At 32.8% G+C, this 57,671-nt stretch carries 45 protein-coding genes, 1 tRNA gene, 3 rRNA genes, 1 pseudogene, 1 riboswitch and 1 other annotated feature (2 of these 52 running past the window's edge); of the genes and pseudogenes, 38 read left to right on the plus strand and 12 right to left on the minus strand.

The genetic code is table 11. From position 1 onward, the window contains the following. Positions 1-55, plus strand: partial view of a Na+/H+ antiporter NhaA gene (gene nhaA, locus CLMAG_RS23090; protein ID WP_066628154.1) — the final stretch only. The gene continues 1,145 nt to the left of window position 1, outside the view; only the last 55 of its 1,200 coding nucleotides appear in the window; its start codon lies beyond the left edge, outside the window; its stop codon occupies positions 53-55. A gap of 125 nt (positions 56-180) precedes the next feature. On the opposite strand, the gene CLMAG_RS23095 is transcribed toward nhaA, so the two are convergent. Then, complete coding sequence (locus CLMAG_RS23095) at positions 181-1,461, minus strand: ArsB/NhaD family transporter (protein ID WP_066628156.1); 1,281 nt, start codon at positions 1,459-1,461, stop codon at positions 181-183. A 91-nt stretch (positions 1,462-1,552) separates the two neighbouring features. Then, positions 1,553-1,605, minus strand: a sequence feature (sodium ion sensor (DUF1646 type); this cis-regulatory element may regulate processes involved in with the transportation of sodium ions). 116 nt (positions 1,606-1,721) lie between these two features. After that, a complete protein-coding gene (locus CLMAG_RS23100; RefSeq protein WP_066628158.1) occupies positions 1,722-3,116 on the minus strand; it encodes an alanine/glycine:cation symporter family protein in 1,395 nt (464 codons plus the stop codon). A 673-nt stretch (positions 3,117-3,789) separates the two neighbouring features. On the opposite strand from CLMAG_RS23100, the gene CLMAG_RS23105 reads away from it, so the two are divergent. The 4 genes from CLMAG_RS23105 (at position 3,790) to CLMAG_RS23120 (ending at position 10,981) form a co-directional block, all read left to right on the plus strand. Further along, entirely contained in the window at positions 3,790-4,665 is an 876-nt protein-coding gene (locus CLMAG_RS23105; RefSeq protein ID WP_066628160.1) for a polysaccharide deacetylase family protein, read from the plus strand. A 507-nt stretch (positions 4,666-5,172) separates the two neighbouring features. After that, entirely contained in the window at positions 5,173-6,780 is a 1,608-nt protein-coding gene (gene glgP / locus CLMAG_RS23110) for an alpha-glucan family phosphorylase (RefSeq protein ID WP_066628163.1), read from the plus strand. 152 nt (positions 6,781-6,932) lie between these two features. Next, positions 6,933-8,507, plus strand: coding sequence for a glycosyltransferase (locus tag CLMAG_RS23115; protein WP_082832055.1), 1,575 nt, complete (start codon positions 6,933-6,935; stop codon positions 8,505-8,507). Positions 8,508-8,530: 23 nt separating this feature from the next. Then, the gene (locus tag CLMAG_RS23120; RefSeq protein WP_066628165.1) at positions 8,531-10,981 is read left to right on the plus strand and encodes a mannose-1-phosphate guanyltransferase; all 2,451 of its coding nucleotides are present in this window, start codon (positions 8,531-8,533) and stop codon (positions 10,979-10,981) included. A 344-nt stretch (positions 10,982-11,325) separates the two neighbouring features. Here the strand turns inward: CLMAG_RS23120 and CLMAG_RS23125 are convergent, their stop codons facing one another. Both CLMAG_RS23125 and CLMAG_RS23135 read right to left on the minus strand, forming a co-directional pair. Further along, positions 11,326-11,520 carry a hypothetical protein gene (locus CLMAG_RS23125; protein ID WP_066628168.1) on the minus strand — a complete coding sequence of 65 codons (195 nt, stop codon included), beginning with the start codon at positions 11,518-11,520 and terminating at the stop codon, positions 11,326-11,328. 220 nt (positions 11,521-11,740) lie between these two features. Further along, entirely contained in the window at positions 11,741-11,983 is a 243-nt protein-coding gene (locus tag CLMAG_RS23135; protein WP_066628174.1) for a hypothetical protein, read from the minus strand. A gap of 399 nt (positions 11,984-12,382) precedes the next feature. Here CLMAG_RS23135 and CLMAG_RS33965 point away from each other — a divergent pair. From CLMAG_RS33965 to addB, 3 genes and pseudogenes are all read left to right on the plus strand, one after another. Then, positions 12,383-12,481: pseudogene (locus tag CLMAG_RS33965) on the plus strand (transposase); the annotation flags it as partial. Positions 12,482-12,555: 74 nt separating this feature from the next. Then, positions 12,556-13,644 (plus strand): IS200/IS605 family element RNA-guided endonuclease TnpB, encoded by a 1,089-nt coding sequence (gene tnpB / locus CLMAG_RS23140; RefSeq protein WP_066628177.1) that lies wholly within the window; start codon positions 12,556-12,558, stop codon positions 13,642-13,644. A gap of 147 nt (positions 13,645-13,791) precedes the next feature. Beyond that, on the plus strand, positions 13,792-17,241 hold the full coding sequence (gene addB, locus CLMAG_RS23145; protein ID WP_066628180.1) for a helicase-exonuclease AddAB subunit AddB: 3,450 nt from the start codon (positions 13,792-13,794) through the stop codon (positions 17,239-17,241). A 568-nt stretch (positions 17,242-17,809) separates the two neighbouring features. Here the strand turns inward: addB and CLMAG_RS31115 are convergent. Beyond that, positions 17,810-18,526, minus strand: a complete 717-nt coding sequence (locus tag CLMAG_RS31115; RefSeq protein WP_082832056.1) for a hypothetical protein — start codon at positions 18,524-18,526, stop codon at positions 17,810-17,812. Between the two features lie 568 nt (positions 18,527-19,094). Between CLMAG_RS31115 and CLMAG_RS23155 the strand changes: the two genes are divergently transcribed. From CLMAG_RS23155 to CLMAG_RS23170, 4 genes are all read left to right on the plus strand, one after another. Beyond that, a 16S ribosomal RNA gene (locus CLMAG_RS23155) occupies positions 19,095-20,606 on the plus strand. Between the two features lie 230 nt (positions 20,607-20,836). Beyond that, positions 20,837-23,740, plus strand: a 23S ribosomal RNA gene (locus CLMAG_RS23160). Positions 23,741-23,996: 256 nt separating this feature from the next. Then, a 5S ribosomal RNA gene (rrf, locus tag CLMAG_RS23165) occupies positions 23,997-24,113 on the plus strand. Together the 16S, 23S and 5S rRNA genes with 1 tRNA gene alongside form the textbook arrangement of a ribosomal RNA operon. A gap of 6 nt (positions 24,114-24,119) precedes the next feature. After that, positions 24,120-24,194: transfer RNA gene (locus tag CLMAG_RS23170), tRNA-Asn, on the plus strand. A 100-nt stretch (positions 24,195-24,294) separates the two neighbouring features. On the opposite strand, the gene CLMAG_RS23175 is transcribed toward CLMAG_RS23170, so the two are convergent. Beyond that, entirely contained in the window at positions 24,295-24,519 is a 225-nt protein-coding gene (locus tag CLMAG_RS23175) for an alpha/beta-type small acid-soluble spore protein (RefSeq protein ID WP_066628183.1), read from the minus strand. Positions 24,520-24,547: 28 nt separating this feature from the next. Next, complete coding sequence (locus CLMAG_RS23180) at positions 24,548-24,757, minus strand: alpha/beta-type small acid-soluble spore protein (RefSeq protein WP_066628185.1); 210 nt, start codon at positions 24,755-24,757, stop codon at positions 24,548-24,550. 201 nt (positions 24,758-24,958) lie between these two features. On the opposite strand from CLMAG_RS23180, the gene surE reads away from it, so the two are divergent. The 4 genes from surE to CLMAG_RS23200 all read left to right on the plus strand — a co-directional run bounded on the left by surE (position 24,959) and on the right by CLMAG_RS23200 (position 29,129). Then, positions 24,959-25,717: a 5'/3'-nucleotidase SurE gene (surE, locus tag CLMAG_RS23185; RefSeq protein ID WP_066628189.1), complete on the plus strand. Its 759-nt coding sequence runs from the start codon at positions 24,959-24,961 to the stop codon at positions 25,715-25,717. A gap of 200 nt (positions 25,718-25,917) precedes the next feature. Then, positions 25,918-27,141 (plus strand): NAD(P)/FAD-dependent oxidoreductase, encoded by a 1,224-nt coding sequence (locus CLMAG_RS23190; protein ID WP_066628191.1) that lies wholly within the window; start codon positions 25,918-25,920, stop codon positions 27,139-27,141. A 69-nt stretch (positions 27,142-27,210) separates the two neighbouring features. Next, the gene (locus CLMAG_RS23195) at positions 27,211-27,435 is read left to right on the plus strand and encodes a YuzB family protein (RefSeq protein WP_066628195.1); all 225 of its coding nucleotides are present in this window, start codon (positions 27,211-27,213) and stop codon (positions 27,433-27,435) included. Between the two features lie 290 nt (positions 27,436-27,725). Beyond that, positions 27,726-29,129: a serine/threonine-protein kinase gene (locus CLMAG_RS23200; RefSeq protein WP_066628196.1), complete on the plus strand. Its 1,404-nt coding sequence runs from the start codon at positions 27,726-27,728 to the stop codon at positions 29,127-29,129. Positions 29,130-29,243: 114 nt separating this feature from the next. Here CLMAG_RS23200 and CLMAG_RS23205 read toward each other — a convergent pair whose 3' ends face one another. The 3 genes from CLMAG_RS23205 to CLMAG_RS23215 are packed head-to-tail and all read right to left on the minus strand — an operon-like array spanning position 29,244 to position 30,376. After that, positions 29,244-29,843, minus strand: a complete 600-nt coding sequence (locus CLMAG_RS23205) for a manganese catalase family protein (protein ID WP_066628197.1) — start codon at positions 29,841-29,843, stop codon at positions 29,244-29,246. A gap of 3 nt (positions 29,844-29,846) precedes the next feature. Beyond that, on the minus strand, positions 29,847-30,131 hold the full coding sequence (locus tag CLMAG_RS23210) for a spore coat protein CotJB (RefSeq protein WP_066628199.1): 285 nt from the start codon (positions 30,129-30,131) through the stop codon (positions 29,847-29,849). Positions 30,132-30,145: 14 nt separating this feature from the next. After that, positions 30,146-30,376 (minus strand): spore coat associated protein CotJA, encoded by a 231-nt coding sequence (locus CLMAG_RS23215; RefSeq protein WP_066628202.1) that lies wholly within the window; start codon positions 30,374-30,376, stop codon positions 30,146-30,148. A gap of 280 nt (positions 30,377-30,656) precedes the next feature. Here CLMAG_RS23215 and CLMAG_RS23220 point away from each other — a divergent pair, with 280 nt between their 5' ends. Next, positions 30,657-31,379, plus strand: coding sequence for a Crp/Fnr family transcriptional regulator (locus tag CLMAG_RS23220; protein ID WP_066628205.1), 723 nt, complete (start codon positions 30,657-30,659; stop codon positions 31,377-31,379). Between the two features lie 283 nt (positions 31,380-31,662). Here the strand turns inward: CLMAG_RS23220 and CLMAG_RS23225 are convergent, their stop codons facing one another. Then, the gene (locus tag CLMAG_RS23225) at positions 31,663-32,898 is read right to left on the minus strand and encodes an FprA family A-type flavoprotein (RefSeq protein ID WP_175562210.1); all 1,236 of its coding nucleotides are present in this window, start codon (positions 32,896-32,898) and stop codon (positions 31,663-31,665) included. A 270-nt stretch (positions 32,899-33,168) separates the two neighbouring features. Here CLMAG_RS23225 and ric point away from each other — a divergent pair, with 270 nt between their 5' ends. The 12 genes from ric (at position 33,169) to CLMAG_RS23285 (ending at position 43,656) form a co-directional block, all read left to right on the plus strand. After that, a complete protein-coding gene (ric, locus tag CLMAG_RS23230) occupies positions 33,169-33,879 on the plus strand; it encodes an iron-sulfur cluster repair di-iron protein (protein WP_066628211.1) in 711 nt (236 codons plus the stop codon). Between the two features lie 246 nt (positions 33,880-34,125). Continuing rightward, positions 34,126-34,986 carry a Rossmann-like and DUF2520 domain-containing protein gene (locus tag CLMAG_RS23235; protein ID WP_341420781.1) on the plus strand — a complete coding sequence of 287 codons (861 nt, stop codon included), beginning with the start codon at positions 34,126-34,128 and terminating at the stop codon, positions 34,984-34,986. After that, complete coding sequence (panB, locus tag CLMAG_RS23240) at positions 34,983-35,807, plus strand: 3-methyl-2-oxobutanoate hydroxymethyltransferase (RefSeq protein ID WP_066628215.1); 825 nt, start codon at positions 34,983-34,985, stop codon at positions 35,805-35,807. Before CLMAG_RS23235 ends, panB begins: the two co-directional genes overlap by 4 nt. A gap of 30 nt (positions 35,808-35,837) precedes the next feature. After that, a complete protein-coding gene (gene panC / locus CLMAG_RS23245; protein ID WP_066628217.1) occupies positions 35,838-36,680 on the plus strand; it encodes a pantoate--beta-alanine ligase in 843 nt (280 codons plus the stop codon). 363 nt (positions 36,681-37,043) lie between these two features. Next, positions 37,044-37,706: a nucleotide-binding protein gene (locus CLMAG_RS23250; protein ID WP_066628219.1), complete on the plus strand. Its 663-nt coding sequence runs from the start codon at positions 37,044-37,046 to the stop codon at positions 37,704-37,706. A 137-nt stretch (positions 37,707-37,843) separates the two neighbouring features. Further along, complete coding sequence (locus CLMAG_RS23255) at positions 37,844-38,056, plus strand: 4Fe-4S dicluster domain-containing protein (protein WP_066628221.1); 213 nt, start codon at positions 37,844-37,846, stop codon at positions 38,054-38,056. Positions 38,057-38,068: 12 nt separating this feature from the next. Continuing rightward, the gene (locus tag CLMAG_RS23260) at positions 38,069-39,139 is read left to right on the plus strand and encodes a 3-methyl-2-oxobutanoate dehydrogenase subunit VorB (RefSeq protein ID WP_066628224.1); all 1,071 of its coding nucleotides are present in this window, start codon (positions 38,069-38,071) and stop codon (positions 39,137-39,139) included. Next, positions 39,139-39,888: a thiamine pyrophosphate-dependent enzyme gene (locus tag CLMAG_RS23265; protein ID WP_066628234.1), complete on the plus strand. Its 750-nt coding sequence runs from the start codon at positions 39,139-39,141 to the stop codon at positions 39,886-39,888. Before CLMAG_RS23260 ends, CLMAG_RS23265 begins: the two co-directional genes overlap by 1 nt. Before the next feature lies 1 nt (position 39,889). Then, the gene (locus CLMAG_RS23270; protein ID WP_066628236.1) at positions 39,890-40,420 is read left to right on the plus strand and encodes a 2-oxoacid:acceptor oxidoreductase family protein; all 531 of its coding nucleotides are present in this window, start codon (positions 39,890-39,892) and stop codon (positions 40,418-40,420) included. Positions 40,421-40,661: 241 nt separating this feature from the next. Further along, positions 40,662-41,588, plus strand: a complete 927-nt coding sequence (gene ptb, locus CLMAG_RS23275; protein WP_066628238.1) for a phosphate butyryltransferase — start codon at positions 40,662-40,664, stop codon at positions 41,586-41,588. A 310-nt stretch (positions 41,589-41,898) separates the two neighbouring features. After that, complete coding sequence (buk, locus tag CLMAG_RS23280; protein WP_066628241.1) at positions 41,899-42,969, plus strand: butyrate kinase; 1,071 nt, start codon at positions 41,899-41,901, stop codon at positions 42,967-42,969. 276 nt (positions 42,970-43,245) lie between these two features. Beyond that, positions 43,246-43,656: a hypothetical protein gene (locus tag CLMAG_RS23285; protein WP_066628244.1), complete on the plus strand. Its 411-nt coding sequence runs from the start codon at positions 43,246-43,248 to the stop codon at positions 43,654-43,656. 334 nt (positions 43,657-43,990) lie between these two features. On the opposite strand, the gene CLMAG_RS23290 is transcribed toward CLMAG_RS23285, so the two are convergent. Further along, entirely contained in the window at positions 43,991-46,060 is a 2,070-nt protein-coding gene (locus CLMAG_RS23290) for a thiamine pyrophosphate-binding protein (RefSeq protein ID WP_066628247.1), read from the minus strand. Positions 46,061-46,272: 212 nt separating this feature from the next. Continuing rightward, positions 46,273-46,362: riboswitch (cyclic di-GMP riboswitch) on the minus strand. Positions 46,363-46,737: 375 nt separating this feature from the next. On the opposite strand from CLMAG_RS23290, the gene hcp reads away from it, so the two are divergent. From hcp to CLMAG_RS23335, 9 genes are all read left to right on the plus strand, one after another. Further along, positions 46,738-48,456 (plus strand): hydroxylamine reductase, encoded by a 1,719-nt coding sequence (hcp, locus tag CLMAG_RS23295; RefSeq protein ID WP_066628250.1) that lies wholly within the window; start codon positions 46,738-46,740, stop codon positions 48,454-48,456. Positions 48,457-48,636: 180 nt separating this feature from the next. Further along, the gene (locus CLMAG_RS23300) at positions 48,637-49,077 is read left to right on the plus strand and encodes a spore coat protein (RefSeq protein ID WP_066628409.1); all 441 of its coding nucleotides are present in this window, start codon (positions 48,637-48,639) and stop codon (positions 49,075-49,077) included. Between the two features lie 264 nt (positions 49,078-49,341). Beyond that, positions 49,342-52,254, plus strand: coding sequence for a sigma 54-interacting transcriptional regulator (locus CLMAG_RS23305; protein WP_066628253.1), 2,913 nt, complete (start codon positions 49,342-49,344; stop codon positions 52,252-52,254). 182 nt (positions 52,255-52,436) lie between these two features. Next, positions 52,437-52,898: a PTS sugar transporter subunit IIA gene (locus CLMAG_RS23310; protein WP_066628255.1), complete on the plus strand. Its 462-nt coding sequence runs from the start codon at positions 52,437-52,439 to the stop codon at positions 52,896-52,898. A 55-nt stretch (positions 52,899-52,953) separates the two neighbouring features. Continuing rightward, positions 52,954-53,244 carry a PTS sugar transporter subunit IIB gene (locus CLMAG_RS23315; protein ID WP_066628257.1) on the plus strand — a complete coding sequence of 97 codons (291 nt, stop codon included), beginning with the start codon at positions 52,954-52,956 and terminating at the stop codon, positions 53,242-53,244. Positions 53,245-53,332: 88 nt separating this feature from the next. After that, the gene (locus tag CLMAG_RS23320) at positions 53,333-54,595 is read left to right on the plus strand and encodes a PTS galactitol transporter subunit IIC (protein WP_066628259.1); all 1,263 of its coding nucleotides are present in this window, start codon (positions 53,333-53,335) and stop codon (positions 54,593-54,595) included. A 246-nt stretch (positions 54,596-54,841) separates the two neighbouring features. Beyond that, positions 54,842-56,362: a phosphohexomutase domain-containing protein gene (locus tag CLMAG_RS23325; protein ID WP_066628262.1), complete on the plus strand. Its 1,521-nt coding sequence runs from the start codon at positions 54,842-54,844 to the stop codon at positions 56,360-56,362. Between the two features lie 185 nt (positions 56,363-56,547). Beyond that, positions 56,548-57,024, plus strand: coding sequence for a PTS sugar transporter subunit IIA (locus CLMAG_RS23330; RefSeq protein ID WP_066628264.1), 477 nt, complete (start codon positions 56,548-56,550; stop codon positions 57,022-57,024). 141 nt (positions 57,025-57,165) lie between these two features. Further along, positions 57,166-57,671, plus strand: the 5' portion of a protein-coding gene (locus tag CLMAG_RS23335) for a zinc-binding dehydrogenase (RefSeq protein WP_066628266.1). 526 nt of this gene lie beyond the right edge of the window; 506 of the gene's 1,032 nt are visible here — the first part of the coding sequence; its start codon is at positions 57,166-57,168; the stop codon falls past the right edge of the window.

The raw sequence follows: 57,671 nt of genomic DNA on the forward strand, positions 1-57,671 counted from the left end.
AATATTAGGTATGGTAATCTTTAAATTTTCAAAACCTGAAAGTAGAAAAAGGTAGAAAAGTCCCAGCCTGGACTTTTCTACCCTAGAAATCAGATGTTTTCAAAGGGATGTAACTTGTACAACTGAATTTATGTATTATAACAATCATACTGAGTAAATGAAGTTATATATTTTATATTCTTATAAAAAGAAAATTAAATACAAATAAATTGTAGATATAGCTACTGTTAAAATAGTCATTGGAAAAGCAAGTTTGAAATAACTTTTAAAAGTTATTTTATGTCCTCTTTCTTTTGCCATACCAATTGCAATAACATTTGCGCTGGCTCCAATTATTGTTCCATTTCCTCCAAGACATGCACCAAGAGAAAGAGCCCACCATAAAGGAGTTAAGTTCATTCCGGAAAGTTCGCCCATATCTTTAATCATAGGTATCATTGTTGCAACAAATGGGATGTTATCTACAAATGCTGAAGCAATTGCTGAAACCCATAGTACTGCCATAGTTGTTAAAAGTGAATTTCCTTGTGTTACAGTTAATACCCATTCAGCTAAAAGTTTTATTGCACCAGCTTCTTGAAGCCCACCTACAAGTATAAAAAGACCAGTAAAGAAGAGAATAGTACTCCATTCAACTTCATGTAATATTTTTTCAGGGCTTAATTTTGATATAGTCAGAAGAATAACAGCACCTACAATTGCTATAGTTGCAGATTCATAGTGCAAAACTCCGTGAAGTATAAATCCAGTAAAGGTTGCAGTAAGTACTACTAAGCTTTTAATAAGAAGTTTCTTATCTTTTATAGCTGATTTTTCATCCATTTTTAATATTTTTTCTTTTGCTTCTTTTGTTGTAGTTAACTTGCGTTTATATAGTAGAGAAAAAATATAGGTTGTTAATAATAAAAGAGGTACGATAATAGGTGCATCATATTTTATAAAGTCAGTAAAAGTTAAACCTACCGAGCTTCCTATCATAATATTTGGAGGGTCTCCAATTAATGTTGCTGTTCCACCGACATTAGATGCAAAAACTTCAGCCATTATAAAAGGAATAGGGGATATATGTAAGTCTTTTACTATATCGAATGTTATTGGAATTATCAATAATATAGTTGTTACATTGTCAAGTACCGCTGAAAGTAAACCGGTTATTATAGCTAAAAATACTAGTAATTTTATTGGATCACCCTTTGCTATCTTTACAACCTTAATTGCTAGATACTCAAATAATCCAGTTCTTTTAACAACCATAACTATAATCATCATACCGATTAAAAGTCCTATAGTATTATAATCAATGTGGCCAAAGGCATGCTCTTGGCTTATTACTCTAGCAAGTATCATAAGAGCAGCACCAATAAAAGCAACTAAGGTTCTATCAAGTTTTTCAAATATAATAAAAACATAAGCTAGAAGAAATATAGAGCAGGCTACAATGAGTTTTAGTGTATTGTCCATGTAAAAGTCCTCCTAAATTAATAATAAATTAGTATTTGAGTTCGATCTTAAAATTATGCAAATAAAAAAAGGATGATGAAGTCCAAAAATGGACTTCCCACCCCAGAAGTCAGATGCTTGAAAACGAATATAATTCGCCCAACCGAACTGAAATATTGAATTAGTATAATGATAGCATAATATTTAATGAAGGGCAATCTCAATTTTATCCGATGACTACCCTTCTAATATGCCTCTATGATTAGAATTTTAGTTTATATTTATGCCTTGATGTTTTCTGTTACATCCTCTGTTACGTTAATAGCTTGTTCTTCACATATATCGTTTATATCACCATCAACCAGATATTTTTTGGTTTCCTTAGCAATAACTCCACTTAATAAAAGAAGTGTTACTAAGTTTGGTATTGCCATAAGTCCGTTAAACAGGTCTGCTAAATTCCAAACTAAGTCAAGTTCCCAAACTGAACCTACGAATACGAATATTACCCAAGCAATTCTATAAGGTATTTTTACTTTTGAACCAAATAAGTATTCAAAGGATCTTTCGCCATAGTAAGACCATCCAAGTATAGTTGAAAATACGAAAGTTAAAAGTCCAACCGTTAGAATGACAGGTCCTATATATGGAATTGCTTCAAAGGCTCTCTTAGTTAAAGCAGCACCTTTTAAACCTTCCTGCCATGCACCGGAGTTTACAAGCACTATACCAGTTAGGGCACATACAACAACTGTATCCCAGAAAGTTCCTGTAGCAGATACAAGAGCTTGTTTAACAGGATTTCTAGTTTGTGCTGCAGCAGCAACTATAGGAGCACTTCCAAGACCAGATTCATTAGAGAAAAGTCCTCTTGCTATACCAAATCTCATAGCATACATAACACCAGCACCTGCAAATCCACCTACTGCTGCTTGACCAGTGAAAGCATCTTTAAAAATAAGAGCAATTGCAGCACCAACAGTATCATGACCAATTATAAGTAGTATAATACATCCAATTATATAGAAACCAGCCATAAAAGGAACAAGTATATCACAAACCTTTGCAATCTTTTTTATTCCACCAAGAATAACTACTGCAGTAATAATTGCTAGCACAACACCAGTTATATAAGTGGAAACTCCGAAGGTTTCATTAACCATTACAGAAATTGAATTTGCTTGTACCATATTTCCTATACCAAAAGCAGCTATACCTGCGAATAAAGCAAATAAAACTCCAAGCCATTTTTGCTTTAGACCATATTCACATACATACATAGGTCCGCCAGCCATTTCACCATCAGGTTTTTTTACTCTGTATTTAACTGAAAGTAGAGCCTCAGAATATTTAGTAGCTATACCAAATACACCGGTAAGCCAAGTCCAAAGTACAGCACCAGGACCACCTATGGCAATTGCAGTAGCAACCCCAACAATATTACCTGTACCTATTGTTGCAGCAAGAGCTGTAGCTAAAGCACTAAACTGACTTACATCACCTGTTTGTACAAAACTATCTTTGGTTACAGATAGCTTTATTGCCTTAAAGGTGTGTTTTTGAATAAGACCTGTTTTGAAAGTTAAAAATAAATGAGTTCCAAAAAGTAAGATAATTAAAGGTAGCCCCCATAACCATCCGTCAAGAGTTGAAACAATTTGATTTAAAGATTCCAATTTTAAATCATCCCCCTTAATTGAAATTTAATAAAAATTAATCTGTATTCTTATATTAATACAAGTATATGTTCTTTGTAAATATAAAATTATCTATTTGTGCGGTATTTTTTTATATAATTATCAATTAAATAGGGGGTTGGTTAATAAATATGCAAAAAAATCAAGGCAAAGGATAAGTTTCTATGAGTTAATAAGTATTGTTTTTAAGTGAGTGAATTTTCTGAAATATGAATTTAAAATAGATATATTAACTATTTTTGAAAAATAGAAACGTATTTTATGCATTTTGCTAGAATCTAATAAAAATATTAAATTTTATGAAGGGAAAATTGGGTTAGAGATTATTTTATTGTATCAGATTCTTAGTATGATAAATCTAAAGAAGTAGTTGATTTACAATTACATATTATTTTGGAAGAAAATCAAAGTTACAAGTTTAAAAAATTCATTAATTCTTAAATAATTTTGTTAAAAATTATTAAAATTTAAATTTTATTTATGATGCTTAATTTGTAAATTTTTATGTATGAAATATGATATAATTACAGATAAATAGTAGAATTTTATGATGGACAATCTGTAATTAATACTAAATGTTGACACTAATATTTCAAAATAGCAGCATGTGATGATGTAGTTTCATTTATTCGAAAATTAAGGGGGTGGCAAAATGAGAAGAAAAGCAAAAAAGAGGACAAGCATTGGAAGCATAATACTAGGTATCATTTTATTATTTTCAATATCATCCATTGCAGGATTTAAAATTGCAGAAAAAACAGACACTAAAGTCAATATAATTGCTGCATCAACTGGTGAAAGCTCAGGAAATAATATTCAACTACAGCAGGTTTCTAATAATACAAATTCAGAAACTGATATTAATGAAAATAAACAGGATGAAGCAACTCAAAATAAATTAGAAGCAACTAATATTAAAGAAAATAAAGGACAAGTAGTAACGCCTGATGGCACAAAGGTTGCCTATTTAACTTTCGATGATGGGCCAACGCCATATATAACTTCTAATATATTAGATATACTAAAAGAAAATCACATTAAAGCTACGTTTTTTGTAATTGGGAAAATGGCTGAAAGAAATCCGGATCTATTAAAACGGGAAAAATCAGAAGGACATACAGTTGCTAATCATACTTATTCACACAATTATAAATATATTTATTCATCAACTGACAATTTTTTGCAAGAATTGAAAGTAGCAGATGAAGTAATAACATCTATAATAGGAGAGCACAACAAAACTCTTATTAGATTTCCAGGAGGTTCTTTTGGAAGACAAGCTTATAAGCAAGCCGTTGAAAGTTCTGGTTATCATTATGTAGATTGGAATTGTTTAAATGGTGATGCAGAAGTTGCAACTGCATCTGTAGACAGGCTTATTTCAAGATTTAAAGAAACTACTCAGGATCAGAAGGAACTGATAATTCTTATGCATGATGCACCTGGGAAGACTACTACTGTACAAGCGTTACCTGAAATAATAAAATATCTAAAAGCTAACGGATATTTATTTAAAACATTGAATTAAATAATAGAAAATAGTCACTTTGATGCTGCGTGTATTCAAAGTGACTATTTTTTTAGTGTACAAAAATGAATAATTCATTTTACAGAAAAGTCTATCAGTCAAAAGTAAATATATAAACTATTATTATAAGATAAATTGTCTTAGTATAGGATAGAATTTAGAAAAATGAATTTTATTGAGAGTTGGGTTGCAAAAATTAAACTTTATATATACTGCTTACCTGATAAAAAAATACAGTATATACTAATAAATAACATTAATTGCAGAAATAAAAAGTAAAAAAATGTAAATATAAATCAGTATAAAAGAAAGCAATTAAAAGAAAAATGAAGCAAATAAAATGTATGCAGTCTTAGTTTTGCGTAAAACAATATAATTGCCAAAAATAACAAAAAATATCCTAAAAATGGTTGATTTTAAAAATAAAGTATTTATAATTATCTATATAGCTAAAAATAAAAAGTAGCGATTTACAAATAAACTGTAGCAGAAGGAGATGTTAGAAGAATGCAAAATAGTTATCCTACAGTTGCATATTTTTCGATGGAATTTGGATTAAACTCAGATTTTAAAATTTATGCAGGAGGGCTTGGAATACTTGCAGGTGATTATTTAAAGGCTGCAAAAGATAATATGCTTCCAGTCATTGGGATAGGAATCAAGTGGAAGCAAGGTTATGTAGAACAGCATATAGATAAAGATGGCAAGATAGTGGACTCTTTTTATAATAATGAATATGGTTTTCTAAAAGATACTGGAGTTAAAGTAGACGTTAAAATAAGGGAAAGAGATGTTTGGTGTAAGGTATGGAAAGTGGATTGCTTTGAAAACTCAGAGCTCTATCTGCTGGATACAGATTTACCAGAGAATTCAGATAGGTGGATAACAGGGCAGCTGTATGGATGGTTTGAAGAAGAAAGGATAGCTCAGGAAATGGTTCTGGGAATTGGAGGAATAAGAGCTTTAAGGGCTTTAAAGAAAAATGTAGATATATTTCATTTTAATGAAGGACACGCAGTGTTTGCAGGTTTTGAGCTTATTAAAGAAAAGAAAGAAAGAGGATATAATCCTTACGATGCTTGGAATGAATCCAGAAAACAAATTGTATTTACTACACATACACCGGTTATAGAAGGTAATGAGTTTCATGGACTTAACATTTTAGAGTATATGGGAGCCTTTAATGGACTTGATCGATATTTGGTTAGGGAGATAGGTGGCGATCCTTTTAATATGACAGCTGCGGGGCTTAGACTATCAAAAAAGTCAAATGCTGTATCAGTGTTGCATGGCAGGATTGCCAATGATATGTGGAAATCTGTTGACAGAAGAAGTGAAATTATAAGTATAACAAATGGGGTACACCTAGGGACTTGGGGAGATAAAAAAATAATAGAAGCTAATGAAAGAGGGGAAAATCTATGGGACTACCATATGAACAATAAGGAAAAGCTTATAGATTTTATATACGAGGAAAAGGATGTTAAGTTAGACAAAGATAAGCTATTAATAGGATTTGCAAGAAGAGCAGCACCCTATAAAAGGGGAGATTTAATATTTACAGATGAAGAAAGAATAGCACCTCTACTTAAAAATGGAGATATACAAATCATAATATCCTCTAAGGCACATCCTTTGGATTTTACGGGAAAAGAAATAATTAAGCATATTTTAGGTATAGAAAAAAAGTATCCTAATTCAGTGGTATTTTTAGATAACTACAATATGAAAAAGGCAGATTTGCTTACAAAGGGGGTAGATGTATGGCTTAACAACCCTAGAGTAACTAAGGAAGCCTGTGGAACTTCCGGTATGAAGGCTGCTATTAATGGAGTATTAAATTTAAGTACCTTAGATGGTTGGTGGCCTGAAGCCTGCTGGGATGAAGTAACTGGCTGGCAAATAGGTGGGGGCTTTGTATCTGATGATATAAAGGAACAAGATAGAAATGATGCAGCTAGTCTTTATGATGTGCTTTTCAACAAAGTACTAAAGACTTACTATAATGATCGCAAAAAGTGGACTGAAATGATGGTGGCAAGCATAAATGCTATGGTGAACAGATATTCTGGGGATAGAATGATAAAGGAATATTATGAGAAACTTTATAGATAACCAGAATAAAATTATATATAGAGAATAGAATACTATGATTGAGGTAAAAGGTTGGTCTGTATTAACGGCCCTTAATATCCCCCGCCTCTATAAGGGGCGGGGACAATATATCTTTTTTTGTATTAATATTTAACTTAGGAAGGAGTTGGAGTATGAGAATCTTAATGCTTTCATGGGAGTATCCGCCAAAAAATGTAGGTGGATTATCAAACCATGTATACTATTTATCACAGGCCTTAAGTAAAATGGGACATGAAATACATGTTATAACATGTGAGGAGGGTACAGCACCACTACAAGAAAATGATAATGGGGTTTTTGTACATAGGGTCGCTCCTTATAAAATAGACACAAGCGATTTCACTAAATGGGTAATGCAGCTTAATTTTGCAATAGTTGAGGAAGCAATAAAAATTATTACTACAAGTGGTAAGTTTGACATAATACACGCTCACGACTGGCTGTCAGCATTTAGTGCAAAAACTTTAAAATGTTCTTTTAAAATCCCAACTGTATGTACAATCCATGCTACTGAGTATGGAAGAAATGGTGGAATAAGAACTGAGATGCAAAGATATATATCTTCTACAGAGTGGTTTTTAAGTTACGAAGCATGGAAGGTAGTAGCTTGCAGTAATTATATGAGACATCAAATAAGTGATGTGTTTGCAGTACCATGGGAAAAAATATGGGTAATTCCAAATGGTGTAGAACCAGAAAAATTTAATTTTGAATTTGAATGGTTAACATTTAGAAGAAGATATGCTAGAGATGAGGAAAAGATAATTTTTTATATAGGAAGACATGTATTTGAAAAGGGAATACATTTACTTATAGAATCAGCTCAAGGAATAATTGCTAGATATAATAATTCTAAATTTGTTATAGCTGGAACAGGACCGATGACTAATGAACTGAAACATAGAGTAAGGCAAATGGGTATAGAAGAAAAGTTTGTATTTACAGGTTATATGAGTGATGAGGATAGGGATAAGCTTTATAGAGTAGCTAATGTAGCAGTATTTCCATCTCTTTATGAGCCTTTTGGAATAGTTGTGCTTGAGGCTATGGCAGCAGGTTGTCCTGTTGTAGTTTCTGATACTGGTGGCCTTGGGGAGATAGTTCAGCATAAAATGAACGGATTAAAGACTATAAATGGGTCTTCTCAAAGCATAGTAGATAACATAAGCCAGCTGTTATATAATGATGAACTTGCAAATGGACTTAAAGAAAATGCTCTAAAAAGTGTATACGAGAAATATACTTGGAATAAAGTAGCGGAAACTACAATATGTATGTATAACTGGATTGTAGAAGAAGCTAAAGGTACAGAATGGGAAATAAGGACAAATAAAGAGAGTAAGCATGGAGATGTTCTTACATTAAAGAATGAACTTAAGAACGTAATAAAAGAAAAATCAAAGTCTACAAAGGAATCATTAGACAGTATAGCTTGTAAAACTATAGAAACAGTGGACAATATTTCGAATGTAAAAGATAAAATAGCAGATAGGACAAAGGAAGCGGTTAATAATGTTTCTGATGCTGTTACAAATGTTAAGGGGAAAATTAGTACAAAAACTAAAGAAGTAGCAGATGGTGCATTAGATATAAAACATAAGATAACCAATAAAACAAAAGAAGCTGCTGAGGGGATAAAAGAAGGTATATCAGAAATAAAAGAAAAACTATCGAAGGAAGACCAGAAAGACTTAGATAATAAATAAATTTCAAAAAGGGGATGAGAATTATGAAAGCTATTATAATGGCAGGGGGAGAAGGAACTAGATTAAGACCTTTAACATGTAATATACCAAAACCAATGATGCCAATCATGGACAAACCAGTTATGGAGTATGCAGTTGAGCTTTTAAAGAGAAATGGGATAACTGAGATTGGCGTTACCCTTCAATATTTACCAGATGAAATTACAGGTTATTTCGGTGATGGTAAAGACTTTGGGGTAAATATGAGGTATTTTATAGAAGAAACTCCTCTGGGGACTGCAGGTAGTGTTAAAAATGCCGAAGCTTTCCTTGATGATACCTTTATAGTTATAAGTGGGGATGCTTTAACTGATATAGATTTATCAAAAGCCATTGCTTATCATAAAAAGAAACAATCCATAGCAACTCTAGTTCTTAAGGAGGTTCCTGTACCACTTGAATTTGGGGTAGTTGTAACAGATAACAATGGTAAAGTTACAGGTTTCCTTGAAAAACCAAGTTGGAGTGAAGTTTTTAGTGATAAGGTAAATACAGGTATATATATACTTGAACCGGAAATATTTAATTACTTTGAAAAAGAGCAGAAGTTTGATTTTAGTAATGACCTATTTCCGATATTACTACATGATAAAAGACCTATGTTTGGGTACGTAGCTGAAGGATATTGGTGTGATATTGGTAATATTGAACAATATATTAGATGTCACTTTGATATACTTAAGTCTTTAGTAAAGGTGAATATAAAGGGTGAAAAGTATAAGGATGGTATATGGGTTGGTCAAAACTGTGAAATTAGTCCTAATGCCAAAATATCTACACCTGTTTATATAGGAGCTGGCAGCAAAGTATATGATGGAGCGCAGATTGGCCCATACACTATATTGGGAAAAAATAACATAATATCCAGTAATGCTACAATAAAGAGAAGTGTTATTTTTGACAATTGCTATGTAGGAGATAATGCTCAAGTAAGAGGAGCTGTACTTTGTAAAAAGGTCCAGTTAGAATCAAAAGTCTCTGTATTCGAAGAAGCAGCGATTGGTGATGATACTCTTATAAGAGAAAAAGCTCTTGTTAAACCGGGAATAAAAATATGGCCAAATAAAGTTATTGAAGCTAGTACAGTGGTTAAGGAGAATGTGATTTGGGGAGGAAAATTTTCGAAATCCTTATTTGGAAAGAAGGGTATTAGCGGAGAGGTTAATGTAGATATAACACCGGAGTTTGTATCAAGACTTGGTTCTGCTTATGGATCAATATTAAAACCGGATTCAAAGGTTGCTATAGCATGTAGTGATAATGGTGCGGCGCAAATGTTTAAGTATTCTATTGCTACAGGATTACTTTCTATGGGAGTTGAAGTATTAGACTTAAAGAGAATGCCTAGAGCCTTAACAAGACAGTCTAGTATGTTCTTTGGAGCTCAAGCTGGTATTCATGTTTCTATAGATAGTGATGATGCTGAAAAAGTTGATATAGTATTTATGGATCAAAATGGACTTGATATAGATAAAAGTGTAGAAAGAAAGATTGAAAATAGCTTTATAAGAGAGGATTTTAGAAGGGTTAAGACTGACACCTTTAAGCAAATAACTCATATATATAATGGTTTGGAATATTATACTAGACAACTTATAAATGAGCTTGGAGTTCATAAAATAAGAAGTCAAAAATATAAAGTTGTTATATGTATTAAAAACCCTATGTTGTTAAATATAGCTAGAGATCTATTCCAAGAGCTTAAAGTAAATGTTAAAATTTACGATGAATTTAATGATATTTTAGGATTAAAGAAAGAAGTAATAGAAACTAATGCCAATTTGGGAATTAGAATCGATGATGAGTGTGAGCAGGGAATTTTAATAGACGAAAAGGGAAATGTAATTAAAGATGATTTATTCGATGCAATAAATGCTCTTGTTATGTTGAAGTCTACAAATATTAAAACCTTAGTTGTTCCCGTTACTGCTTCGTCTACAATGGAACAGATAGCAGAAATGTGTGGATGCAAATTTATAAGAACAAAAACTTCACAAAAGGCTATAGTTGACACTTATCTTAAAAATGAAAATAATGTAACTAGAAGAGAACTAGTGATGTCATATTTAATGTCTTTAGATACTATAAGTGTATGTATGTTAACACTTAATCTTATGGCTGCATCTAACTTGCCGCTTTCAAGTATATTAACACAGATTCCTAGATATCATATTGCTAAAAAGGAAGTAAGGTGTCCATGGAATATGAAAGGCAAAGTAATGAGGAATCTTATAGAAGAAAATAACTCCAACTCTGTAGATTTAATTGAAGGAGTTAAGTTAAATTTTGATGGAGGATGGGCATTGGTTTTACCAGATGCGGAGGAGCCTCTTTGCAGAGTTTATGCTGAGTCAAAGGATTCAGAGGAACTGAAAAGACTTACTGACGATCTACTTAATAGAATTGAGATTATAACGGAAGAAAATAGTATCTAAGTAAAAATCACGTAAAATTCTCGTTTAAAAATAGCAGGAAATTTTTCTGCTATTTTTAAGTTTCATTTGAATTATTTTAAAACAAAGCCTTTATTTTAGATATTTTTAACTGTTTTCTAATACCAGATATTTTTCATATCCAATTGACCTTATAACTACTTTTTTTCCGCTACGATTTAATTCACCAACATAATCATCATAAAGTTTGCTTATAAAATAGAGCTTTTCTATATATGTAATTACACAGTCAAAGTTATATTTAAAAGCATTTCTATAATCTTTAATAGGATATTCTTTTAACTGCTGTTTATGGTCAAGTATTATATCTCTAATTGCTTATCTCACTACTTTAGAAAGCTTATTATCACTCTTTTGTTAGCTATATAAGGATAAATACTTGATGTTCTTAATATAGTTAATTCATTAGAATGATTATCAATTTCTACAACATCGTTGGCAATTACAAATATAGGCAAATAGTCTACATATGGAGCACTAATTCCTTTAGCTTGAAGCTGTTTATTAACTAATCTTTGCATAATTCCAAAACATCCAATAGATTTTCAGGTGTTGGATAGCTACGGATAAAGCAAGATATAAATGGGAACAAAAGGTCAATTGTAAGTATAACCTGTAGAAATCTATATATAGGATACCTGACTTTAGAAGTATATACTTTATATACACCATAGAAATATATCATAGGTAAGTATATAATACATTTAATTAAATTCAAAAACATAAGCATAATCCCCCCAGTTAGTTATTATTTATATTCGTCTCATTTGAACTTACCATTACAACACTGTCAGCCTTATCCCATCTAGTCTTACTTATTGCTGTAGCAATATTATAATAATCTGTGACTGTAATCTTTGTTACTCTAGAACTTGTGACCTGTATTGTATTCTCTGCCTTTGCTTGGTTTGTACTGACACTACAAACCGTTGCAGTTAAAACAATCACTAATGAAATAGTTGTTGCTAATATTTTTTTATTCATTACACCATCCTCCTTGTAAAATTAAGATAATACTATACTAAAATTCTATATGTACATATTTTAATAAAATAATGTATTTTATTCCATCTTTTTACACATATTACAATGTTATTTATATCTATAATTACTGGCTAAAATTCAACTTTTAATCTATAATCACAATGAAAATAACACATAGAAATTTACAGAGTCAATAAGTTTATTAGCAGTGTGATCTTATTTGTTTTTTCTTGGTTTGCATCTCAAAACAGAATCCCTTACAAAAAGTGTTTTGCTTTTTTTAACCTAGTGTGCGGAATTCTCCTATCCTCTATAGGTGGGAGATGGATAGCACTTGCTGACAGGCAACAAATAAGATAAACTATGTTCAGATATATATGCTGAAAGTTAGTGTTATCAGTGGAACTAGACAATAATAATCATCCAGTATTCTTACTAAACTATCATTTAGTATTGGTTATAAAGTATAGACGAAAAGTTATAGATGATAAAATATCATAACAACTGGTGGTGCTCCTATAGATGTAGTCAGAAAGTATATTGAGAACCAAGGAATGAAGTGAGGTGATATAGTGCTAAAGGCTTATAAATACAGAATTTACCCTAATCAAGAACAAAGAATATATTTAGCAAAAACTTTTGGATGCACTAGATTTATTTATAACAAAATGTTATCTGATAGAGTTAAAGCTTATGAAGAAAATAAAGGCTTAGAAGTTAAAACTATAAAATATTCAACGCCAGCACAATATAAAAAAGAATTTCCATGGTTAAAAGAAGTTGATAGTTTGGCTTTGGCAAATGCACAAATGAATTTAGATAAAGCCTATAAAAATTTTTTTAGGGATAAATCAGTTGGATTTCCTAAATTCAAAAGTAAAAAAACTAATTATAATAGTTACACAACTAATAATCAAAATGGAACTGTGTACATTGAAAATGGATATATAAAGTTACCTAAACTAAAGTCTATGATAAGTATAAAACAACATAGGGAGTTCGCAGGAATGATAAAATCTTGCACTATAACACAAGTACCAAGTGGAAAGTACTATATATGTATTTTAATTGATACTGAAAATATTCAATTACCTAAAATAGATAAGAAAATAGGTTTAGATATGGGATTAAAAGACTTTGCTGTATGCGCTAATGGTGAAGTATTCAGTAACCCTAAATGGTTTAGAAAATCTGAAAAAAGATTGGCAAAGCTTCAAAAGCATTTATCAAGAAAACAAAAAGGAAGTAATAATAGGCATAGGGCTAGATTGAAAGTTGTAAAGATGCATGAGAAAATAGCGAACCAAAGAAAAAATTTCCTACAAGTCATATCAACTAAAATTATTCGAGAAAACCAATCAATAGTTATAGAAGATTTGCGTGTAAAAAATATGCTCAAGAATGAAAAGTTATCAAAAGCAATAAGTGAAGTTTCTTGGAGTGAATTTAGAACAATGCTGGAGTATAAAGCTAATTGGTATGGTAGAGAGGTAATAATAGCACCTAGTAATTATGCAAGCAGTCAGCTATGTTCAGTTTGTGGATATAAAAATGAAGAAGTAAAAAATCTAGTACTTAGAGAATGGATATGCCCTCAATGTGGTACACATCATGATAGGGATATAAATGCTAGTAAAAACTTACTAAAGTTAGCCATATAATATGGTAATTATCTGAGGTTGGAACGACCTTATTAGCGTGTATAAACTTGCTCCGTTGGGAGCATTGACCACGAAGCCCCCACTTCAACGAAGTAAGTGGGGAGTAGTTCACAAGATGAGAAACTAAATAAAAAGGAGCAAATCATAATGGGTTTGAGATTTATATATGGAAGATCTGGCAGTGGCAAAAGTCACTATTGTTTAAATAGTATAAAAAATAGAATAGAAGATGAATGCACGTCTCCCTTAATACTTATAGTACCAGAGCAGTTTTCTTTTCAGGCGGAGAAGAATCTTATAAAGACTGTTGGAGAAAGTGGAATGCTTAGAGCTCAGGTGTTGAGTTTTAAAAGAATGGCTTATACTGTTCTTAATGAAGTAGGAGGGCTCACTCGTCAGAATATGAATGATGCAGGCAGAAGTATGCTCATCTATAAAATAATGGAGGAGAGTAAGGATAAGCTAAAGGTCTTTGGGAAAGCTGCTAAAAGACAGGGGTTTGTCACCACAGTATCCGATATTATAACTGAATTTAAAAGGTATAGTGTTACTGTAGAGGTACTAAAGGGAACTTTAGATAGAATTGAAAATCAGTATTTAAAAAATAAAATTGAAGATATAACTTTAATTTTTGAACAGTTTGAAAAAAGGCTTCATGAAAAGTATATTGATTCGGAAGATGAGATGACTATTTTAATAGAAAAGCTTGATAAAAGCAAGATGTTTGATAATGCAGAGGTTTGGATAGATGAGTTTTCAAGCTTTACTCCTCAACAATATGCTGTTTTAGAAAAGATTTTACATAAATCCAAAAGAGTAAATGTAACCTTGTGTACAGATATTCTAAGTGGGGAAAGTAGCATAGATAATACAGATATATTTTGGCCTACAAAACTTACAGAAAAAAAACTTTTAGAAATTATAGGGAATCATAACATAAAGTACGAAAAGCCTATAGAGTTGAATTGTAACCCATGTTATAGATTTAAAAACAGTGAGGAGCTTCAACATTTAGAAAAATACTTATTTTATTATCCCTACAAAGCTTATAAAAAGGATAGCTCTGATATACATATTTTTAAAGCTTTAAATAAATATGTGGAGATAGAGGAAACTGCTAGAGATATAATTAGGATATGCAGAGACAAGGAATTTAGATTTAAAGATATTGCAGTAGTTAGTGGTGATTTAGAAGGATATGAAAATTTAGTTAAAGCAATTTTTACAGAATATAATATACCTTATTTTATAGATAAAAAAAGAGAAATAGATAACAATCCAATAATAATTTTAATAATTTCTGCAGTAGAAATATTAGCTAGGAATTGGTCCTATGAATCTGTTTTTAGATATTTAAAAACAGGATTATTAGATTTAGAGAATGAAGAAATAGATATTTTAGAAAACTATGTATTATCAAATGGAATTAGAGGAAACAGGTGGACTGCTGAAGAACCATGGGATTTTAGGTTAACTTATGGATTTGAAGATGATGAAATATCAGATTATGAAAAGGAGCTTTTAAAGAAGATAAATGATATTAGAGAAAGAGTAGTTAGACCTATTATAAACTTAGCGGCTAATATAAAGGGCAGAAAAAAGGGTATACAGATGTGTGAAGGACTGTATGGATTTTTATGTCAGCTAAATATCCCTAAGAAAGTACAGTTGTGGATAGAGGAATTTAAGGAAATAGGCGAACTTGATAAGGGAAACGAATATAGTCAAATATGGGATATTGTAGTAGAAGTGTTAGATCAGATAGCAGAAGTTATAGGAGAACAAACCTTAAGTATGGATGCATTTGCTAATATACTTTCTACTGGCTTTAAAGAATATGAGGTTGGGGTAATTCCGCCTTCCCTCGATCAGGTGCTTGTAGGAAGCATTACTAGAATAAAAAGTCATGACATATGTGCACTATACATAATTGGAGTAAATGATGGAGTTTTTCCAGCAGTTATTCCATCAGAAGGAGTACTTACGGATAATGATAGAGAAATTCTTAAGGAAAGAGGAATGGAAATTGCAAAGGATACTAAAAGCAGAGCCTTTGAGGAACAGTTTTTAGTATATACTACTTTGACACTAGTTAGTAAGTATTTAAGATTAAGCTACCCTATGGGAGATGAAGATGGTAAAACAAAACGACCATCCATTATAATATCAAGACTTAGAAAGATTTTCCCGGAGTTAAAAGAAGAGAGTAATCTAGTTGGAAATGATAGTGATGATGAAAAGTTGAAGACAGTAACAGGCCCTAATTCTACTTTTAATAAACTCATATCAAATATAAGAAAGAATTCTCAGGGAGAATATATAACTCCGTTGTGGCTTGATGTATATAGATGGTATAAAGAACATAATCAATGGAATGAAAAACTTCAAACAGTGATGAGTGGATTTAACTATACAAATGAAGTTGAAGTCGCAGATACTAAAAGAGTGAGAAAGCTTTACGGAAAGCATATGAATATAAGCGTTTCTAGATTAGAAAAATTTTCAGAATGTCCTTTTGCATATTTTGCACAGTATGGACTTAAAGCAAAAGAAAGAAAGGTATATAATTTGACATCTCCGGATTTAGGTAGTTTCATGCATAATATGCTGCAAAGTTTTTCAGTAAAACTTAGAGAGGAAAATTTAACTTGGAGAGATATAGATAAAACTTGGTGTGAAGATAATGTTTCAAGGATTATTGATGAGGGACTAAGAAAAATGCCAGGATCAGTGTTAAATAGTTCTAAAAGATATGGTTATGTTGCAAATAGTTTAAAACGTGTGCTGACAAGATCAGTTTGGCTTATTGCTGAACACATGAAAAGAGGTGGGTTTACACCACAAGGATATGAATTGTCCTTTGGTAACTCAGGTGATTTTCCACCGATTTCTATAAAGCTCCATTCAGGAGAAACAGTTAGTCTAATTGGTAGAGTTGATAGAGTTGATAGTATGAGTGAAGAAACTACTACCTACTTAAGAATAATAGATTATAAATCTGGAACTAAGGAATTCAAGCTATCAGATGTATATTATGGATTTCAGATGCAGCTTTTAATATATCTAGATGCTATACTTTCGGAACTTGAGGAGCGAATGAACAAGTCAGCTCTTCCAGGTGGAATTCTTTATTTCAAATTAGATGATCCTATAGTAAAAGGAAAAGGAGATATGTCTGATAGTGAAATAGAAGAACGAATAATGAAGAGTTTGAAAATGAATGGTCTTTTATTAGATGATCCAGATATTATAAGAGAAATGGACAATGAAATAGAAAAGAGTTCGGATATTATTCCAGCTTCTATAAAGAAAGATGGAACACTTTCAAAATCTCAATCATCTGTTGCCACCTTGGAACAATTTCAGTTATTAAGAAAATATGTTAGGGATACTATAGCTAACTTATGTGAAGAAATACTAGAAGGGAATATAAGTATAAGTCCTTGCAAAAATAAGATTAAGGATTCCTGTAAGTATTGTATTTATTCATCAATATGTCAATTTGATACTTCCATGAAGGGTAATAAATATAGAATTATGAAAGATAAAACAGAAGAAGAAATATGGAAGGAAATCGAACAAAAAGTTAAAAAATAAAAAAACTTAGCCTGTATTTTCTTTCGAAAATACAGGCTAAATCATTAGAATAGGGTTTAAGTACTATCTAGTACTTAAGGCTTGGAGGTGATAGGGAAAATTAAGAAAAGCTATTTGGGGGTAATATATATCAAAATATTGAACAATTCAAATTAATTTAACCTGACTAACTTGGCGTAAGTCTCCCAACTTTATATGAAACTCCTCCTCCTAACGTCAGAGGAGTACTCACAGAGTAAGCGACCATCACCAAATCATAGATTTTGATTCTCTGCTTAAGTGGGAGTTCAATGCCAAGTAAGCCATGCATTCGAAGCTCTAAAATTCAAATGGGGTAAAAGAATTCCCATTCCAATTAAGATCTTGCTTCAATGTATCTATATATTTAGTATATGAAAAACAGCATTTTGTGTGATTAAATTTTAAAAAATATTTTTATCCGATGACTACCCGCTCTAATACTTCCATCTTATTCAAAGTGTACGTTGCGAGTGGCTACGTCCCTGGATTCGTTCAACTAAGAATCAGGTGGAGTTTGAAATTCCATCTGATTCAAGTTTTCACTTCATTAACTTAAGTCTAGGAGAATGTCTAATTTTTTCTTTAATGCCTTATATACATCCTCACAATCCTCGTTTATATCATATACCAAATGTATGGTATCTTTAATTTTTGAATTTTTAGCAGAAACAATGATAGAGGTTGATAAATAGTAAGCTGAAGTAGCTAAATTAACTGAAGTTGAACTAAGATTCTGTAATGTATTTAATAATGGAATAATATCATTTTCATAATATGCAACTTGTCTAGGATCTAAATCTAACTTTGCTAATTGTAACTTAATATTGTTAATTTTCTCAAGTGTAGAGGAAGCTTTATCAATATTATCGGTAATAGAGCAAGAGGAAGTGTCGCTGCTGTCGGTAGTGTTAGTTTCGGTGCTAGTAGATTTAGAACTATTAGATGTTGAGTTTTTTCCTGACAGTTGACTTTGTATAGATTGCGAAGCTTCAATACCTGATAGAATAATGGTATTTATATTCTGTAGATTAGTACTAGTGTTATTTACTCTGTTTTTAGTATCAATGTCGAAAGCATTATTGGGGTTGGAGGAATTTTGATTTGAGGACTCTTGTGTAGGCTCTGTAGTATTTGATGGATTTGTAATGCTATTTATGTTTTGAATATTTGTGGTGGTATTATTAATAATATTGCTAGTAGTTATATTTGAGCTGTTATTATTAATTTCTTTTTTGTTAGAGTCTGTTTTATTCTTTTCTTGCATAGTTTTCACCCCAATTAGCTCTATATACTTAGTTTATACAGTTATAGAAAGTATGTTACTAATTAAGTTTCATTTATCCCATGACTATTTGTTGTAATATTCCTATCTGATTCAAGTTTCACTTTATAAGAATTATGGCATAAACTGAATCGGGAGTGTCGCTATTATGAAATTAGAGTAATAATGAAAAAAACTTAGAATAATGAGTATAATTTTCTATAAATAAGAGAATTATATGTGTGTAGTGACATTAATGATGATATGATAACACATGTCGCCAGAAAAGGCGGCAAGAAAAGTTGTTGAAACAAAAGTGTTGACAACAAGTTAATGTATGTGATATTATTACTAAGCTGTCAGGAACATATCAAAGTAAATTGATAAAAAAAGTTCTTGACAAAGTTAAATACACATGATAAGATATAAAAGTCGCTGAGTGAGCGACATGATCCTTGAAAATTAAACAGAGGTTAAAAGTCAAATGACTTTTATTAAATAAACTAAACCAGCAATTCTTTAACTACTATATATTAGTAGTGAGTAAAACAGTAATGAGCATTCAAACTTTTAAATTGAGAGTTTGATCCTGGCTCAGGACGAACGCTGGCGGCGTGCCTAACACATGCAAGTCGAGCGATGAAGCCCTTCGGGGTGGATTAGCGGCGGACGGGTGAGTAACACGTGGGTAACCTGCCTCAAAGAGGGGGATAGCCTCCCGAAAGGGAGATTAATACCGCATAACATTAGTTTTTCGCATGAAGAACTAATTAAAGGAGTAATCCGCTTTGAGATGGACCCGCGGCGCATTAGCTAGTTGGTGAGGTAAAGGCTCACCAAGGCGACGATGCGTAGCCGACCTGAGAGGGTGATCGGCCACATTGGAACTGAGACACGGTCCAGACTCCTACGGGAGGCAGCAGTGGGGAATATTGCACAATGGGCGAAAGCCTGATGTAGCAACGCCGCGTGAGTGATGAAGGCCTTCGGGTTGTAAAGCTCTGTCTTTTGGGACGATAATGACGGTACCAAAGGAGGAAGCCACGGCTAACTACGTGCCAGCAGCCGCGGTAATACGTAGGTGGCGAGCGTTGTCCGGATTTACTGGGCGTAAAGGATGCGTAGGCGGATATTTAAGTGAGATGTGAAATACCCGAGCTTAACTTGGGTGCTGCATTTCAAACTGGATATCTAGAGTGCGGGAGAGGAGAATGGAATTCCTAGTGTAGCGGTGAAATGCGTAGAGATTAGGAAGAACACCAGTGGCGAAGGCGATTCTCTGGACCGTAACTGACGCTGAGGCATGAAAGCGTGGGTAGCAAACAGGATTAGATACCCTGGTAGTCCACGCCGTAAACGATGAGTACTAGGTGTAGGAGGTATCGACCCCTTCTGTGCCGCAGTTAACACAATAAGTACTCCGCCTGGGAAGTACGATCGCAAGATTAAAACTCAAAGGAATTGACGGGGGCCCGCACAAGCAGCGGAGCATGTGGTTTAATTCGAAGCAACGCGAAGAACCTTACCTGGACTTGACATCCCCTGAATAGTGCAGAGATGCATGAAGCCCTTCGGGGCAGGGAGACAGGTGGTGCATGGTTGTCGTCAGCTCGTGTCGTGAGATGTTAGGTTAAGTCCTGCAACGAGCGCAACCCCTATCATTAGTTGCTACCATTAAGTTGAGCACTCTAGTGAGACTGCCCGGGTTAACCGGGAGGAAGGTGGGGATGACGTCAAATCATCATGCCCCTTATGTCCAGGGCTACACACGTGCTACAATGGTAGGTACAGAGAGATGCAAGACCGCGAGGTGGAGCAAAACTCAAAAACCTATCCCAGTTCGGATTGTAGGCTGCAACTCGCCTACATGAAGCCGGAGTTGCTAGTAATCGCGAATCAGAATGTCGCGGTGAATACGTTCCCGGGCCTTGTACACACCGCCCGTCACACCATGAGAGCTGGCAACACCCGAAGTCCGTGAGGTAACCTGTAAAGGGGCCAGCGGCCGAAGGTGGGGTTAGTGATTGGGGTGAAGTCGTAACAAGGTAGCCGTAGGAGAACCTGCGGCTGGATCACCTCCTTTCTAAGGATAATACAGACAGGTAATGCTGTCTGAAAGACTGGTTTAGCCTCTGTTTAATTTTGAAGGATTAAAACCTTCAAATTGTTCTTTGAAAATTGCACAGTGAATTAGTTAAACAACGCAATTGTTTAACATAAAAAAGTAAAGCTAAAGGTAAAACTACTTATATAATAATAAGTAATAAACTTTTGTAACTTTAATCAAACTCATAGAAATATGAGCAATAAATTGGTCAAGCTACAAAGGGCGCATGGTGAATGCCTTGGCACCAGAAGCCGAAGAAGGACGCGATAAGCTGCGATAAGCTTTGGGTAGGCGCAAATAGCCAGTGATCCAGAGATTTCCGAATGGGGCAACCCACATTACTAACGTAATGTACTATAAACTGAATTCATAGGTTTATAGAGGTATACCCGGGGAACTGAAACATCTAAGTACCCGGAGGAAGAGAAAGAAAAATCGATTTTCTGAGTAGCGGCGAGCGAAAGGGAAAGAGCCCAAACCAGGAACTTGTTCCTGGGGTTGCGGATAGACCATAAATACTGCAATTTTTTAACTGAAGAGAGCTGGAAGGCTCCGCCGTAGAAGGTAAAAGCCCTGTAAGTGAAAAAAAAAAGCAGTCAGGTCTAATCCAGAGTACCACGAGACACGTGAAACCTTGTGGGAAGCAGGGAGGACCACCTCCCAAGGCTAAATACTAACTGGTGACCGATAGTGAAGCAGTACCGTGAGGGAAAGGTGAAAAGAACCCCGGAAGGGGAGTGAAATAGAACCTGAAACCGTGTGTCCACAATCAGTCGAAGCACTTTTATGTGCGACGGCGTGCTTTTTGTAGAACGAGCCAGCGAGTTACGATGTGTAGCAAGGTTAAATACTTAAGGTATGGAGCCGAAGGGAAACCGAGTCTGAATAGGGCGAGAAGTTGCATGTCGTAGACCCGAAACCGGGTGACCTATCCATGGACAGGTTGAAGCGGAAGTAAAATTCCGTGGAGGACCGAACCACGTTGGTGTTGAAAAACCATGGGATGAGCTGTGGATAGCGGAGAAATTCCAATCGAACTCGGAGATAGCTGGTTCTCCTCGAAATAGCTTTAGGGCTAGCGTTTTGAATGAGTAATGGAGGTAGAGCACTGAATGGGCTAGGGGCTGACAACAGTTACTGAACCCTATCAAACTCCGAATGCCATATACTTGAATCAAAGCAGTCAGACTACGAATGATAAGATCCGTGGTCAAAAGGGAAACAGCCCAGACCATCAGCTAAGGTCCCAAAGTGTAAGTTAAGTGGAAAAGGATGTGGGATTTCTAAGACAACTAGGATGTTGGCTTAGAAGCAGCCACTCATTTAAAGAGTGCGTAATAGCTCACTAGTCGAGAGATCCTGCGCCGAAGATGTCCGGGGCTAAAACTTACCACCGAAGCTATGGATTGATACGTAAGTATCAGTGGTAGAGGAGCTTCCTGTATGGATTGAAGTCGTACCGAAAGGAGCGGTGGACTGTACAGGAGTGAGTATGCTGGCATAAGTAGCGAGAAATAAGTGAGAATCTTATTGGTCGAAAACCTAAGGTTTCCTGAGGAAGGCTCGTCCGCTCAGGGTTAGTCGGGACCTAAGCCGAGGCCGAAAGGCGTAGGTGATGGACAATCGGTTGATATTCCGATACCGCCAACTGACGTTATTACAAATGGGATGACGCAGGAGGATAAGATGTGCGCACTATTGGATGTGCGTCTAAGCATCTAGGCAGACTAGACAGGCAAATCCGTTTAGTCAATGTTGAGGTGTGATGGGGAGCCCTTATGGGCGAAGTATCTGATTCCACGCTGCCAAGAAAAGTCTCTATGGAGGATGTTGGCGCCCGTACCGCAAACCGACACAGGTAGGTGAGGAGAGAATCCTAAGACCAGCGGAAGAATTGTTGTCAAGGAACTCGGCAAATTGACCCCGTAACTTCGGGAGAAGGGGTGCCTACGCAAGTAGGTCGCAGAGAATAGGCCCAAGCAACTGTTTAGCAAAAACACAGGTCTCTGCTAAAGCGAAAGCTGAAGTATAGGGGCTGACGCCTGCCCGGTGCTGGAAGGTTAAGGGGAATACTTAGCGCAAGCGAAGGTATGAACTTAAGCCCCAGTAAACGGCGGCCGTAACTATAACGGTCCTAAGGTAGCGAAATTCCTTGTCGGGTAAGTTCCGACCCGCACGAATGGCGTAATGATTTGGGCACTGTCTCGACAACAAATCCGGCGAAATTGTATTGCGAGTGAAGATGCTCGCTACCCGCGATTGGACGGAAAGACCCCGTAGAGCTTTACTGTAGCTTAGCATTGAATTTCGGTATTGTCTGTACAGGATAGGTGGGAGACTGAGAAACAAGGGCGTCAGCCTTTGTGGAGTCAACCTTGGGATACCACCCTGACAGTACTGGGATTCTAACCGGCGGCCATGAAACTGGTCACGGGACATTGTTAGGTGGGCAGTTTGACTGGGGCGGTCGCCTCCAAAAAAGTAACGGAGGCGCCCAAAGGTTCCCTCAGAACGGTTGGAAATCGTTCGAAGAGTGCAAAGGCAGAAGGGAGCCTGACTGCGACACAAACAAGTGGAGCAGGGACGAAAGTCGGGCTTAGTGATCCGGTGGTTCCTCGTGGGAGGGCCATCGCTCAACGGATAAAAGCTACCTCGGGGATAACAGGCTGATCTCCCCCAAGAGTCCACATCGACGGGGAGGTTTGGCACCTCGATGTCGGCTCGTCGCATCCTGGGGCTGAAGTAGGTCCCAAGGGTTGGGCTGTTCGCCCATTAAAGCGGCACGCGAGCTGGGTTCAGAACGTCGTGAGACAGTTCGGTCCCTATCCGTCGCGGGCGTAGGAAATTTGAGAGGAGCTGTCCTTAGTACGAGAGGACCGGGATGGACTGACCTCTGGTGCACCAGTTGTTCCGCCAGGAGCACAGCTGGGTAGCTATGTCAGGACGGGATAAACGCTGAAAGCATCTAAGCGTGAAGCCCACCTCAAGATAAGATTTCCCATAGCATAAGCTAGTAAGACCCCTTGAAGAACACAAGGTTGATAGGTTAGAGGTGTAAGCATGGTAACATGTTCAGCTGACTAATACTAATAGGTCGAGGGCTTGACCAAAAAATAGTTAAGAGTGTAGAGTTGAGAATTAAGAGTTAATGATGATTTTCACTAGCGTGAAAATCTAAAATTTAAATTAATTAAGCTCCACATAAAAAAGCTATACTTATCACTGTGCAATTTTCAGAGAATAATATTCTCATAAGAGTTAATAATTTATTGTGTATAAAGTTATTAGTTAGTATAATTATCGTTTTTTCGACGATAGGAGAAAAAATAACCATAACTATTAATTCTTAACTCTCAACTAAATAAATCTGGTGATTATGACGTAAAGGTAACACCCGTTCCCATTCCGAACACGAAGGTTAAGCTTTACAGTGCTGATGGTACTGCACGGGAGACTGTGTGGAAGAGTAAGTCGTTGCCAGGTAAATGTTCCGTGGTAGCTCAATGGTGGAGCATTCGGCTGTTAACCGAAGGGTTGGAGGTTCGAATCCTCTCCACGGAGCCATTTTTTATTTTTTGATTATTTAAAGTAATTTACATAAAAAAGACTGCTTTTGTGAAAAGCAGTCTTTTGTTATTTATAATAGGTATTCATAGGAACAAGGTTATTTTTCAGGATCTCCAAGAAGACTTCTTTCAAAACTTTCTATCGCAGCCTTTACCTTTTGCCCTCCAACTGCGCCTCCTACAGTGCCACAAGTTTTAGCTGTCATATTACCCCAATAACCATCCTTAGGTACTGGAATTCCTAATTCATTTGCAAGTTCTGTCTTAGTTTTAGCTGTTTCCTTGGCTGCAGCATAATTCTGTTTTTTATATTTATTATCCATATGAAATTATTCTCCCTTCTAGGTGTAATTATTTTACAAGGCCTCTTTCAAAACTTTCAACCATCTTTTTCACCATATTTCCACCTACATCTCCGCACTTTTCGGCTGGGATATGTCCCCATTTACCAGTTGGGGAACCATGTGGGACTTTTACACCAATTTCATTTGAGACTTCTAATTTAAGTTTATCAAGATCACTTTGAGATTTTGGAACTAAAATATCTTTTTTAGTTCTCATAAAAAACCTCCTTTGAATACATAATTATTTTCTGTATTAATAAATCTAATATGTTATGAGTTTTTTTACAAAAGTTATTTAAGTATGAAATTTAGTAAATATTTCGGTATATAGTAAATTAAATTCATTATTTATATAGTAAAATCATTAATAAAATCATAAAATAAAATTATACTTATATAAAAATAATGGAGGTAGTATATGAAGTTACTATTGACTAATGACGATGGAATTAATGCTAAAGGGATATATGCTTTAGCAAAAGAGCTTGAAAAGGAACATGAGGTAGTTATTGTTGCACCAGATAATCAAAGAAGTGCTTGTGGACATTCAATAACTATTACAGACCCTCTTTTTGTCAAAGAATTAAAAATTGACGGAATAAAGTCTAAGGCTTATAGTGTTAGCGGAACACCAGCTGATTGTGTAAGAATTGGTATAGATAAACTAGTAGATGGAAAGATAGACATGGTATTATCAGGAATAAATAATGGATTCAATTTAGGTACGGATGTTATTTATTCAGGGACAGTTTCTGCAGCGATAGAATCATCTATTTATAAAATACCTTCTATCGCTGTATCTACTGAAATAAATGATGATATTGAAAAATATAGTGTACCGGCAAAATATGCATCAGAAATATTAAAAATTCTTAAAGATAGCTATACTAAAAATGATGTTGTGATAAATGTAAATGTCCCTCTAATTCCTAAAGAAAACATAAAAGGTATTAAAGTATGTAATATTGGCAGTAAAACATATGATTTTTATTTTATGGAAGACACTAGCGAAAATAATGATAAAAGATTTTATTTAAAAGGAGCATTAAAGGAATCGGAAGAAGAGGATACGGATGTTTACTATATAAAAAGAGGGTATGTTACGGTAACACCACTTCATTATGATTTAACTAATTTTAAAATACTCGATGAGGTTGATAAGGTATTTAATAAGTAAAAAATAATTTGGTAAATTTGCATGATATAGGGAGAGCTCTATGCCATGCAAATTTTTATTTTATATAAAGAGGAATAACATTATAAGGATTAGAAAAAAATAATCTAGTAATTAGCTGAACCTAATAAAGATTATATAGAATGATTTAAAGTGATCGGTGTAGGTTTTACTACGCTAGAGATTTGTAGGAAGTGAAGAGTTTGAGTGAAAAGATTATTATTGTAGGAAATGGTATAACAGCGATAAGTGCAATAAAGGCAATTCGTGAGTTTGATAAAGAAAGTGAAATAAAATTATTTGGTGATGAAAAATTCTATCCGTATAACCGTATAAGACTATCGAAAGGTTTATTAACTTCATTAGATGAGGAAAAGATATTATTGCAAAAAAAAGAATGGTATGAACAAAATAATATAAAATTATATTTACATGCCAAGGTTATCTCAGTAAACCCAAGCAGCAAAGAAATAGAAACTTCAGATGGAAGTAAAGTAAGTTATACAAAGTTATTGTTAGCAAATGGAGCAAATAACTTAATTCCTGATATTAATGGAATTAATAAAGAAGGAGTATTTTCACTGAGAACATTAGAAGATGCAAGAAACATAGTTCAGCAATCTAATGATAGTGAGGTCATACTTAACATTGGCGCTGGAATCCTGAGTCTAGAGTTAGCATGGATATTAGCTCAAGCTGGGAAAAAGGTTATTATTACGGAACTTGCTCCGAGACTTATGCCTAGACAGTTAGATGAAAGAGCTTCTCAAATATTAGAGAAAGCAATTAAAAATAAAAACATAGATATCCTGATTAACAGCCAGATTAGTGAAATATCTGTTCGAGAGGATAAAGTAGAAGGAGTTATTGCTGATTCAGGAAGTTTTTTTCCCTGTGATATGGTTATATATTCAATTGGTATAAAACCTAATATTGATATAGTAAAGGGAACAAATATAAAGATTAACAAAGGTATTATAATAAATGAAAAAATGGAAACTGAAGTTACAGATATATATGCTGCAGGAGATGTGGCAGAATATAATAATAAGGCTTATGGTTTATGGAACATAGCTATTGGTCAAGGTACAGTTGCTGGACACAATATGGTGGGAAAAGACAGTACATATAAGCCTATAACACCTGTAACAACATTAAATGCTTTTGATATTTCATTATTTTCAATGGGAGATATTGAAAATAATGAATCAACAAATATATTACTTGAAGATACGGGAGAGAGTAATAGTTATAAGAAAATATTTATAAGAGATAATAGAATTACTGGAGCTATAGTAATTGGTGATACTAAGATTTCACCTATACTTAAAAGGGCTATTGAAGAGCGGATATCTTTGGGCACGATTAATTTGGATAATGTATATATAGATGAGTTAATTGAAACAATAAAAAATAATAAACATTAGACATTGCAGGTTACAAGTAATTTCAAATTTGCATACTAAGTAGAAATGGTTTTGAAGAGGAGGAAAAAGATGACTGAAATAAAATTTTGTCAAAATAATTTTAATCAAGGAACAGAGGTTTTAGTTGATAGAATAAAAAGTGAATTGACTAATGTTACAGTAGATGTAGAACCCTGTTTAGGATATTGCGGAGATTGTGCCGTTGGACCATATGCTCTAGTAAATGATGAGATTGTTAAGGCGGATACTCCAGAAGAGCTATTTCATATGATTAAAGATATCGTAAATGAATAAACTCTACATTTCCTATTGCACCTGACTTACGCCAAGTAAGCCATGCATTCGCAGCTCTAAAATTCAGATAGGGTAAAAGAAACCCCATCTGAATTAAGATCTTGCTTCAATTAAGTTATGTTAAAAGAATCTAGTAGATAACCTCACATATATTTTTATTAGTAAAAATATATGTGAGGTATAATTTTTGGTTATACCCCTCTAATTTTAGAAATTTACACGTATATTAATTATGTACTGGAAAATTATTATTTAATGTATTTTCCATTTCATATAAGAGGTGAAGTTTTATGTTAAATACAGGATATATCTTAGATGAAAAATATGAAGTAGTAAAAACTCTTGGACAAGGTGGTATGAGCACTGTTTACTTATGCAAAAATACAAGATTAGGTAATCTGTGGGCTATAAAAGAGGTTAAAAAAGAATTAAAGGGACAGATAGACTTTTTAGCAGAACCAAACATATTAAAAAACTTAAGTCATTCTGGTATTCCAAGAGTAGTGGACATCTTTTATAGAGAAGATAACTTATATATGGTTGAAGACTATATTGAAGGTGAAACTCTAGAGGAGTACATAAAGAAAATAGGTCTTATAGGTAGTAAAGAAATAAGCAAAATTACATTAAGTATATGTGATATAATAGAATACCTTCATAGTTGTAATCCTCCTATTATATATAGAGATTTAAAACCCTCTAATATTATGATAACTCCTAAAGGAAAAGTTGTGTTAATAGACTTTGGTATTTCAAGAGTATATAAGCAAGGTGGAGATAAGGATACAATATATATGGGATCAAAAGGATATGCTGCACCTGAACAATATGGGAGAGGACAAACTTGTACACAAACAGATATATATGGAATTGGGGCAGTAATGTATTTTATGACAATGGGTAAAGCTCCTACAGCTTTATTAGAACCATTAAAGGATAAAAGTTATGGTAATAAAGTAGATATCAAATTAAAGAAAATAATACAAAAAGCTGTGCAAATCGATATTGAAAGCAGGTATTCTTCAGTAAATGAGATGAAGGAAGAACTGCTTAGGTTTTCAGATAAAGAATATTATACAAAAACTTTGCTTATAAATCAAGAAAATAATATTACAAGCGACTCTAATTTAGATAAAGGAACAATAAATTTTTATAAAATAGACTCAAGTTCTGATAAAACTAAAATAGAAGATAATACAGTAAAAACAAATAACGACAAAGTGAATAATGAAAAGTCTAAAAAAGCTCAAAATAAATTTAAGATACCTCATATGAAGTTAAAAGTTAATGGAGATAAAAGCAAAAAAAGCTTTAAAAGAAAGCTTGCGTCTATTTTAGTTTGTATAGGAATTATTTTCGGATTAATTTATCTTGTCACTGATCATGGAAAAACTGAGCAAATTATAAATAACGATCAAATTACTAATAGCAAAAATGAAGATAAAGCTGTAGATGATATCAGTAAATCTGAAAATAAGATTGATACAAATAGTATAGATAATAAGGAGGATATTAAGCCGTCTATTCAGCCTACAGAAAACAAGTCTAATACCGAAAGTTCATCTGTTAGTGAAAGTACAAATGATAAAGAGATTTCTGATACATCAGATGATAAGTTAGAGAATAAAAAAGAAAGTAAAGCTAAGAACAATGGTAAAGCTAAGGGAAAGCATAAATATGACGAGGGTAACTAGACATATTAATAGGAGCACATATTTAAGATATTGTGCTCCTACTTTCAATTAACCATCATTCAAATATAAGATTTTTAAAGAATGCATCAAAATGCTTCAAATTAGTGATGTTCTTTATTTTGAAAAATTTGTTTTTGGCATTATGAATAAATGGGGCTCTTGTAAGTAATCTTGAACGATTCTAAGAGCTTCCCCAAATCTTTGGTAATGTACAACTTCTCTTTCTCTTAGGAACTTTAATGGTTCTATTACATCAGGGTCATCAGCAAAATTGAGAAGATATTCATAAGTAGCCCTTGCTTTTTGTTCTGCAGCTAAATCTTCAGTTAAGTCAACTATAGGATCTCCTTTTGATTGAATATATGCAGCAGTAAATGGTACACCTGAAGCACTTACCGGATAGATTCCCCTATCATGATCTACATAATAGGCATCTAATCCTGCTTTTTTTAATTCTTCTAGGCTTGCACCTTTTGTTAACTGATGAACAATTGAACCTACAATTTCTAGATGAGCCAATTCTTCTGTACCAATATCATTTAAGGTCCCTATAGCCTGAGGTGTAATCATAGAAAATCTTTGACTTAAATATCTTAGGGATGCAGCCAATTCTCCATCAGGACCACCGTATTGTGTAATAATTATTTTTGCCATCGCAGGGTTAGGGTTTTTGATTTTTACTGGATATTCTAATTTTTTTTCATATGCCCACATATACTATCTCTCCTCCTCACAAAGCTCAAAGTTAGCCTCACATTCCCATGGCCAAGGCTCATTTATCCATTGCCATGGATATTGGCTATAATCCCCATAAGATAAAGGCCCAAAGAACCTTTCATAGTTTTGTTTTAACATACGAGCTTTTGTTACAAGTGAGTTATAGGTTTTAAGAGCATTACGATCAGTTGGATGAGTGTTAAGATATAAATGGAGGTCTATTAGTGAAAAATCCACCGCAGTAATTTCTTTTAAAAGTTCTTTTTTATTCATTTTAGCATCCATAATAGTACCTCCCTCTAACATTTAGAAACTGGTTTATATTTTTTATCTTTTCCCTCATAAGGACTAAAAAGCTCAGGAAAAATAGTCCCATGTCTAAGACCTTCCATAGGAGAGAGAAGGGTACATAGTTGTTGATAAGGTACATAAGCTGCTGCTAATCGTACATTCCTTATTACCATTTCTTGAGGAATGCAGGTGTCTACTGGTGGACAATTAGTTATATATATTTTTTTGTCTTTGGCCATAGTTGTATTTATCCTCCTTGATATTTGTTGCTACACAATTATATACTATGGTCAATAATATAAATTTGTTACAATTAAAGTGGATTATGTAGCATAAATTATTTTTTGATTAATATACTTATAGATTAGGACATAATAAGGAAAAGATTAAATTCTAATTAATAAGATTTAGAAATTCTAGTAAGTAAATGGATAAGATCTTATGTTATATAGATATGTTTACTTTATAATTCCGTGATAGAGTAATTCAATGTAAATTAATGAGGTGAATATAGGGAATATGCCAAATAATATAGACATTATGTGTGAATGTGAAAAATGTACAGGAAAGTATTGTGCAAAAAAAGTATCTATATTTTCAACTTTACATGATGAACAAGTAAGAGAAATTGCTGATATGGTAGTACATAGAAATTATAAGAAAGGACAAATAGTATTCTTTGAAGGAGATATATCAGATAAGCTCTATATAATTAATAAAGGAAAAGTAAAAATATTTAAGTACACAAAGGAAGGAAAGGAGCAAATACTATATATACTAACAAATGGAGATTTTACTGGGGATTTAAGTCTTTTGAAGAAGAGCAAACTTGAATTTAATGCAGAGGCCTTAGAAGATACAGCAGTATGTACTTTAACTAAAGAGGATTTTGATAAAATACTAGAAAAAAATCCTCAGATAACTTTGAAAATATTAGAAGTAGTTCATGATAGATTAGTGAGCCTCGAAAATTTAATTCAAAGATTAAGTACAAAAGATGTGGAAACAAGGATTGCAGGAGTAATTCTAACCCTTATAGATAATTTCGGAAAAGAAACAAAGGAAGGAATTGTACTAGAATTACCTTTAAGCAGGGAGGAAATAGGAAATTATTCAGGACTTACAAGAGAAACGGTAAGTAGAACATTAACAAGTATGCAGGATAGCGGACTAATAGAGCTTGTAGGAAACAAGAAAATTATTATAAAAGATATAGAGTATTTAAGAAGTATAGATAAATAACCCCAAACTTGACTTAGTCCCGGTATTTCTAGAGATCTCTCTTCCGCACTGTTAACAATTTTAAGCTAGCTCTAAGGCTCGTACCAAAGAAAATCAATAAGATTAAATAAACTCGCTAAGGCTCAGACATATTTAATTTTATTGATTTTCTAAGGTACTTCGCCAAGATCTAGGTTAAAATTGTTAAATGTGCTATCAGAGAGAGCTCTAGAAATACCTGAAATAAATCTATATTTAATATTATTTATCTATAAATGCTAAAATGAACATAGTAGCATTAAAATTACTTGTTAATAACTAATTCTCCAACAGCCATTGCTGTATTGATGCATAGGTCACTTGTTGTTTCTTCGTCATAATAGCTTATTTTTAGTGGTAATTGTATGTCGTTAGCACCGGTATATTTTACTAAGTAAGAAGTATCTACTAGGGTCATGGAACTTTGTTTTATATAATCATTAATAATCTCCACAGCTTCGCCGCTCCATCCAAAAGAACCAAAGGCTGCCCCTAGTTTATTTGATAAATCTAATTTTATAAGTTCTTTTAAGACATCTTCTAAATTACCTATCATATCTCCATATTTTGTTGAACTTCCGATAAATATAATATCAGATTCTAAGGCAGTCTGTTTAATGACGTTTAAATCTGAATTTTTCACATTAAAAACATCAGATTTTATACCAAGGTTAGTAAGTCCTTGGGAAAGAGAATTAGCAACCTTACCTGTATTACCTGTCATGGAGCTAAATAGTATTAATGCTTTCTTATTTTTTGAATTAGGATTAATCCTGCTTAGTTTATCATAAATATTAATATATTTTTGAGCATCATCTCTTAATATAAATCCATGGGAAGGAGCTATAATTTCAATGTCAAGAGCTCTTATTTTATTTATCATGTCTCTTACATATGATCTATGTGGACCCATAATAAGTTTGTAGTAAGTTATAAAGTCTTCAGTAATATCTTCTTTTGCTAAGTCGTTAAACAGCTCATAGTTAGCAATGTGAGTACTAAATATGTCGCAAGGATAAAGAATCTTATCTTCAACACAATAAGTAATCATTGTCTCTTCTGTATGAAGATATGGCGTCTCAAAGAATTTTAATGTTTTACCACCAATGTCAAGGCTATCCCCATCTTTAATTATTAAGTAGTTTCTATTTTTAAGTTTAAACATTCCATTAAGAAATTCTCTTCCTTTTCCAGTAGTTACTATAGTTGCATTTTTTGCTTTGTTTAATAATGAAGGTAATGCCCCTGCATGGTCTGGCTCTACGTGATTAATTACTACATAATGAATCTTATTTAAATCAATAATGCTTTGTAGGTTTTTAACAAACTCCCCTCCATACATAATATCCACAGTATCTATTATAGTAGGTTTTTCTGTATCTAATAAATATGAATTGTAAGTTGTTCCTTTTTCTAATATTAATCTATGAAAAGGAACCTTTCTATCATCTACTTTACCAATCCAATAAGTTTTTTCTGCGATTTTATTGTTTATCATAATAACATCTCCTTATATATTCTTGTGTGTTTTTCAACCTTATGGACTCATTATATTAGCAAATAGAATCATAAGCAGTGATTATAATCATATAAAAATTTGATTATAATCACAGAGTTATATTTTATTATCATATATAATTAGCACATGAAGACAAAAAGAAGATACTTAAAGATATATTAATATTTGTAGCTTAATTAAGTATAGGTGATAATTTTAGTATCATAAGTTCATTATAAGTATATAAAGATAAAAAATTTTGGAGGGATAGAAATGAATAAATTTGTATTTAAAAGTTCAGATAGTATAGGAGTTATTGCAACAAATTTTCCAAAGTCTATGGAGATATTCAAGGATTATAATATTGATTTTTGCTGTGGTGGAAACAGACCATTAATAGAAGCTATAACAGAGCAGAAATTAAATGAAGCTGAGGTTATGAATAAACTTGAAGAAGCCTATAATAAACTGATTAATGTTGAAAATCAAGAAGTAGATTTTACTAAATTATCGTATAGTGATTTAATAGATCATATAGTAAATACACATCATGGTTATTTACAATCGGAGCTTCCGAAAATAGGAGAGTTAGTAAATAAGATACTAAGAGTTCATGGCCAAGGACATAGTGAATTAGCTAAGGTGCATAAGTTGTTTTCTAGTTTAAGAATGGAGTTGGAGCAACACCTAATTAAAGAGGAAGAAACTGAATTTCCTGCTATTAAAGAATATGAAAGAAGTAATTCTAAAGAACTTTTAGAAAATATACTTGGAACAATGGAAGAATTAGAGGCTGAACATGAAGGAGCAGGCGATATTCTTAAAGAACTTAGAAAGATTACTAATGGTTTTACAGCACCAGAAGATGGATGTAACACTTATAGATTGACTTATAATAAATTGAAAGAATTGGAAGAGGATACATTTACTCATATTCATTTAGAAAATAATATTCTATTTCCAAGACTTCAGCAAGAAAAATAATAGCTAAAATAGGAAGGGCAAAAGGTTATTGTAAGGGTAAGTTTTACTTTTACAATAACCTTTTTATGTGATGACTATTTTGGCTGAGTTAAAATAATGTTGTTCAAAAAATTGTTTTGTGTTAGAATTTCTGTGGGTAGTATCCTGTCGGAGCTGCACCGAGTTGTTTATTATTTTTATAAATATTCTGCTCATATCTATTAGAATGAGACAACTTCTACCTTGGAGATAATAATTCCAAAGGTGGTGATTTTATTGAAAATTGGTTTTATTGGTGCGGGAAAGGTTGGCTTTTCTCTTGGAAAGTATTTCTGTATCAATAATATAAATATAACAGGGTATTATAGTAAAAGCAGTTCTTCTGCTGAGGAAGCTGCTGAATTTACTAACTCAAAATTCTATGAAACTATTGATCCATTAATAATGGACAGTGATATCATTTTTATAACAACTCCAGATGATGTTGTTTTCGAAGTATGGCAGAATATTAAATATTTCAATTTGGAAGGCAAAATTATATGCCACACCAGTGGCTCCTTATCTTCTAAAATTTTTTCTGATATAGACAATTCAGGTGCTTTTGCATATTCAATTCATCCTATGTTTCCTTTTTCCGATAAGTTTAATACCTATAAACACTTAAAAAGTTGTTATTTTTCTATTGAAGGTAGTGAAAAATATTTATTAGAAATTAAAAATTTGATTAGAAGTCTTGGTAATCCGACACTTATTATTGATCAAGATAAAAAAGGTCTTTATCATTTGGCAAATGTTACTGTGTCAAACCTAGTTCTTTCGTTAGTATCCAAAGGCTGTGAGTATCTAGTTCAATGTGGTGTGGATAGAAAAATTGCTTTAAGTTCTCTAATGCCTTTAATAGAAAATAACATACTAAATTTAAAAGAAAAGGGATTTATAAATGCTTTAACTGGACCAGTAGAAAGAAATGATCCGAGTACTCTGAAAAAGCATTTAGATGCTATCCCGCTAGGGGATTTAAATCTCTATAAAAATTTATCCTTAAGTCTTTTAAATTTATCAAAACAAAAGCATCCGGAAAAAGATTATAAAAAGATTGAAAAATTTTTAGGAGGTAATAATCAATGAAAAATACAGTTGAAAGCTTTAAGCAGGCAAAGATTAAAGGTGAAAAATTAACTATGCTTACAGCTTATGATTATTCTACTGCTAAGCTAATGGATAAGGCAGGCGTTAACAGTATACTAGTTGGTGATTCTTTAGCTATGGTATGTCTTGGACATAAAAATACATTAAGTGTAACAATGGAAGAAATGATTCACCATACCCGTGCAGTTACTAGAGGGGTGGAAAATGCTTTAGTAGTTGCTGATATGCCTTTTATGTCTTACCATACTTCCGTATATGATGCAGTTAAAAATGCTGGTAGACTTGTAAAAGAAGCTCAGGCAGATGCAATAAAGCTTGAAGGTGGTGCTTCTGTTTGTGAACAGGTAAAAGCCATAGTAAATGCTCAAATTCCGGTTATGGGACATTTGGGACTAACACCTCAATCAGTCAATATGTTTGGCGGATTTAAGGTTCAAGGCAGAGCCTTAGAAACTGCTAAGCAAATAATAGAAGATGCTAAAAGGCTGGAGGAGGCTGGTGTTTTTTCTATAGTACTTGAGGGAATACCTGCTGCACTGGGAAAAATTATTACAGAGAACGTTTCAGTTCCAACTATAGGTATTGGTGCCGGTAAAAATTGTGATGGTCAGGTGCTTGTTTATCAAGATATGCTTGGAATGTTCTCTGATTTTACTCCTAAATTTGTAAAACGATTTGCTAATATAGGAGATATCATGACGGAAGGTATAAAAAATTATATAAAAGAAGTAAATGAAGGCACTTTCCCAGGAAAAGAACATAGTTTTAGTATAGATGAAGAAATTATAAACAAACTATAAACAAAGCATAATTAGAGAGGAGGTATAATTGTGAAAGTTGTTAATAGTATAAAAGAATTAAGAAGTCATATAAATACCTGGAAAAGGCGAGGTCACGAAATAGGTCTTGTACCTACAATGGGATATTTGCATGAAGGTCATAAAAGTTTAATAAATGCAGCGTCAGATGATAACAGTAAAGTTGTAGTTTCTATATTTGTAAATCCTATTCAATTTGGAGCAAATGAGGATTTAGATAGTTATCCAAGAGATATTGAAAGAGATTCTAAAATATGTGAAGCTGCTGGGGCAGATTTGATATTCAATCCTTCACCAGAGGAAATGTACGGTGAAAATTTCTCAACATATATAGATGTAGAAGGTCTTACAGAAGAGTTATGTGGTGCCAAACGTCCAGGTCATTTCAGAGGTGTGTGTACTGTTGTTTCCAAGCTTTTTAATATAGTAAATCCTACTAGAGCTTATTTTGGAGAAAAAGATGCTCAACAACTTGCAGTTATAAAGCGAATGGTAGCAGACTTAAATTTTGATATAGAGATAATAGGATGTCCCATTGTTAGAGAGGAAGATGGTCTTGCAAAAAGTTCAAGGAATACATATCTCTCAGAAGAAGAAAGAAAAGCATCTTTGGTTTTAAATAGAAGTCTTTTAAAAGCAAAAAGTGCCTTAAAGGAAGGCATAAAGGATTCGGATAAGTTAGTACAAATAATATCACAAGAACTAAATAAAGAACCTTTAGCTAAAATAGATTATATAGAAATAGTAGATAGTACCTCGTTAAAACCTGTAAAAAATATTGATAGGCCTGTACTTGTTGCCATAGCTATATATATAGGAAAAACAAGACTTATAGATAATTTTATATTTCAATAAATAATATAACTTTAAGATGGTAAAACAACCATCTTATTTTTTTGTGTAACTACATGAGAAATATTAAATAAAAACACTGTTTCAACAAATTATAAGAAATAACATAACATATGTAAAGAATTTACATATAATATAGTAGTACATAAAAATTAGTTTATGAAGTGAAACTTGAATCAGATGGGGTTTCGTCTACGACCCGGGGCTTTGCCCGTTAAATGCCATTTAGGCATTTATAACCCCCACCTAATTCTTAGTTGAACGAATCCAGGGACATAACCGCTCTTTACTCACACTTTGAAGAAGATGGGAGTATTAGAGCGGGTAGTCATCGGATAAATTGATTATTTAAAAGAGGTGATATAAGTGAATAGAATTAGAATTTTTACAGGACATTTTGGAAGTGGAAAGACTGAGTTATCAATTAATTGTGCCATAAGTCTTGCCAGTGAAGGGAAAAAAGTAGCTATCGTAGACTTGGATATAGTAAATCCCTATTTTTGTACAAGAGATATCAAGGCTGAACTTGAAGATAGGGGTATAAGAGTAGTAGCGTCAGACTCTAAACTGTCTAATGCAGAGCTAATGGTAGTGCCTGCTGAAGTACTAGCCGTGTTTAATGATAAAAGCTATGAAGTAGTTATGGACATAGGCGGGGATGCCCAAGGAGCTGTAGTTCTAGGTCAATATAATAGATATCTTAGTGAAGAACCCTACGATATGTACTTTGTTATAAATAACAACAGACCTCTTACGTCAAATAATGATGATATAGAAGATTATATAAAGGCTATACAGCTGACATCAAGACTTAAGGTAACTCATTTAATAGCTAATACTAATATGTCTTATGAGACTTCTGTAGAAGATATAATAAATGGAGATAGGTTAGCTAGTAAGTTATCTAAAAAGTTGAATATTGCTCATAAGTATACAGTATGTAGAAGAGATTTAATAGCTGAGGTTAAAGGAAAAGTGGAAGGTGAAATTTATCCTATAGATACATTTATGAAATTGCCTTGGACATAAGTTATGGGTATTGAACTGCTGTTTAATTATAGAAATCAAATTTATATAAATGAGTTACAAAGTCTACATAATTCTATTTAAGTTCTACTTTATTAAAAGAACTTATAAATCAGCAATACTTGAGGAGGGAATTTCTTATGCCAAAAGTAAGTTTTAGGGAAGACCGATGTAAAGGTTGTGGACTTTGTATAACTGTATGTCCTAAAAAAATAATAAATTTTGTAGATAAACTTAATGCAAAAGGATATCATTCAGCTAATGTTCCAGTTAATAAGATGGAAGAATGCGTAGGGTGTGCAGCTTGTGGAAGAATATGCCCAGATTGTGTAATAACAGTTGAAAAAGAGTAAGGGGGATGTATTATGGCAAAGAAGGTATTAATGAAGGGTAGTGAAGCCATAGGAGAGGCAGCCATTAGAGCAAATTGTAAAGCATTCTTTGGTTATCCAATTACCCCTCAAACTGAAGTTGCAGCTTATATGGCAAGGAAAATGCCTAAAATGGGAAGAATATTTATCCAAGCCGAAAGTGAAGTTGCTGCTATAAACATGGTTTATGGTGCAGCAGGAACTGGAGTAAGATGCATGACATCATCAAGTTCACCAGGAATAAGCTTAAAAGCAGAGGGGATTTCATATATTGCAGCTGCAGAGTTGCCTTGTGTTATTATAAATATAGTTAGAGGAGGCCCAGGTCTTGGAAGTATACAACCAGCTCAATCAGACTACTTCCAAGCTACAAAAGGTGGAGGACATGGGGATTTTAACATGCCAGTATTTGCTCCAGCATCGGTACAAGAAATGGTTGATTTAATACAAGATGCTTTTGATGTAGCTGATATTTATAGAACTCCTTGTATGGTAATGGGAGACGGAATGTTAGGACAGATGATGGAGCCAGTCCAGTTTAAAGAAAGAGAGCAAAAACAGCTTCCAGAGAAAACATGGGCAGCTACTGGACTAAAAGGAAGAAAAGAGCATAATGTTATAAACTCATTATATTTAGAACCAGATCAATTAGAAAAGCATAATATACACCTTCAAGAAAAATATGCTGATATCAAAGCAAAGGAAGCAAGATATGAATTATTCAATTGTGAAGCAGAGCGCGATTTAATACTAGTTGCATATGGAACTACAGCAAGAATATGTGAAAACGTTATCAAAACGGCAGGAAAAGAAGGAATAAAATTAGGATTAGTTAGACCAATAACCTTATGGCCATTCCCAGTAGAAGCCTTTGAAATTATTATTGATAGGGCAAAACATGGTTTACTTTCAGTAGAAATGAATTGCGGACAAATGGTTGAGGACGTTAGACTTGTCACAAAGGGAAGAAAGCCAGTCTATTTCTATGGTAGATCTGGTGGTATGGTTCCTGATCCTACAGATGTATTAAATAAAGTTAAGTTGATAGTAGGAGGTGCAAAATAATGGCTATAATATATGAAAAACCAAAGGCATTATTAGATGTACCTACACATTATTGCCCGGGATGTACTCATGGTGTAATTCATAAATTAGTTGCTGAAGCTATAGATGAATTTGGGATATTAGATAAAACTATAGGAGTAATACCGGTTGGATGTTCTGTTTTAGCATATAAATATTTTGCCTGTGATATGTTTGGATCTGCACATGGGAGAGCGCCAGCAGTTGCTACAGGTATAAAGAGAACAAATCCTGATAAAGTAGTATTCACCTATCAAGGAGATGGTGACCTTGCAGCAATAGGTACTGCTGAAATAGTTCACGCAGCAGCAAGAGGAGAAAATATCACTTCAGTATTTGTGAATAACTGTATTTATGGTATGACTGGTGGACAAATGGCTCCAACCACATTACCAGGCCAAGTAACTGAAACTTCACCATATGGAAGGGATGTAAAGCAAGCCGGGTATCCAATAAGAATTTCTGAAATGATTTCAACTCTAGATGGTTCATGTTATGTAGAGAGAGTTTCCGTAGATACAGTTCCTAATATATTAAAAGCTAAGAAAGCCATAAAGAAGGCTTTCCAAAATCAGTTAGAAGGAAAGGGCTTCTCTATGATAGAAGTTTTATCAATTTGTCCAACTAACTGGGGGTTAAATCCTTCAGAAGCAATGCAATGGTTGAGAGATAATATGATACCTTACTACCCTCTTGGAGTTAAGAAGGATACAACTGAGGAGGTGAAATAAAATGGTATCTGAGCAAATAATTTTTGCAGGCTTTGGAGGGCAAGGTATATTATCTATTGGTAAGTTTCTTGCTTATGCAGGAATGGATGCTAATTTAAACGTTTCGTGGTTACCTTCATACGGTCCGGAAATGAGGGGAGGTACAGCAAACTGTTCAGTTATATTAACTGATGAAAGCATAGGCTCGCCAATAGTTACAAAAGCTGATAGTTTAGTTGTAATGAACAGACCTTCTTTAGATAAATTTGAAGATTCAGTTGCTTCAAATGGCGTTATAATAATAGACTCAGATTTAGTAGATAGAATGCCTAGAAGAACAGATGTAGATGTTATAGCAATTCCTGCTCAAACCATTGCAGAAAGATTAGGAAGTAAAAAAATTGCTAACATGGTTCTTTTAGGAGCACTTGTTAAGAAGACAGGAATAGTTTCAGTAAAAGCATTAATTAACTCATTAAAGATTCACGGAAAAGAGGAATTTTTTGAAATAAATAAGAAAGCTGTTGAAAAAGGCGTAGAGTGTATAAAGTAGAATATTCAAGTTTCATTCGCAGCTCTAAAATTCAGATGGGGTAAAAGAATCCCCATTTGAATTAAGATTTTGCTTCAAGCACATATTTTTTACTTAAAATATGCTTATCGTAAATAAAAAGGTCAAATATTAAAATATAGGCGTTGATAAATAGGGCTAACTAATTTGCATATTAATGAAGAAACTAGAGAACGGTTAGTCTTTATTCAAGTTCAAGGTTTACGAAGCGGAGGTGGTATTAATGATTAAGAATTTTGAAGAGGTATTACAAAAGGTTAAACATCAAAAGATAAAAAAATTAGCAGTAGCTGTTGCACAGGATAGGCATGTTCTTGAAGCAATAAAAGATGCAGATGAACAAGGAATAGCACAGGCCATATTGGTAGGGGATAGGGTTAAAATTGCTGCTATTGCAGAGCAGTTATATATGGACTTAACTAGATTTGAACTTGTAGATGAAGCTGATAACAATAAGGCTGCTTTAAAAGCTGTTGAATTAGCAGTCTTAGGTAAAGCTGATATGGTAATGAAAGGGCTTATTGATACTGCAAGCTTCCTAAGGGCAGTATTAAATAAGGAAAATGGGTTAAGAACTGGGAAGCTAATGTCTCATGTGGCTGTATTTGAAATAAATAATTTTGATAGATTAATATTTCTAACTGATGGAGCATTTAATATGTATCCTGAGCTTAAGGATAAAATAGATATTGTTAATAATGCAGTAGTGGTTGCAAAAGCTGTTGGAGTAGAAAATCCTAAAGTTGCACCTGTATGTGCTGTAGAAGTTGTGAATCCAAGTATGCCAGCTACAGTTGATGCCGCCATCCTTTCAAAGATGAATGATAGGGGACAGATAAAAGGATGTATAATTGATGGTCCTTTGGCATTAGACAATGCCATATCAGAAGAGGCTGCTGCTCATAAAGGGGTAAAGGGCCCTGTGGCTGGTAAAGCAGATATATTATTGGTACCAAATATTGAGGCTGGAAACATAATGTATAAGACATTGACCTATACTTCAAATTGTAAAAATGGCGGACTTCTTATTGGAACATCTGCACCGGTTGTTCTAACTTCAAGAAGTGACAGTCATGAATCAAAAATGTATTCAATAGCTTTAGCAGCTTTAGTTGCTGATGAAATAAGGACATTCAAGTCCGAAACTTAACTTATACTCCATGATATATTTCCATGTTTCGACACGTTAAATATTTTAAATTAATCTAAAGCTCGAATTCTAGAAAAATCTAAGAAGCCTAGCTAAACTCGTACCTCAGACATAGCTAAGCTTCTAAGATTTTTTTAGAATCCTCGCTAAGATTAATAAAAAATATTTAAATGTATCTCAACATTGGAAATATATCATTACGTATAAATTAAGTTTCTAGTTTAGATATCTATATATAAGTAAAAGTGGATAGAGCTATAGATGCTATAGAATCAGTACATAACATTTCTAGTATTGAGGAGGTAATACTATGCCTTATAAATTGCTAGTAATTAATCCTGGTTCTACATCAACTAAGATAGGTGTATATGAAGATGAGAAAGAACTTTTAGAGGAAACCTTAAGGCATTCCTATGAAGAGATAGAGAAATATGCTACCATATATGATGAATATGAATTTAGAAAGAGTACCATACTACAAGTTTTAAAAAATAAGAACTTTGATATAAATTCGCTAGATGCAGTAGTTGGGAGAGGTGGATTGTTAAAACCAATAATAAGTGGTACCTATGTTGTAAATAAAGTAATGCTTAATGATTTGAGAGCAGGAATACAGGGACAGCATGCAGCAAACCTTGGTGGAATAATAGCATATGAAATAGGAGAATCTTTAAACCTACCTGCATTTATAGTAGATCCAGTTGTTGTAGACGAAATAGAGGAGGTTGCAAGGGTATCAGGTGTACCAGAGATACAAAGAAGAAGTATATTCCACGCACTTAATCAAAAGGCTGTTGCAAAGAGGTATGCTAAGGAATTAGGAAAAGCCTATCAGGATTTAAATCTTATTGTTGCACATATGGGCGGTGGAGTATCAGTAGGAGCCCATAAGGCCGGAAGAGTTATAGATGTAAATAATGCGTTAGACGGAGAAGGTCCATTCTCAACAGAAAGATCTGGAGGGGTTCCCGTTGGTGATCTTGTAAAGCTGTGCTTCAGCGGGAAATATACTATACTTGATGTTAAAAAGAAAATCACAGGTAAAGGAGGAGTTTTTGCTTATTTAAAAACTAATGATTTTAGAGTAGTAGAAAAAAAGGCATTCGAAGGGGACTCAAATGCAAAATTAGTGCTTGATGCTTTTGTATATCAAATTGCTAAAGAAATAGGTCAGTGTGGAGCAGTTCTTTGCGGTAAAGTAGATGCTATAATACTTACAGGGGGAGTTGCATATAGTAGTCAGGTAACAGGGGCGCTTAAGGAAATGGTATCATTTCTTGGGCCGGTAGTAGTCTATCCTGGAGAGGATGAGTTGTTAGCACTAGCTGAAGGTGGATTGAGAGTATTAATGGGAGAAGAAGAAGCTAGGGAGTATAAGTAAGTTATATTTAAGACGGTAAAAAATAACCGTCTTTTTTATATTTTTTAAATTTCGTGTAACAAAAACAGAAACCACACTAGATGAAATAATCCAGTGTGATTTTTTAACTGCAAAGTAGCTATAAGTTTATGTATTATTAATTTGTATAAATTCATTACTTTCAATACTATTTTGTAGAATTAACTTGAAATTACTGTTATAATATCTATATAAGTTGGAATATTTGACCTTATTTTTAAGGAATGTATTCCATAGTTAAAGGGGGAAATTTTAATTATGGCAATCGCAGAAAAAAAATTCGAAAAATGCTCCTATAAGTTGGAGACAAAACCTAGTAAAAAAATAGTCTATGAAACAATAGAAGGCTTCTGGTCTGATAAAGAGTATTCTGACTATGTAAATTCGTACAAAACTATTATGAAGCAAGATATAGCTAGAATGGGTAACTGGATTAAAGTCATTGACATGACAAATTATAAAACTTCTACAGTGGTAGACTTAATTACTGAACATCTTAAATGGTGTAAAGAGGTTGGATTGCAATACTTAGTATTTATTGCAGATCAAACTATAGTTAAAATGCAAATGAAGAGAAGTACCAAAGAAAAGAATGGTGAAATAGTTGCATCTGAATACTTTTCAACACAATCTGAAGCCGAAGAATTTATCAAATCTATAGGATACTAATATATTATATTCTACAGAGCTTTTTACAATTATACACTTTTTAAACACTAATTTGTATTGTAGTAGCTTTATTACATTGAAAAATATTTATGATGTATTTGATAAGAAAACATATACTTTTAGTATAAAAAGAATCCTCCACATGAGCGTAAGCAGGTGGAGGGTTCAAAATTATGTACTATGATATTGTTAATTTTCTATTTATATTGACGAGATTGACCGGATGACATAAGAAGAAACAGCAATAGAACTCTTGAGAATAAGTGTTATTAGATAATTTAGATTATTATAAAATTACAAACATTGATTGATGAGGAGCTTACGCCCCCATCAATCAATGTTTGCTTAATAATTCTAATCTCCCTAGTGGCATATCTGAAGTATCATCTATTATTAATTCAACTACAAGTGGTTTTTCAAATTTGTAATATCTTAAAAACTCTAAATCATGTAAACTCTTAACTTGTACACATTCTATTCCTAATCCCTCAGTTATCTGATGAATATTTATATATTTACTCTTAAAACACTCTGGATGTCTTCCATGAATTACATCATGGCCTATTCTTACATACTCAAGAGCCGAGTTATTTAAAACTATTGTTAAAATAGGTAAGTTATATCTAGTTATTGTAGGCAACTCTCCCATGTAATTCATTAGAAATGAGCCGTCACCAACCAGAGTAACCACTGGTCTTTGTTTATCTATAAAGCTAGCACCTATTGCACCTATTGAAGAACCCATACATGCTCTGAGAGTGTTACAATAAAAATCACCTTTTTGGGGTACTCTTAAGAATTTATAAGAATAATGCATACTTGTACCTATATCACTAATATATATCGTATTATCAGGTAGCAAGTCACCTAATTCTTCATAAACATCTCTTAAACATAATCCTTTTGTCTTTTTAGTTGGTTTATTTAAGTAAGGTTTTTCAAATGTTCTATCTTTTTGTTTAACATTTTCCGTTAGGTAATTTAATACAAATTTTAAATCTGAGATTATGCCAATGTCTGTATTATACCCTTTATTAAAGGCTATAGGATCATTGTCTATTTGTATTAATGTTCTATTCTCTGTTAGACGTTTATCAAAATTTAAAGTGGCCATAGCAGTTAATTGAGTACCTAATGCTATTATTGTATCTATATTCTTATCATTTAGGACTATTTCATTAGCTATATCTGTGCCAACAAATCCAAAGTTTCCTAAACATAAACGATGTTCTTCATTAATTACTCCTTTGCCACCTGTTGTTGTAACTATTTTATAATCTAGTTTTTCAGCTAATGCTATTACTTCCTTTGCTAATCCTCTACAACCACCACCGACTATTATTAAGCCATTTTTACTTTCATCAATAGTTAATACTGTCCTATCAAATTGAGATTCATCATTTGTAATACTTAGTATTGTAGCAACATCTAAGTCTTGTCCTGAGAATTCTTTCTTTAGAATATCTAAAGGTAATCCTATATGAACTGGTCCTTTTGGTGGGGTCATAGCAATTTCTATAGCCTTCTTTAATTCTTTAAGAACATCACTTTCTCTTTTAATTACTTTGTTGTACTTTACAACGTTATCTAATATATTGTGTATTTCAAAGTTATGCATAGCTCCTAATCCTTCTTCAAAGGTATTAACATAGCCACTTAATACTAAAATAGGTGATTTAGACTCCTTAGCTTGAATTATACCATTCAAGGCATTAGGTACTCCTGCTGCTCCAGACATTAAACAAACTCCCAGTTTACCACTTAATTTAGCATAAGTTTCTGCCGCAAAACTAGCACAGCTTTCATTAGATACTCTTATAAACTCTATTTCTTTCATATCTAATAGAGTATCTAGCATAGGACTAAATGTTGAACATGGAATTCCATATATCTCTTTTACTCTATTTTTACCTAAATAGTTAGTTATAACTTCTGCAACTTTAGCGTTAACTTTATCTTCATTAATTTCCTTGTTGAATTCTTTTATTAATTCATGACACTTTTCTTGAACATCTTTAGAGAATTCGTGATTTTTGTAAATATCTGGAATGCAAATTAAACCATTTACAGTTATATTATCTTTATCATAAAGAGGCCATATTATTAAACTCTTTATCCCAAATAATTTGAATGCAGGTGATGCTGCCGGATCAGTCGGAACATCATAAATATAAACTGTTTCACCTTTGACTATCCTTTTTAAAACAATATCAGTATCTATAGTTAGCCAACTTCTGGCTTTAGCATGAGTAGCCTTCCATTGAGCATCTCCTAGCATATCACTTCCCATCATGTAGATTGGATATAAATGATTGTCCTTAAATTGGTGATAATTTATATTTCCAACTCCACAAACCTCATATAATTTATCATATAATTTTTTTACTTTGTTAATACTTATCATAATTTAGCACCTGCTTTCTGAAAATTATTTAAATGTTTTTTAAATGAATAACGGGTAAATATATCCATAGCAACTTAATTTAAGTCATAAGTTTTATTAATTTCTATCATACTGTGTAATATATGATTCTTGTTTTTGGCAATGGGTCAAGCTTGGTTAAGAATAAAGTAAAAAAAACCAGAGCACAAAAAGCCTGGTATAATCCTTTAATAGTGAGCAACCTGGCAGTCATAGAAATATACGATCTCCTTAGACCCATAGCTTTGCGTCCTTATCTTTTAATAAGTTTGCCAAATTATTAATTTTATTAAATCTAACAATATTGCACCCAATTACTAGAACATGTATATTATACCAAAATATTAGGTCAAAGCAAAGGATTAGTTGTAAAACTTAAAATTAATATAAACTATTATGTAAAATATGATCGCACTAGTGTAATGTACTAATTAGGGAATACTGAAAGTTTCAGAAAAGACAAAATCAGCTTGAAGTAAGTTATATTTAAGACGGTGAAAAAATAACCGTCTTTTTTTATATTTTTTAAATTTCGTAACGATTGTTACAGATTTAACCAGGCTATTTTAGTAATATATAACCATAGCAAAGAGCTAACAACAGAAAATAATAAATGAATTATAAATATAAATTAAAGAAATGAAAGGTGGAATTATAAAATGAGTATGTTTTGTTATCAATGTCAAGAAGCCGCAGGTGGCAAAGGTTGTACAGTTAAAGGTGTATGTGGAAAAACAGAAGACTTAGCAAAAGCACAGGACTTATTAATATATATAACAAAAGGAATTTCCGTATACAGTACAAAAGCTAGAGCGTTAGGAGTAATTAATAAAGAAGTAGATAAGTTCATAATGGAAAGCTTATTTGCAACAATAACTAATGCAAACTTTGATAGAAATGTATTTATGGAAAGAGTTAAAAAAGGATTACAACTAAGAGAAGAAGTTAAGAATCAATATGTAAATGCTGGTGGAAAACTTACTGAATCAAAAGAAAACACTTCATGGCTTAAGAAGATATTAGGCTTTGGAGGCATGAAGAAAGAAGAAGAATTAAAATTACCAGAAGCAGCTACTTGGTTTGCAAATAACGCTAATGATTTTAATGCAAAGGCAGCAACAGTTGGTGTACTTGCTACTGAAAATGAAGATGTAAGATCTTTAAGAGAGCTTATAATTTATGGATTAAAGGGACTAGCTGCCTATTTGAAACACTCAAATCATCTAAATTATAATGATGAGAAGATTCATGGATTTATGCAAAAGGCATTAGCAGCAACTCTTGATGACAGCCTAACAGCAGATGATTTAGTAGCTTTAGCACTTGAAGCTGGTAAGTTTGGAGTAGATGGTATGGCACTATTAGATAAGGCTAATACTGAAACTTATGGACATCCAGAGATAACAAAAGTAAATATAGGAGTTAGAAATAACCCTGGTATATTAATAAGCGGACATGACTTAAAGGATATGGAGTGGTTACTTGCACAGACTGAAGGCACTGGAGTAGACGTATATACTCATAGTGAAATGCTTCCAGCAAACTACTATCCAGCATTCAAGAAGTACAAACACTTTGCAGGAAACTACGGAAATGCATGGTGGAAGCAAACTGAAGAATTTGAAAGCTTCAATGGGCCAATACTAATGACTACAAATTGTGTAGTACCTCCTAAAGCTTCTTATAAAGATAGAATGTATACTACAGGTGTTACTGGAGTTCCAGGGGTTAAGCATATACCAGATGGTAAGAATGGTAAAGCTAAAGATTTCTCAGCTATAATTGCCCATGCTAAAAAGTGCAAGGCACCAAAGGAAATTGAAAAGGGAGAAATAATCGGCGGATTTGCTCACAACCAAGTTCTAGCATTAGCTGATAAAGTTGTTGAAGCTGTAAAGAGCGGAGCTATAAAGAGATTCTTCGTTATGGCAGGTTGTGATGGAAGAATGAAGAGCAGAAATTACTACACAGAATTTGCTGAAAAACTTCCAAAGGATGCAGTTATTCTTACTGCTGGATGCGCTAAATATAAATATAATAAGCTAAACTTAGGTGACATTGGAGGAATTCCAAGAGTATTAGATGCTGGACAATGTAATGACTCATATTCACTAGTAGTAATAGCTTTAAAATTAAAAGAAGTATTCGGATTAGATGATGTAAATAAACTTCCTATATCATACAATATAGCTTGGTATGAGCAAAAAGCGGTTATAGTATTGCTTTCATTACTACATCTTGGAGTGAAAAATATTCACTTAGGGCCAACTCTACCAGCATTCTTATCCCCTAATGTAGCTAAGGTTTTAGTAGAGAATTTTGGAATTGGTGGAATAACAAACGTAGATGATGATATAAAGATGTTCATGGGTCAATAATTAATATAAAATTATGTGTTGTAAAGAGGCTTATATCTATTAATTTAGGTATAAGCTTCTTTATATTTAAATGAATAAGAGTAATTGTTTAGGGAAAAACTGTAATAGAACATATATTTATTAAAAAAATAAAGTCGGAGGTGTATTACTGTGCAATTTAATTTATCACAAAAAGAAAGAATGTTATTAGAAGATCAAAAAAGTCATGAGCAGCTTTGTATAGACAAATACACTAATTATGCAAGTCAAGCTAAAGATCCTCAATTAAAACAATTATTTACTAATCATGCATCAATTGAACAACAACATTTAAATAGTATAAACCAACTATTAAGCGGTCAGATACCTCAAATGGGTCAGCAGCAAAATAGTAATCAAAATCAGCAACAAACTGTGAATAGCAATCAAAGTGCAGGTATGTGTGGAGCAAATGATGCTGAATTATGCAAAGACCTATTAATGACAGAGAAATATGTTTCAGGCGCCTATAATACAACTATATTTGAGTGTAGAGATACTAATGTACGTGATGTGCTAAATCACATACAAAAGGAAGAACAAAAACACGGAGAAGCAATATATAAATATATGGAAAGTAAAGGAATGTACAACGTTCAGTAGTTTTACATAAATAGTAAGCTTAAAGGGTAGAAGAATTTTTCTTCTACCCTTTAAGCTTACTATTTATGAAATCCTATGTTGATAAATAAGATTAAAAGTTTACAGAACAATATATTCATGGTATATTTTGTTTTGCAAATATTCTACATAAGATTGAAATATTAAAGTAACAATAACAAAATAAGCAGTATTCATTACAAACTAAAACAAGATATGCCACTCTGTGGCATGATATTTGCTAACATATTATAGTAGGTGAGGCTTATGAATAAAATAAAAGAAATAATTGAAAAGGAAGACAAAAAGAATCCTTATACTGATGATGAAATTAGTAAGATGTTAAGCATAACTAGAGGAGAGGTGATTAATTTAAGAAAATTATTAGAGGTTGGGGATTCAAGAGATCGAAGAAAAGACCTATTACAAGATGAAATTGTGAAAATATTAACAGAAAACTCCAAAGTGTCCGAGAGAGGACTAACAGAGGAACTAAATAATAGAGGCTTTAAAGTATCTAGAAATATTGTGTCTAGATTTTTGAAAGAAGTAAATATAGAAAATTTTAATAATGATGAATCTGAAGAGAATATCGAAGAAGAACATAGTGAAGAAAGTTCTGTAAAGCATGAAGCTTTTGATATTCTTATTGGGGCTAAGGGAAGCTTGAGACCTAAAATAGAACAATCTAAAGCAGCTATTTTATATCCACCCAATGGATTACACACATTAATTTATGGAGAAACTGGAGTAGGAAAAAGCGAATTAGTAGAATGTATGTATAAATTTGCAGTAGAGTCAGGAGTAAAAGTTAAAGATTCACCCTTTGTTGTATTTAACTGTGCAGATTATGCTGAGAATTCAAATCTTTTGCTAGCACAGTTATTTGGATATGTAAAAGGTGCATATACTGGTGCAGATATTAATAAGGAAGGATTAGTTGAAAAAGCTAATAATGGCATACTTTTTTTAGATGAGATACACAGATTACCACCAGAAGGACAAGAAATATTATTTTCTTTAATTGATAGAGGAAAATTTCGAAGACTTGGTGAGACTCAGAATACAAGGTCTGCAAATGTAATGCTAATATCCGCAACAACGGAATCACCAGAATCAAGTTTATTGTTGACTTTCAGAAGAAGAATACCTATGCTGATTGAATTACCATCACTAAAGGAAAGACCTCTTTCAGAAAGATATGAAATAATTAGAAACTTCTTTTCAAAAGAAGCTTCAAGAATTAACAGAAGTATTGTTGTAAAATCTGAAGTTGTAAAAAGCCTAATGCTATATAATTGCATAGGTAATATAGGTCAACTTAGAAGTGATATTCAAGTTGCTTGTGCAAGAAGCTTTTTAAATACTATGTATAAGAAAAATAAAAATGCAATTATTGATGTTTTGGATCTTCCTAATCATGTTACAAATGAACTTCTTAAGATTAAAAAAAGAGGTCCGGATATGGAGGAGTACATTGGTAGTGATCTAGTAGTAAATCCTGACGACATTAATGAAGAAATTTATAAAGAAGATAGATATATGATTCCAAATAAGATATATCAGTTTATTGAAAAAAAGTTTGTTGACCTAGAAAAAAAAGGTCTAAAAAAGGATGAAATAAATAATATCATTGGTGAAAAAGTAGAAATAGAACTGAAAAAATTTGCTAAGAGTTTTCAAATTAACAGTTATATGTCCAAGAAAGATTTAGAGGGTGTAGTAGAGGATAAGGTTATAACAACTGTTGAAAGATCCTTGATGATTGCAAAGGAGAATTTAGAAAATATTCAAGAAAATCTTTTTTATTCTTTAGCAATTCATTTAAATGAAGCTTATAACAGAATAAAAAATGGAAAAATAATAGTTAACCCTCAATTAGAAAAGATAATTAAAAACTATAAAGTTGAATATGAGATTGCTGAATTAATCGCAACTCAAATAAGTATTGATTTAGAAATTGCAATACCCAAGGATGAAATAGGATTTATAGCTATGTATTTGAAAGCTTTTCGTAGGGACAATTACAGCAATAAAGGAAGAGTTAGGGTAATTATACTCACCCATGGACATGTTGCTTGCGGAATAGCAGAAGTGGCCAATAAGCTTTTAGGTGTTGATAATGCAGTAGGTATTGAGATGTCTTTAGACGAAAGTCCTGAATCAGCTTTGGAAAGAACATTAGAATTGGTAGTGAAAACCGATGAAGGAAAAGGTTGTATTCTATTAATAGATATGGGGTCGTTAATTACATTTGGAGAAATTATTACTAAAAGAACAGGCATTTTAACTAAAACTATTGGTAGAGTTGATACTGTATTAGCTTTAGAGGTAGTGAGAAGAGCTTGTATTGGAGAACATAGTTTAGATGAAATAATATCAGCAGTATCCGAAAATAGAAATTATGTTGGAAAAATGCATGGTACAAATTATGTTAAAAAACTACCTAAAACAATAATAACTGTTTGTATAACAGGAGAAGGTACAGCATTAAATATAAAAAAGTATATAGAAGATTTAATTCCAGAGATAGAAAATGAAGTTAATATAATACCACTAGGAATAATAAATAGACATAATATTACAGAGGAAATTCGCAAATTAAGTGAAGAGAATAATATAGAAGCTATAGTAGGAACAATTAATGTCAACGTAAATGATATTCCATTCATATCTTTTGAAGATGTTATAAAAGGATCTGGCATAAATCGTATAAAGGATATATTAGGAATTGTAGATAGAGCTTCTAATCCTTTAGAAGAGATAGTGGATGAAGATTTAATATTATGTGATTTAAAAGCAACTTCAAAAAATGAAGTTATAGATATACTAGTAAATATGTTAAAAAACAAGGAATTGGTAGATGACCAATTTATGCTAAGTGTTTATAAAAGAGAAACAATGGGTGGAACGCTTCTATATGAGCAAATAGCAATACCGCATGGATTCCCACAGCATGTAAATAAATCATCAATAGCTATTGCAAAGCTTAAAGAACCTATTGAATGGGAAATTGGAAAGAAAACAGACTTAATAATTTTAATTGCCATGAAAGAAAGCGGAAAGAATAACTTAGTTCATTTATTTAGAAGACTTTCAGATGAAGAAGTAAGAAAACTTATAAGAAAATCAAATACTAGAAAAGAAATATCAGAAATTATATTGAATAGAACAAATTAAGCCAAATGTTTGGCATGGCGATTGCTATATAAACTCAGTATAAAAGATAAAACAAATCTTAAAGCTTATAGTTGTGATAAATATACCCTTATTATATATAAAAATTATTTATCACAAAAACAAATCAAGCCAAATGTTTGGCATGAAAAATGCTATAAATATAAGGGAAAGGAGGATAAGTTGTGAAAACTATTGATTTCATTAAAAATGGAATTATTTTAACAAATCTAAAGGCTAGCAGTAAGGAAGAAGTTTTTCAGATACTTCATGATAAGCTTTACAAAAGAGGGAATGTAAAAGAAAGCTTCTATAAAGGGTTAGTTGAAAGGGAAAAGAAATTTCCAACAGGGATATTGTTGAAAAGTTATAATATTGCGATCCCACATACAGATCCTGAACACGTTATTAATCCATCTATTGCAATTGCCACATTACAAGAACCTGTTGTATTTCAATGTATGGATGATGAAAATAAGTCAGTGGATGTAAAAATGGTGTTTATGTTAGCACTAAATGAGGCCCATTCCCACATAGAGATATTACAAAAAATAATCTTACTGATACAAAATGACCTATTATTAGAGAATCTATTAAAATCTCAAAATAAAGAAGAATTTGTTCAAAAGATAGCCCAAGGCCAATAAAGTTTTATTTATATATTAAATTAATAATAAAAAATAAATTAAATGAGGTGTAATTATGGAAAAAAGAAAAGTTATTTTAGTTGCTTGTGGAGCAGGAATTGCTACATCCACTGTTGTATGTGAAAGAGTTGAAAAATTAGTAAAAGACAATAAAATTAATGCTCAAGTTATACAATGTAAGATTGCAGAAGTTGCATCAAGAGAAAGTGAAGCGGATTTAATTGTATCTACAACTATATTGCCAAAGCAGTATGCTATACCAGCTCTTAAGGCTATGCCATATATAACTGGTATGGGAGCAGAAAAATTAGATCAGGAAATAATTAATATTCTAAAAGGAAATTAAAAAACTGTTTTCTATTAAATTAGTGAGAGTATGATAGCACTTTGTCAATTTATAAACGATAAGATAAAAATTAAAGGGGGATTTTATAATGACACTATTAGGTATTATTCAATATATTCTTGGACTAGGACCAACTGTTATGCTTCCTTTATCTATCACTATAATTGGATTAATCTTTGGACAAGGTTTTAAAAAGGCATTTAAGTCTGGTATTACTATAGGTATAGGTTTCGTGGGAATCAATCTAGTAATAGGATTACTTGTAAACAGCTTAGGACCAGCAGCACAGGCAATGGTAACTAGATTTGGATTACATCTAACAGTAATAGATGGTGGATGGCCATCAGCGGCGGCAGCAACTTGGGCATCTCCAGTAGCAACAATTATAATACCCTTAGCATTAGTAGTTAATCTTATTATGATAGCTACAAAAACTACTAAAACAATGAATATAGATATTTGGAATTACTGGCATTTTGCAGCAGCAGGAGCAACAATTTATGTATTAACTCATGGAAATTGGATATTATCAATAGCAGCTGCTGTAATCTATGAAATAGTAGTTCTTAAGGTAGCAGATTGGACAGCTCCAATGGTTCAGGAGTTTTATGGGTTAGATGGTATATCTCTACCTACAGGGTCTACAGCATCCTTTGCACCTCTAGGAATTTTAATAGGAAAAGGAGTTAGCAAAATTCCTGGAATTAAAAATTTACATGCTGATCCAGATACTATTCAGAAAAGAATGGGAATATTCGGAGAACCTATGATGATGGGGGTAGTACTAGGAGCAGTTTTAGGTATACTAGCAGGTTATGATTTAGGCAAAGTACTTCAAATTGGTATGTCAATGGGCGGTGTTATGTTACTTCTTCCACGTATGGTTAAGATAATAATGGAAGGGTTAATACCTGTCTCAGAGTCAGTTAGAGAGTTTTTACAGAAGAGATTTGCAGGCAGAGAACTTCATATAGGTTTGGATGCTGCGTTATCAGTTGGACATCCAGCAGTAATGGCTACAGCTTTAATATTAGTACCTATAACTATTTTACTAGCAATAATATTACCAGGAAATAGGGTTTTGCCTTTTGGTGATCTTGCATCAATACCATTCTTTATAGCATTTATTGTTGGAGCGTCAAGAGGAAACATAGTACACTCAGTAATAACAGGAACAATATTAATGGCACTATCCTTATATATGGCTACAGACTTTGCAGGAGTTTATACTCAAATGATACAACAAGCTCACTTCCAAATGCCAGAAGGAGCATCACAAATGACAAACTTTGATACAGGTGGTAACTTATTTAATTGGATAGTATTAAAATTAGGTGAATTAATTTCTTAATATTATGAAAATCAAAAGTTTGCCAGGGAAAATTAAACTTATATCTGTATGAATTTTAGAATAAAGAGCTGTTGCACTAAGAAATTAGTACAGCAGCTTTTTTACTTGTAAAAAAATACGATTGTTCATAATGGCATATTTTGTTTCAATATAAGCCAGTGTAATCGTAAACTTTGATACATTTTAAACCAAAACCTTGGCATGAAAAATGCTTTATATGTAGATATAAGTGAATGGAGGGATAAAATGATAAAACAATTATACAAACTACAAAATAGCACAGATATAAGAGGAATTGCAATCGACTATCCTGAGAAGCAAGTCAACTTAACAAATGAATGCATAAAGCTTATAGCTTATGGATTTGTTAGATGGTTAGAAGGCAAAAAAAGTATGAACCGCAGCAGTTTAAAGATAGCTATTGGAACAGATTCTAGATTATCCGGACCGAAGCTTAAATATTCTATTATACAGGAATTAAGTAACTTAGGCTGCAAGGTATATGATTGTGGAATGTGTACAACTCCAGCAATGTTTATGACTACTATACTGGAGGATTACAAATGTGATGGAGCCATAATGATAACAGCTAGTCATCTTCCTTATTACTATAATGGGTTAAAATTTTTTACAAAAGAAGGTGGATGTGAGAAAGAAGATATAAGAAGCATCATTAATATAGCATCAACAGAAGAATATAGTTATGAAGCTGATAAAGGACCAGTTTTCAAAGTTGATTTTATTAGGGAATATTCAAGATTATTAGTTAATATGATCCGTGAAGGTGTTTCCTCTAAAGAAAATTATGATGAACCCTTATCAGGATTCAAGATTGTTGTTGACGCTGGTAACGGAGCAGGAGGATTTTTCGCAAATAAAGTTTTAGCTGTTTTGGGGGCAGATGTTACTGGAAGCCAATTTATTGAGCCAGATGGCAGGTTTCCAAATCATATTCCAAACCCTGAAAATAAAGAAGCTATGAATGCTATAAGAACTGCGGTACTGAAAAATTATGCGGATCTAGGAATAATTTTCGATGCTGATGTAGATAGGGCTGCGATTGTAGATTCCAAGGGTACAGAAATAAATAAAAATGCACTTATAGCTGTTATTTCTTCAATAGTTTTACAAGAACACCCTAAGTCAATAATTGTTACAGATTCAGTAACTTCTACAGGCTTGGGCGAATTTATTAGCAAATTAGGAGGAACACATCATAGGTTCAAAAGAGGATATAAAAACGTCATAAATGAAGCTATAAGACTTAATAATGAAGGAAAAGAATGTGATTTAGCTATAGAAACATCTGGACATGCAGCATTAAAGGAAAATTACTTTTTAGATGATGGTGCATACTTAATAGCCAAGATACTAATAAAAATGGCAAAGTTAAATTTAGAAAATAAAAAAATCCAGAATTTAATAGAGGACTTAAAAATTCCTTATGAAAGTTTAGATTTTAGAATTGATATTAAAGATGAAAACTTTAAGGAATATGGGGCAGATATAATAAAAGAATTGGAATATTGTGTACAGGGAATTGAAGGATGGAGCTTAGTGCCTAATAATTATGAAGGTATTAGAGTATCCTGTGATAAATCTAATGGAGATGGCTGGTTTTTATTAAGGCTATCATTACATGAACCTATTTTGGCTTTAAATATAGAATCAGATTCAGCTAATGGTGTTAAAAAAATTACAGATAAATTGGTGCCATTTTTCAGTAAATACAATGGGTTAGATATAAATAAATTAATACTGAATTAATTTATTTATAAAACACAAAAGGAGCCAGGAGTTTGGCATGAAAAATGCTATAGGATATTACAAGATAAATTAAAAATAAATGCTATAAATTTTAATGAAAATATTTTTATAAAGTAGAACAAAAGAAACCAAAGGTTTGGCACAGAAAATGCTTTATGTATTGATAAGAAGAAGGGGGTGAGTTCATGGGACTTACAGAATTAATTAAGAATGGAGTTGTCATAACTAATTTAGAAGGTGACTGCAAGGAAGAAGTTTTCAAAGGTCTTTATAATGAACTTTACAAACAAGGAAAGGTAAAAGAGAGTTTTTATGAAGGATTAATAAAAAGAGAAGAGGTTTTTCCAACAGGATTATTATTGACTAAACATAATGTAGCAATCCCGCATACCGATGTTGAACATGTAAATAGTTCTTGCATAGCGGTGGCAACATTAAAAAATCCAGTAACATTTCAGTGTATGGAGGATTCAGATAAATCTTTGGAAATAAGAATAGTGTTTATGTTAGCAATGGCAGAAGCACATAGTCATATTGAAATGCTTCAGAAATTAATAATGCTGATACAAAATGAAGTGGTTTTAGAAAATATCTTAAGAGCACAAAATAAAAATGAAGTTATAGAACAAATAAATCAAGTTTATGAAAGTTTAAGCGTGTAAAACAGGATAAATGGATTGGAACTATTTGTGGTCAAAAGATAATCCATGGAACAGTGAAGGTTTACGACTATGCATGAAAATTATAATGATAAATAATAAAAACTTTAAGTCGAAATAAATTTAATTAAGGAGTGATAGTTAATGAAGGCATTAGTTAAAACAGGAAAAGGCTATGGAAATATGGAGCTTTTAGATATTAAAGAACCTACTATAAATGATGATCAAGTTAAAATTAAAGTTGAGTATTCAGGTATTTGTGGATCAGATATCCATTCCTATAAAGGTGAATACAATAATTTAAGACCACCTCTTGTATTAGGCCATGAGTTTTCAGGCATAGTAACAGAGATAGGAAAGAATGTAACAGGTATTCAAGTAGGAGATAGGGTAACAAGCGAAACTACCTTTGAAATATGTGGTAAATGTCATTACTGTAAAACAGGAGATTATAATCTATGCTCAACCAGAAAGGGTATTGGAACTCAGATAGATGGAAGCTTTGCTGAATACGTTGTAGCTAGAAAAGAAAGTGTACATGTTCTACCTAAAAATGTTGATTTGCTTTCAGCTGCACTAACAGAGCCTTTAGCATGCTGTACTCACCCAGCTATAGAAAAGACAAATATAGAAGTTGGAGAATATGTATT

It is taken from the genome of Clostridium magnum DSM 2767 (genome assembly GCF_001623875.1).
Taxonomy (GTDB): Bacteria; Bacillota; Clostridia; order Clostridiales; family Clostridiaceae; genus Clostridium_AM; species Clostridium_AM magnum.

Excerpts from the sequence above, each read along its gene's own strand:
- CLMAG_RS23095 (WP_066628156.1), bottom strand. The coding sequence starts at position 1,461 with ATGGACAATACACTAAAACTCATTGTAGCCTGCTCTATATTTCTTCTA.
- CLMAG_RS23105 (WP_066628160.1), top strand. The coding sequence starts at position 3,790 with ATGAGAAGAAAAGCAAAAAAGAGGACAAGCATTGGAAGCATAATACTA.
- glgP (WP_066628163.1), top strand. The coding sequence starts at position 5,173 with ATGCAAAATAGTTATCCTACAGTTGCATATTTTTCGATGGAATTTGGA.
- CLMAG_RS23115 (WP_082832055.1), top strand. The coding sequence starts at position 6,933 with ATGAGAATCTTAATGCTTTCATGGGAGTATCCGCCAAAAAATGTAGGT.
- CLMAG_RS23120 (WP_066628165.1), top strand. The coding sequence starts at position 8,531 with ATGAAAGCTATTATAATGGCAGGGGGAGAAGGAACTAGATTAAGACCT.
- CLMAG_RS23125 (WP_066628168.1), bottom strand. The coding sequence starts at position 11,520 with ATGCAAAGATTAGTTAATAAACAGCTTCAAGCTAAAGGAATTAGTGCT.
- CLMAG_RS23135 (WP_066628174.1), bottom strand. The coding sequence starts at position 11,983 with ATGAATAAAAAAATATTAGCAACAACTATTTCATTAGTGATTGTTTTA.
- addB (WP_066628180.1), top strand. The coding sequence starts at position 13,792 with ATGGGTTTGAGATTTATATATGGAAGATCTGGCAGTGGCAAAAGTCAC.
- CLMAG_RS31115 (WP_082832056.1), bottom strand. The coding sequence starts at position 18,526 with ATGCAAGAAAAGAATAAAACAGACTCTAACAAAAAAGAAATTAATAAT.
- CLMAG_RS23175 (WP_066628183.1), bottom strand. The coding sequence starts at position 24,519 with ATGGATAATAAATATAAAAAACAGAATTATGCTGCAGCCAAGGAAACA.
- CLMAG_RS23180 (WP_066628185.1), bottom strand. The coding sequence starts at position 24,757 with ATGAGAACTAAAAAAGATATTTTAGTTCCAAAATCTCAAAGTGATCTT.
- surE (WP_066628189.1), top strand. The coding sequence starts at position 24,959 with ATGAAGTTACTATTGACTAATGACGATGGAATTAATGCTAAAGGGATA.
- CLMAG_RS23195 (WP_066628195.1), top strand. The coding sequence starts at position 27,211 with ATGACTGAAATAAAATTTTGTCAAAATAATTTTAATCAAGGAACAGAG.
- CLMAG_RS23200 (WP_066628196.1), top strand. The coding sequence starts at position 27,726 with ATGTTAAATACAGGATATATCTTAGATGAAAAATATGAAGTAGTAAAA.
- CLMAG_RS23205 (WP_066628197.1), bottom strand. The coding sequence starts at position 29,843 with ATGTGGGCATATGAAAAAAAATTAGAATATCCAGTAAAAATCAAAAAC.
- CLMAG_RS23210 (WP_066628199.1), bottom strand. The coding sequence starts at position 30,131 with ATGGATGCTAAAATGAATAAAAAAGAACTTTTAAAAGAAATTACTGCG.
- CLMAG_RS23215 (WP_066628202.1), bottom strand. The coding sequence starts at position 30,376 with ATGGCCAAAGACAAAAAAATATATATAACTAATTGTCCACCAGTAGAC.
- CLMAG_RS23220 (WP_066628205.1), top strand. The coding sequence starts at position 30,657 with ATGCCAAATAATATAGACATTATGTGTGAATGTGAAAAATGTACAGGA.
- ric (WP_066628211.1), top strand. The coding sequence starts at position 33,169 with ATGAATAAATTTGTATTTAAAAGTTCAGATAGTATAGGAGTTATTGCA.
- panB (WP_066628215.1), top strand. The coding sequence starts at position 34,983 with ATGAAAAATACAGTTGAAAGCTTTAAGCAGGCAAAGATTAAAGGTGAA.
- CLMAG_RS23255 (WP_066628221.1), top strand. The coding sequence starts at position 37,844 with ATGCCAAAAGTAAGTTTTAGGGAAGACCGATGTAAAGGTTGTGGACTT.
- CLMAG_RS23260 (WP_066628224.1), top strand. The coding sequence starts at position 38,069 with ATGGCAAAGAAGGTATTAATGAAGGGTAGTGAAGCCATAGGAGAGGCA.
- CLMAG_RS23265 (WP_066628234.1), top strand. The coding sequence starts at position 39,139 with ATGGCTATAATATATGAAAAACCAAAGGCATTATTAGATGTACCTACA.
- CLMAG_RS23270 (WP_066628236.1), top strand. The coding sequence starts at position 39,890 with ATGGTATCTGAGCAAATAATTTTTGCAGGCTTTGGAGGGCAAGGTATA.
- ptb (WP_066628238.1), top strand. The coding sequence starts at position 40,662 with ATGATTAAGAATTTTGAAGAGGTATTACAAAAGGTTAAACATCAAAAG.
- buk (WP_066628241.1), top strand. The coding sequence starts at position 41,899 with ATGCCTTATAAATTGCTAGTAATTAATCCTGGTTCTACATCAACTAAG.
- CLMAG_RS23285 (WP_066628244.1), top strand. The coding sequence starts at position 43,246 with ATGGCAATCGCAGAAAAAAAATTCGAAAAATGCTCCTATAAGTTGGAG.
- CLMAG_RS23290 (WP_066628247.1), bottom strand. The coding sequence starts at position 46,060 with ATGATAAGTATTAACAAAGTAAAAAAATTATATGATAAATTATATGAG.
- hcp (WP_066628250.1), top strand. The coding sequence starts at position 46,738 with ATGAGTATGTTTTGTTATCAATGTCAAGAAGCCGCAGGTGGCAAAGGT.
- CLMAG_RS23300 (WP_066628409.1), top strand. The coding sequence starts at position 48,637 with ATGTTATTAGAAGATCAAAAAAGTCATGAGCAGCTTTGTATAGACAAA.
- CLMAG_RS23305 (WP_066628253.1), top strand. The coding sequence starts at position 49,342 with ATGAATAAAATAAAAGAAATAATTGAAAAGGAAGACAAAAAGAATCCT.
- CLMAG_RS23315 (WP_066628257.1), top strand. The coding sequence starts at position 52,954 with ATGGAAAAAAGAAAAGTTATTTTAGTTGCTTGTGGAGCAGGAATTGCT.
- CLMAG_RS23320 (WP_066628259.1), top strand. The coding sequence starts at position 53,333 with ATGACACTATTAGGTATTATTCAATATATTCTTGGACTAGGACCAACT.
- CLMAG_RS23325 (WP_066628262.1), top strand. The coding sequence starts at position 54,842 with ATGATAAAACAATTATACAAACTACAAAATAGCACAGATATAAGAGGA.
- CLMAG_RS23330 (WP_066628264.1), top strand. The coding sequence starts at position 56,548 with ATGGGACTTACAGAATTAATTAAGAATGGAGTTGTCATAACTAATTTA.